The sequence below is a fragment of the Candidatus Ornithobacterium hominis genome, from assembly GCF_900538215.1.
GTDB lineage: Bacteria > Bacteroidota > Bacteroidia > Flavobacteriales > Weeksellaceae > Ornithobacterium > Ornithobacterium hominis.
Genome location: NZ_UNSD01000004.1, coordinates 115344 through 170960, shown reverse-complemented (window position 1 = coordinate 170960; position 55617 = coordinate 115344). Strand labels below are relative to the sequence as shown.

General features: G+C 37.3%; 67 protein-coding genes and 1 tRNA gene (2 of these 68 running past the window's edge). 42 read left to right on the top strand and 26 right to left on the bottom strand.

What is annotated here, in order from left to right:
* The 4 genes from D5J18_RS04705 to ahcY form a co-directional block, all read right to left on the bottom strand.
* Nucleotides 1-585, bottom strand: the 5' portion of a protein-coding gene (locus tag D5J18_RS04705; RefSeq protein WP_119057861.1) for a succinate dehydrogenase/fumarate reductase iron-sulfur subunit. It extends 198 nt beyond the left edge of the window; 585 of the gene's 783 nt are visible here — the first part of the coding sequence; it begins with the start codon at nucleotides 583-585; its stop codon lies beyond the left edge, outside the window.
* Nucleotides 586-594: 9 nt separating this feature from the next.
* Nucleotides 595-2610: a fumarate reductase/succinate dehydrogenase flavoprotein subunit gene (locus D5J18_RS04700; protein WP_119057860.1), complete on the bottom strand. Its 2016-nt coding sequence runs from the start codon at nucleotides 2608-2610 to the stop codon at nucleotides 595-597.
* A gap of 10 nt (nucleotides 2611-2620) precedes the next feature.
* Entirely contained in the window at nucleotides 2621-3310 is a 690-nt protein-coding gene (locus D5J18_RS04695) for a succinate dehydrogenase cytochrome b subunit (protein WP_119057859.1), read from the bottom strand.
* Nucleotides 3311-3421: 111 nt separating this feature from the next.
* Nucleotides 3422-4735 carry an adenosylhomocysteinase gene (gene ahcY, locus D5J18_RS04690; RefSeq protein WP_119057858.1) on the bottom strand — a complete coding sequence of 438 codons (1314 nt, stop codon included), beginning with the start codon at nucleotides 4733-4735 and terminating at the stop codon, nucleotides 3422-3424.
* A gap of 69 nt (nucleotides 4736-4804) precedes the next feature.
* On the opposite strand from ahcY, the gene D5J18_RS04685 reads away from it, so the two are divergent.
* Nucleotides 4805-5431 (top strand): 4'-phosphopantetheinyl transferase family protein, encoded by a 627-nt coding sequence (locus D5J18_RS04685; protein ID WP_119057857.1) that lies wholly within the window; start codon nucleotides 4805-4807, stop codon nucleotides 5429-5431.
* Between the two features lie 87 nt (nucleotides 5432-5518).
* Nucleotides 5519-7603, top strand: a complete 2085-nt coding sequence (locus D5J18_RS04680) for a GDSL-type esterase/lipase family protein (RefSeq protein ID WP_119057856.1) — start codon at nucleotides 5519-5521, stop codon at nucleotides 7601-7603.
* Nucleotides 7604-8206: 603 nt separating this feature from the next.
* Here D5J18_RS04680 and D5J18_RS04675 read toward each other — a convergent pair.
* Nucleotides 8207-8887: a LexA family transcriptional regulator gene (locus D5J18_RS04675; protein WP_119057855.1), complete on the bottom strand. Its 681-nt coding sequence runs from the start codon at nucleotides 8885-8887 to the stop codon at nucleotides 8207-8209.
* An 88-nt stretch (nucleotides 8888-8975) separates the two neighbouring features.
* On the opposite strand from D5J18_RS04675, the gene D5J18_RS04670 reads away from it, so the two are divergent.
* The 14 genes from D5J18_RS04670 to D5J18_RS04605 all read left to right on the top strand — a co-directional run bounded on the left by D5J18_RS04670 (nucleotide 8976) and on the right by D5J18_RS04605 (nucleotide 17137).
* On the top strand, nucleotides 8976-9179 hold the full coding sequence (locus D5J18_RS04670) for a hypothetical protein (RefSeq protein ID WP_119057854.1): 204 nt from the start codon (nucleotides 8976-8978) through the stop codon (nucleotides 9177-9179).
* A gap of 10 nt (nucleotides 9180-9189) precedes the next feature.
* Nucleotides 9190-9507, top strand: a complete 318-nt coding sequence (locus D5J18_RS04665) for a hypothetical protein (RefSeq protein ID WP_119057853.1) — start codon at nucleotides 9190-9192, stop codon at nucleotides 9505-9507.
* A 151-nt stretch (nucleotides 9508-9658) separates the two neighbouring features.
* A complete protein-coding gene (locus D5J18_RS04660; protein ID WP_165844961.1) occupies nucleotides 9659-11557 on the top strand; it encodes a Mu transposase C-terminal domain-containing protein in 1899 nt (632 codons plus the stop codon).
* Between the two features lie 45 nt (nucleotides 11558-11602).
* The gene (locus D5J18_RS04655) at nucleotides 11603-12463 is read left to right on the top strand and encodes an AAA family ATPase (protein ID WP_119057851.1); all 861 of its coding nucleotides are present in this window, start codon (nucleotides 11603-11605) and stop codon (nucleotides 12461-12463) included.
* Between the two features lie 28 nt (nucleotides 12464-12491).
* A complete protein-coding gene (locus D5J18_RS04650) occupies nucleotides 12492-13118 on the top strand; it encodes a hypothetical protein (RefSeq protein ID WP_119057850.1) in 627 nt (208 codons plus the stop codon).
* Nucleotides 13119-13137: 19 nt separating this feature from the next.
* Nucleotides 13138-13503, top strand: a complete 366-nt coding sequence (locus D5J18_RS04645; protein ID WP_133298101.1) for a hypothetical protein — start codon at nucleotides 13138-13140, stop codon at nucleotides 13501-13503.
* A complete protein-coding gene (locus tag D5J18_RS04640; RefSeq protein ID WP_119057848.1) occupies nucleotides 13503-13763 on the top strand; it encodes a hypothetical protein in 261 nt (86 codons plus the stop codon). The genes D5J18_RS04645 and D5J18_RS04640 overlap by 1 nt, the downstream gene beginning before the upstream one ends.
* Nucleotides 13764-13776: 13 nt before the next feature.
* Entirely contained in the window at nucleotides 13777-14193 is a 417-nt protein-coding gene (locus D5J18_RS04635) for a hypothetical protein (protein WP_119057847.1), read from the top strand.
* 269 nt (nucleotides 14194-14462) lie between these two features.
* Complete coding sequence (locus D5J18_RS04625; RefSeq protein WP_119057845.1) at nucleotides 14463-15146, top strand: DUF3164 family protein; 684 nt, start codon at nucleotides 14463-14465, stop codon at nucleotides 15144-15146.
* 379 nt (nucleotides 15147-15525) lie between these two features.
* Entirely contained in the window at nucleotides 15526-15783 is a 258-nt protein-coding gene (locus D5J18_RS04620) for a hypothetical protein (RefSeq protein WP_260377494.1), read from the top strand.
* 12 nt (nucleotides 15784-15795) lie between these two features.
* A tRNA-OTHER gene (locus D5J18_RS08805) sits at nucleotides 15796-15868 on the top strand.
* Nucleotides 15869-15876: 8 nt separating this feature from the next.
* On the top strand, nucleotides 15877-16389 hold the full coding sequence (locus D5J18_RS04615) for a hypothetical protein (RefSeq protein ID WP_119057843.1): 513 nt from the start codon (nucleotides 15877-15879) through the stop codon (nucleotides 16387-16389).
* A gap of 14 nt (nucleotides 16390-16403) precedes the next feature.
* Nucleotides 16404-16718, top strand: coding sequence for a hypothetical protein (locus tag D5J18_RS04610; protein ID WP_119057842.1), 315 nt, complete (start codon nucleotides 16404-16406; stop codon nucleotides 16716-16718).
* Nucleotides 16719-16735: 17 nt separating this feature from the next.
* Nucleotides 16736-17137, top strand: a complete 402-nt coding sequence (locus D5J18_RS04605; protein WP_133298100.1) for an LvrA C-terminal domain-related protein — start codon at nucleotides 16736-16738, stop codon at nucleotides 17135-17137.
* A 41-nt stretch (nucleotides 17138-17178) separates the two neighbouring features.
* Here D5J18_RS04605 and D5J18_RS08800 read toward each other — a convergent pair whose 3' ends face one another.
* The 7 genes from D5J18_RS08800 to D5J18_RS04570 form a co-directional block, all read right to left on the bottom strand.
* A complete protein-coding gene (locus D5J18_RS08800; protein WP_165844960.1) occupies nucleotides 17179-17343 on the bottom strand; it encodes a hypothetical protein in 165 nt (54 codons plus the stop codon).
* A 213-nt stretch (nucleotides 17344-17556) separates the two neighbouring features.
* Nucleotides 17557-18009, bottom strand: a complete 453-nt coding sequence (locus D5J18_RS04595; RefSeq protein ID WP_119057839.1) for a hypothetical protein — start codon at nucleotides 18007-18009, stop codon at nucleotides 17557-17559.
* A 65-nt stretch (nucleotides 18010-18074) separates the two neighbouring features.
* The gene (locus tag D5J18_RS04590; RefSeq protein WP_119057838.1) at nucleotides 18075-18263 is read right to left on the bottom strand and encodes a hypothetical protein; all 189 of its coding nucleotides are present in this window, start codon (nucleotides 18261-18263) and stop codon (nucleotides 18075-18077) included.
* Nucleotides 18253-18540 (bottom strand): hypothetical protein, encoded by a 288-nt coding sequence (locus tag D5J18_RS04585; RefSeq protein ID WP_119057837.1) that lies wholly within the window; start codon nucleotides 18538-18540, stop codon nucleotides 18253-18255. The genes D5J18_RS04590 and D5J18_RS04585 overlap by 11 nt, the downstream gene beginning before the upstream one ends.
* Entirely contained in the window at nucleotides 18533-18997 is a 465-nt protein-coding gene (locus tag D5J18_RS04580) for a phage protein Gp36 family protein (RefSeq protein ID WP_119057836.1), read from the bottom strand. The genes D5J18_RS04585 and D5J18_RS04580 overlap by 8 nt, the downstream gene beginning before the upstream one ends.
* Nucleotides 18998-19044: 47 nt before the next feature.
* A complete protein-coding gene (terL, locus tag D5J18_RS04575) occupies nucleotides 19045-20619 on the bottom strand; it encodes a phage terminase large subunit (protein ID WP_119057835.1) in 1575 nt (524 codons plus the stop codon).
* Between the two features lie 2 nt (nucleotides 20620-20621).
* Entirely contained in the window at nucleotides 20622-21044 is a 423-nt protein-coding gene (locus tag D5J18_RS04570; protein WP_119057834.1) for a terminase gpP N-terminus-related DNA-binding protein, read from the bottom strand.
* Nucleotides 21045-21228: 184 nt separating this feature from the next.
* Here D5J18_RS04570 and D5J18_RS04565 point away from each other — a divergent pair, with 184 nt between their 5' ends.
* Genes D5J18_RS04565 through D5J18_RS08795 form a run of 7 tightly spaced genes read left to right on the top strand, consistent with a single transcriptional unit; the run spans nucleotide 21229 to nucleotide 25541 of the window.
* The gene (locus D5J18_RS04565; protein WP_119057833.1) at nucleotides 21229-22188 is read left to right on the top strand and encodes an HK97 family phage prohead protease; all 960 of its coding nucleotides are present in this window, start codon (nucleotides 21229-21231) and stop codon (nucleotides 22186-22188) included.
* A gap of 46 nt (nucleotides 22189-22234) precedes the next feature.
* The gene (locus D5J18_RS04560) at nucleotides 22235-23101 is read left to right on the top strand and encodes a phage major capsid protein (RefSeq protein ID WP_119057832.1); all 867 of its coding nucleotides are present in this window, start codon (nucleotides 22235-22237) and stop codon (nucleotides 23099-23101) included.
* A gap of 5 nt (nucleotides 23102-23106) precedes the next feature.
* The gene (locus D5J18_RS04555) at nucleotides 23107-23370 is read left to right on the top strand and encodes a hypothetical protein (RefSeq protein WP_119057831.1); all 264 of its coding nucleotides are present in this window, start codon (nucleotides 23107-23109) and stop codon (nucleotides 23368-23370) included.
* Nucleotides 23367-24542 (top strand): DUF2586 family protein, encoded by a 1176-nt coding sequence (locus tag D5J18_RS04550; RefSeq protein WP_119057830.1) that lies wholly within the window; start codon nucleotides 23367-23369, stop codon nucleotides 24540-24542. Before D5J18_RS04555 ends, D5J18_RS04550 begins: the two co-directional genes overlap by 4 nt.
* Nucleotides 24543-24548: 6 nt before the next feature.
* On the top strand, nucleotides 24549-24983 hold the full coding sequence (locus tag D5J18_RS04545) for a hypothetical protein (RefSeq protein WP_119057829.1): 435 nt from the start codon (nucleotides 24549-24551) through the stop codon (nucleotides 24981-24983).
* A gap of 46 nt (nucleotides 24984-25029) precedes the next feature.
* Nucleotides 25030-25350, top strand: a complete 321-nt coding sequence (locus tag D5J18_RS04540; RefSeq protein WP_119057828.1) for a hypothetical protein — start codon at nucleotides 25030-25032, stop codon at nucleotides 25348-25350.
* 50 nt (nucleotides 25351-25400) lie between these two features.
* A complete protein-coding gene (locus D5J18_RS08795) occupies nucleotides 25401-25541 on the top strand; it encodes a hypothetical protein (RefSeq protein WP_165844959.1) in 141 nt (46 codons plus the stop codon).
* Here D5J18_RS08795 and D5J18_RS08790 read toward each other — a convergent pair.
* Nucleotides 25538-25711: a hypothetical protein gene (locus tag D5J18_RS08790; protein WP_165844958.1), complete on the bottom strand. Its 174-nt coding sequence runs from the start codon at nucleotides 25709-25711 to the stop codon at nucleotides 25538-25540. The genes D5J18_RS08795 and D5J18_RS08790 overlap by 4 nt on opposite strands.
* Before the next feature lie 19 nt (nucleotides 25712-25730).
* On the opposite strand from D5J18_RS08790, the gene D5J18_RS04535 reads away from it, so the two are divergent.
* The 17 genes from D5J18_RS04535 (at nucleotide 25731) to D5J18_RS08880 (ending at nucleotide 38040) form a co-directional block, all read left to right on the top strand.
* A complete protein-coding gene (locus D5J18_RS04535; RefSeq protein ID WP_119057827.1) occupies nucleotides 25731-28061 on the top strand; it encodes a phage tail tape measure protein in 2331 nt (776 codons plus the stop codon).
* Nucleotides 28062-28065: 4 nt separating this feature from the next.
* On the top strand, nucleotides 28066-28677 hold the full coding sequence (locus tag D5J18_RS04530) for a DUF6046 domain-containing protein (protein ID WP_119057940.1): 612 nt from the start codon (nucleotides 28066-28068) through the stop codon (nucleotides 28675-28677).
* Nucleotide 28678: 1 nt separating this feature from the next.
* Nucleotides 28679-29668, top strand: coding sequence for an STN domain-containing protein (locus tag D5J18_RS04525; protein ID WP_119057826.1), 990 nt, complete (start codon nucleotides 28679-28681; stop codon nucleotides 29666-29668).
* Entirely contained in the window at nucleotides 29665-30138 is a 474-nt protein-coding gene (locus D5J18_RS04520; RefSeq protein WP_119057825.1) for a hypothetical protein, read from the top strand. The genes D5J18_RS04525 and D5J18_RS04520 overlap by 4 nt, the downstream gene beginning before the upstream one ends.
* A gap of 1 nt (nucleotide 30139) precedes the next feature.
* Nucleotides 30140-30421 carry a cell wall anchor protein gene (locus D5J18_RS04515; protein ID WP_119057824.1) on the top strand — a complete coding sequence of 94 codons (282 nt, stop codon included), beginning with the start codon at nucleotides 30140-30142 and terminating at the stop codon, nucleotides 30419-30421.
* Complete coding sequence (locus D5J18_RS04510) at nucleotides 30418-30729, top strand: hypothetical protein (RefSeq protein WP_119057823.1); 312 nt, start codon at nucleotides 30418-30420, stop codon at nucleotides 30727-30729. Before D5J18_RS04515 ends, D5J18_RS04510 begins: the two co-directional genes overlap by 4 nt.
* Before the next feature lie 75 nt (nucleotides 30730-30804).
* Nucleotides 30805-31668 carry a nucleotidyltransferase gene (locus D5J18_RS04505; RefSeq protein ID WP_119057822.1) on the top strand — a complete coding sequence of 288 codons (864 nt, stop codon included), beginning with the start codon at nucleotides 30805-30807 and terminating at the stop codon, nucleotides 31666-31668.
* Nucleotides 31661-32140: a hypothetical protein gene (locus tag D5J18_RS04500; protein ID WP_119057821.1), complete on the top strand. Its 480-nt coding sequence runs from the start codon at nucleotides 31661-31663 to the stop codon at nucleotides 32138-32140. The genes D5J18_RS04505 and D5J18_RS04500 overlap by 8 nt, the downstream gene beginning before the upstream one ends.
* Nucleotides 32137-33036 carry a hypothetical protein gene (locus D5J18_RS04495; protein ID WP_119057820.1) on the top strand — a complete coding sequence of 300 codons (900 nt, stop codon included), beginning with the start codon at nucleotides 32137-32139 and terminating at the stop codon, nucleotides 33034-33036. The genes D5J18_RS04500 and D5J18_RS04495 overlap by 4 nt, the downstream gene beginning before the upstream one ends.
* Nucleotides 33037-33040: 4 nt before the next feature.
* Complete coding sequence (locus D5J18_RS04490) at nucleotides 33041-33751, top strand: hypothetical protein (protein WP_119057819.1); 711 nt, start codon at nucleotides 33041-33043, stop codon at nucleotides 33749-33751.
* Nucleotides 33744-35252 carry a hypothetical protein gene (locus D5J18_RS04485; RefSeq protein ID WP_119057818.1) on the top strand — a complete coding sequence of 503 codons (1509 nt, stop codon included), beginning with the start codon at nucleotides 33744-33746 and terminating at the stop codon, nucleotides 35250-35252. The genes D5J18_RS04490 and D5J18_RS04485 overlap by 8 nt, the downstream gene beginning before the upstream one ends.
* 1 nt (nucleotide 35253) lies before the next feature.
* Nucleotides 35254-35694, top strand: coding sequence for a hypothetical protein (locus tag D5J18_RS04480; protein ID WP_119057817.1), 441 nt, complete (start codon nucleotides 35254-35256; stop codon nucleotides 35692-35694).
* Nucleotides 35695-35719: 25 nt separating this feature from the next.
* Complete coding sequence (locus D5J18_RS04475; RefSeq protein ID WP_119057816.1) at nucleotides 35720-36127, top strand: hypothetical protein; 408 nt, start codon at nucleotides 35720-35722, stop codon at nucleotides 36125-36127.
* A 27-nt stretch (nucleotides 36128-36154) separates the two neighbouring features.
* Complete coding sequence (locus D5J18_RS04470; protein WP_119057815.1) at nucleotides 36155-36712, top strand: N-acetylmuramoyl-L-alanine amidase; 558 nt, start codon at nucleotides 36155-36157, stop codon at nucleotides 36710-36712.
* On the top strand, nucleotides 36705-37220 hold the full coding sequence (locus D5J18_RS04465) for a hypothetical protein (RefSeq protein WP_133298099.1): 516 nt from the start codon (nucleotides 36705-36707) through the stop codon (nucleotides 37218-37220). Before D5J18_RS04470 ends, D5J18_RS04465 begins: the two co-directional genes overlap by 8 nt.
* 185 nt (nucleotides 37221-37405) lie before the next feature.
* Nucleotides 37406-37606: a hypothetical protein gene (locus tag D5J18_RS08885; protein WP_260377488.1), complete on the top strand. Its 201-nt coding sequence runs from the start codon at nucleotides 37406-37408 to the stop codon at nucleotides 37604-37606.
* 86 nt (nucleotides 37607-37692) lie between these two features.
* Nucleotides 37693-38040, top strand: a complete 348-nt coding sequence (locus tag D5J18_RS08880) for a thymidylate synthase (protein WP_260377487.1) — start codon at nucleotides 37693-37695, stop codon at nucleotides 38038-38040.
* A gap of 107 nt (nucleotides 38041-38147) precedes the next feature.
* Here D5J18_RS08880 and D5J18_RS04455 read toward each other — a convergent pair whose 3' ends face one another.
* From D5J18_RS04455 to metE, 3 genes are all read right to left on the bottom strand, one after another.
* On the bottom strand, nucleotides 38148-38714 hold the full coding sequence (locus D5J18_RS04455; protein WP_119057813.1) for a DUF2892 domain-containing protein: 567 nt from the start codon (nucleotides 38712-38714) through the stop codon (nucleotides 38148-38150).
* 202 nt (nucleotides 38715-38916) lie between these two features.
* Nucleotides 38917-40479 carry an FISUMP domain-containing protein gene (locus tag D5J18_RS04450; RefSeq protein ID WP_119057812.1) on the bottom strand — a complete coding sequence of 521 codons (1563 nt, stop codon included), beginning with the start codon at nucleotides 40477-40479 and terminating at the stop codon, nucleotides 38917-38919.
* 523 nt (nucleotides 40480-41002) lie between these two features.
* Complete coding sequence (gene metE / locus D5J18_RS04445; protein ID WP_119057811.1) at nucleotides 41003-43309, bottom strand: 5-methyltetrahydropteroyltriglutamate--homocysteine S-methyltransferase; 2307 nt, start codon at nucleotides 43307-43309, stop codon at nucleotides 41003-41005.
* Between the two features lie 183 nt (nucleotides 43310-43492).
* Here metE and D5J18_RS04440 point away from each other — a divergent pair, with 183 nt between their 5' ends.
* On the top strand, nucleotides 43493-43954 hold the full coding sequence (locus tag D5J18_RS04440) for an Lrp/AsnC family transcriptional regulator (RefSeq protein ID WP_119057810.1): 462 nt from the start codon (nucleotides 43493-43495) through the stop codon (nucleotides 43952-43954).
* Nucleotides 43955-44060: 106 nt separating this feature from the next.
* Here the strand turns inward: D5J18_RS04440 and arsC are convergent, their stop codons facing one another.
* The 9 genes from arsC to aroB all read right to left on the bottom strand — a co-directional run bounded on the left by arsC (nucleotide 44061) and on the right by aroB (nucleotide 51810).
* Complete coding sequence (arsC, locus tag D5J18_RS04435; protein ID WP_260377485.1) at nucleotides 44061-44417, bottom strand: arsenate reductase (glutaredoxin); 357 nt, start codon at nucleotides 44415-44417, stop codon at nucleotides 44061-44063.
* A gap of 112 nt (nucleotides 44418-44529) precedes the next feature.
* Nucleotides 44530-44769 (bottom strand): DUF8828 family protein, encoded by a 240-nt coding sequence (locus tag D5J18_RS04430; protein WP_119057808.1) that lies wholly within the window; start codon nucleotides 44767-44769, stop codon nucleotides 44530-44532.
* A 33-nt stretch (nucleotides 44770-44802) separates the two neighbouring features.
* Entirely contained in the window at nucleotides 44803-46182 is a 1380-nt protein-coding gene (locus D5J18_RS04425) for an MATE family efflux transporter (RefSeq protein WP_119057807.1), read from the bottom strand.
* Nucleotides 46183-46192: 10 nt separating this feature from the next.
* The gene (locus D5J18_RS04420; protein ID WP_119057939.1) at nucleotides 46193-47374 is read right to left on the bottom strand and encodes a sigma-54-dependent transcriptional regulator; all 1182 of its coding nucleotides are present in this window, start codon (nucleotides 47372-47374) and stop codon (nucleotides 46193-46195) included.
* A 215-nt stretch (nucleotides 47375-47589) separates the two neighbouring features.
* The gene (locus D5J18_RS04415; protein ID WP_119057806.1) at nucleotides 47590-48219 is read right to left on the bottom strand and encodes an L-threonylcarbamoyladenylate synthase; all 630 of its coding nucleotides are present in this window, start codon (nucleotides 48217-48219) and stop codon (nucleotides 47590-47592) included.
* Between the two features lie 181 nt (nucleotides 48220-48400).
* The gene (gene cmk / locus D5J18_RS04410; protein ID WP_119057805.1) at nucleotides 48401-49087 is read right to left on the bottom strand and encodes a (d)CMP kinase; all 687 of its coding nucleotides are present in this window, start codon (nucleotides 49085-49087) and stop codon (nucleotides 48401-48403) included.
* Nucleotides 49069-50184 carry a YihY/virulence factor BrkB family protein gene (locus tag D5J18_RS04405; protein ID WP_119057804.1) on the bottom strand — a complete coding sequence of 372 codons (1116 nt, stop codon included), beginning with the start codon at nucleotides 50182-50184 and terminating at the stop codon, nucleotides 49069-49071. The genes cmk and D5J18_RS04405 overlap by 19 nt, the downstream gene beginning before the upstream one ends.
* Nucleotides 50185-50228: 44 nt before the next feature.
* Nucleotides 50229-50642 (bottom strand): peptide-methionine (R)-S-oxide reductase MsrB, encoded by a 414-nt coding sequence (gene msrB, locus D5J18_RS04400; RefSeq protein ID WP_375730844.1) that lies wholly within the window; start codon nucleotides 50640-50642, stop codon nucleotides 50229-50231.
* 82 nt (nucleotides 50643-50724) lie between these two features.
* The gene (gene aroB / locus D5J18_RS04395; protein WP_119057802.1) at nucleotides 50725-51810 is read right to left on the bottom strand and encodes a 3-dehydroquinate synthase; all 1086 of its coding nucleotides are present in this window, start codon (nucleotides 51808-51810) and stop codon (nucleotides 50725-50727) included.
* 260 nt (nucleotides 51811-52070) lie between these two features.
* On the opposite strand from aroB, the gene D5J18_RS04390 reads away from it, so the two are divergent.
* Nucleotides 52071-53237 carry a proline dehydrogenase family protein gene (locus tag D5J18_RS04390; RefSeq protein ID WP_119057801.1) on the top strand — a complete coding sequence of 389 codons (1167 nt, stop codon included), beginning with the start codon at nucleotides 52071-52073 and terminating at the stop codon, nucleotides 53235-53237.
* 138 nt (nucleotides 53238-53375) lie between these two features.
* Here D5J18_RS04390 and priA read toward each other — a convergent pair whose 3' ends face one another.
* Nucleotides 53376-55617 carry the 3' portion of a replication restart helicase PriA gene (gene priA / locus D5J18_RS04385; RefSeq protein WP_119057800.1) on the bottom strand. Its footprint extends 212 nt past the window's final position, so 2242 of the gene's 2454 nt are visible here — the last part of the coding sequence; its start codon lies off the right edge, out of view; it ends in the stop codon at nucleotides 53376-53378.

Below are 55617 nucleotides of genomic sequence, written 5' to 3'. Positions count from 1 at the left end.
CGGTAGCAATGCAAATTGAGAAACCTTTGCTCCTACAAAAAGCATAGCTGAACCATTTTTACAAGCAGCTACACAGGCTCCACAACCTATACAAGCGGCTGCATCAAAGGAGCGATCTGCATCAAATTTAGGGATGGGTAAAGCATTTGCGTCTACAGCGTTTCCTGTTGTATCCACAGAAATATAGCCTCCTGCTTGCTGAATTCTTTCAAAAGCCGATCGGTCAACAATCAAATCCTTTATCACAGGAAAAGCTACTGAACGCCAAGGTTCTATATAAATGGTGTCTCCATCATTAAAGCTGCGCATGTGCAATTGGCAAGTGGTGATGGCGTTATCGGGACCATGAGGTCTACCATTGATGTAAAGTGAACACGTTCCACAAATACCTTCTCTACAATCGTGGTCAAAAGCAACAGGTTCTTTTCTTTCTTCTATCAGCTGCTCGTTGAGCTGATCCATCATTTCTAGAAAAGAACTTGCTTGGGAAACATTATTTAGCTTATATGTTTCTATTTTACCTTTGCTTTGTGCGTTTTTTTGACGCCAAATTTTAAGTGTGATATTTATATTTTTATCTGCCATTGTAGTTTCTTATTTATATGAACGTTGTTTCAATTCAATATAGTTAAACTCTAAATGCTCTTTATGTAATTCTTCGGTATTAATATCTGCCCCATGGTACTGCCAAGCAGCAACATAGGTGTAATTTTCATCATCTCGCTTAGCTTCACCGTCTTCGGTTTGATATTCTTGGCGGAAATGCCCTCCTGCACTTTCATTTCTATTTAGAGCGTCCATTGCCATCAGTTGTCCTAATTCCATAAAGTCTGCTACACGAAGTGCTTTCTCTAGCTCAGGGTTAAGTTCATCTGCTGTACCTGGAACATAAACGTCTTTATAGTATTCTTCTCTCAGCTCCGCAATTTCTTTGATGGCTTCTTGCAATCCTTGAGCATTTCTGGCCATTCCAACTTTGTTCCACATGATTTGTCCTAATTTCTTGTGGAAATGGTCAACAGATTTAGTTCCGTTATTATTAATAAAATAGTTGATGCTCTCTACCACTTCTTTTTCAGCTTGCTCAAATTCTGGTAAATCTGTTGAGATTGGTCCTGTTCTAATGTCATCAGCTAAATAATCTGCCATTGTATAAGGTAACACAAAATAACCATCAGCTAAACCTTGCATCAAAGCTGAAGCTCCAAGTCTATTGGCTCCATGGTCTGAGAAGTTTGCCTCTCCAGCCACATAGCAGCCTTGTATTGTGCTCATTAAGTTATAATCTACCCAAATGCCCCCCATGGTATAGTGTACCGCTGGATAAATTTTCATCGGTGTTTCGTATGGATTTTCCGCTGTAATTTTTTCATACATTTGGAAAAGATTCCCATACTTTTCTTCTATCCATTTTTTACCTAATTTGGTGATTTCTTCTTGTGATGGATTATGGTTTCCTAGTGAGTAAGCGACTTCTTTTCCTTTCTTTTGAATCTCTGTCGAGAAGTCTAAGAAAACGCCTTCATTGGTGTCGTTATTCTCTATACCAAAACCAGCATCACATCGCTCTTTTGCCGCACGAGAAGCTACGTCTCTCGGTACTAAGTTGCCAAATGATGGGTATCTTCTTTCTAAATAGTAATCCCTGTCTTCTTCTGCAATATCTACTGGTTTTTTTCTTTTTTCACGAATTGCTTCAGCATCTTCTTTTTTCTTTGGAACCCAAATTCTTCCTGAGTTTCTCAAAGATTCAGACATCAGCGTTAATTTAGATTGATTAGTTCCGTGTACTGGAATACAAGTTGGGTGAATTTGCACGTAGCAAGGATTTGCAAACAAAGCACCTTTCTTATGAATTTTCCAACAAGCAGTCGCATTAGAACCCATCGCATTGGTCGATAAGAAATAAACATTTCCATACCCACCAGAGGCAATCACCACGGCATGAGCTGAGTGCCTTTCAATCTCGCCAGTTACTAAATTTCTAGCAATAATTCCTCTTGCTTTGCCATCTACAATCACAAGATCTAGCATCTCATGGCGATTATACATCTTAATACGCCCTAAATTAATTTGACGGTTCATTGCCGAATAAGCACCCAATAAAAGTTGTTGCCCTGTTTGCCCTTTAGCATAGAAGGTTCGCTTTACCTGAACGCCTCCAAATGAACGGTTGTCTAACAATCCTCCATACTCTCGGGCAAATGGAACTCCTTGCATGACACATTGGTCTATAATATTAACAGATTCCTCTGCTAAACGATAAACATTAGCTTCTCTCCCTCGGTAGTCTCCTCCTTTTACCGTATCATAAAATAAGCGATAAATGGAGTCATTATCTCCTTTATAATTTTTTGCAGCATTAATTCCTCCTTGGGCTGCAATTGAGTGTGCTCGCCTAGGTGAATCTTGATAACAAAATGCTTTTACATTATAGCCTAATTCTGCTAAAGTGGCAGCAGCAGAACCTCCAGCTAAACCAGTCCCTACAACAATGATATCGATACGATCTCTATTGTTAGGTGCAACTAATCTGATATTTGCTTTATGATTTCTCCACTTTTCAGCAATATCGCCTTGTGGAATTTTTGCGTTTAATAATTCTGACATATGCTACTGCTTATTGATTTAGAAAATGATAAATTGCTATAAAAATAAATCCTAAAGGAATAATGATGGCGTAGAATTTACCAAAAGCTTTGATAACTGGTGTGTATCTTCTATGATTCGCCCCCACCGACTGAAAAGCCGACTGAAAACCGTGCGCTAAATGTAATCCTAAAAGGATAAAGGCTATGACATAAACAGCAACACGCCAAGGAGATGCAAATTTATGCTGTAATTCCTCATAATATCTTAAATCGCCATCGCCTCCTTGCAAAAGCCCTGTCATATCTCCTTGTATGTACTTGGTATTAATTTCTGGCAACCAAAAATCCGCGAAGTGTAAACCTAAAAAAATCAGAATCATAGCTCCTGTAACTACCATATTTCTAGAAACCCAAGTAGAATTCTGAGAAGAATTACTCTTCACATAACCTACAGGACCTCGTGCTTTTTTATTTTTTATTTCTAAAACAAAACCCAATACAAAGTGAAAAACAACACCCGCAATTAATATAGGCTGAAATAAAAACTGAACGAGTGGATTGGTTCCCATAAAATGAGATGCCTCATTATATGCACTGGGTGAAATCACAGATAAAAAATTTACCAGTAAATGAACAACCAAAAACGTAATCAAGAAAAAAGCAGACAATGCCATTGCAAATTTTCTTCCGATTGATGAGTTAAATAATCCCTGAGCCATTAGTCTTTAAATTTTTAACTTTTAAATTATGGTAACAAAAGTAAAAAAATGATTTTGGGTAAAAGCTGTATTTCATCATTATTGCTTAATCTATTTTTAATCTAAATTAAATTAATATCGATATAAATCTGATTTATATGGGCCTTCTATTGGCACATCTATATATTCAGCCTGTTCTGGAGTCAATTCATCTAATTCTACACCAACTTTAGCTAAATGTAATCTAGCTACCTTTTCATCTAGATGCTTAGGCAATACATAAACTTGATTTTCATATTGGTCAGAATTCGTCCAAAGTTCAATCTGAGCTAATGTTTGATTGGTGAAAGAATTAGACATTACAAAAGATGGATGCCCCGTTGCATTGCCTAAATTCATCAATCGCCCTTGCGAGAGTATGATAACTTCTTTACCATCAATATTATATAAATCGACTTGTGGTTTTATTTCATCTTTGGTTTCCCCATAATTTTTATTTAGCCAAGTCATATCAATTTCATTATCAAAATGACCAATATTCCCGACAATAGCTTTGTCCTTCATCGCTTTGAAGTGTCTATCTTTAATGATATCCTTATTTCCTGTTGCAGTTATCAACAAATCTGCTTCTTTCACCGCATCATCCATTTTTTTCACTTCGTAGCCATCCATTGCGGCTTGTAATGCACATATCGGGTCTATTTCAGTCACTAAAACTCTCGCTCCTGCTCCACGCAAAGAAGCTGCCGTTCCTTTTCCCACATCACCGTAGCCTGCTACCACTGCTACTTTCCCTGCCAACATCACGTCTGTTGCTCTTCGGATAGCATCCACGGCAGATTCTCTACACCCATATTTATTATCAAACTTTGACTTCGTTACACTATCATTCACGTTGATGGCAGGCATAAGTAATGTCCCCTTTTTCATTCTTTCATACAAACGATGAACTCCAGTGGTTGTTTCCTCAGAGAGTCCTTTTACCCCTTCTACCAATTCTGGAAATTGGTCTAAAACCATATTAGTCAAATCCCCTCCGTCATCCAAAATTAAATTCAATGGTTTACGCGCTTCTCCAAAGAAAAGTGTTTGCTCAATGCACCAATTAAACTCTTCCTCTGTCATGCCCTTCCATGCATATACAGGAATCCCTGCAGCGGCAATTGCTGCTGCGGCATGATCTTGTGTGGAATAAATATTACAAGAAGACCATGCCACTTCTGCCCCCAAAGCTACCAAGGTTTCAATAAGCACTGCCGTCTGTATTGTCATATGCAGACACCCAGCAATTCGGGCGCCTTTCAAAGGTTTTTTCTTGCCAAATTCTTCTCTCAGAGCCATCAAACCTGGCATTTCTGCCTCTGCCAATTTAATTTCTTTTCTTCCAAAATCAGCTAATTCTATATTCTTTACTTTATACGGAACAAAATCAGTTTTTGCATTCATATTTAATTAAATTCTTTATTTTTATACTTTATTTCACACAAATATACATAAAGTAACGCAGATACCTTTATGCCTATCATCCATCAAATCAAGGAAGAATTCACCGAAATCATTACTTGGGAGGTTTCAGAAAATACTGAAGCCTTAGAAAATTTTGTGAATCTAACCCCTCCTAGACTAGCGAAATATAGGAGCTTACCCCCCAAACAAGCCAGAGAATATTTGGGAATTCGGGCTTGCCTAAAACAACTAAATGCTGACTATGATGTTCTCTACACTCCAAACGGAAAACCTTACCTGCCTAGCGAGCGGCACATTTCCATCACTCATTCTTATGATTTGGTATCGGTAGGGCTTAGCCACTTTCCTATCGGGATTGATATTGAAAAAAAACGTGATAAAAAAATTCTAAATATTGAAAAAAAATTCATTCGCAAAGATGAAAACGCTTGGATGCCTAGAAATCACCAACTTACAGATTACCTGCACGTTGTATGGGGCGTAAAAGAAGGGCTTTATAAAATTAATGGTGGAAATTTATGGAATTTTTTACATCATTATTGGGTCGAACGTTTTGATATCAAAGATGAAACTTTATTTTGCTGGATTTCTGACAAAAAAAAGAGTAAAAAATATCTTGCTAAATTTAAAAAAATAAAAGAATACTATCTCGTATGGGTTGTTGATTATCTATAACTTTAAGTGAAATTTTCATTCTTTTTTAATTATCTAAATCTTAATCAAAATTTTTCATAAATTTGATAAGGCTTTTAATTTTTTTTAATGCATTTTTTTAAACCCTTAAAAAATTTCCTTTTTTTATTTTTTTTACTACTAAACATTTCATTATCAGGTCAAAAAAAAATCAAACTTGCAAACGTTGGTAACAGCGTTACTTTTGGCTATGGGATAGAAAACAGAGAGCAAAACTCTTACCCTAGCCAATTACAAAATATGCTGGGGAAGGATTATTGGGTAGAAAATTTTGGGAAATCTGGTGCTACCCTTCTAAATCATGGGCATAATCCCTACACGAAAACAGAAGAATATCAAAAAGCTTTAGACTTTGCTGCCGATATTGTCATCATTCATCTTGGCTTAAATGATACCGACCCTCGCAATTGGCCTAAATTTCGAGATGATTTTTTTCAAGATTACTATGATTTAATCGAGAGTTTTAGAAAACAAAATCCTAAAGCTAAAATTTATATCTGCCTGATGACGCCTATTTTCCCTGCTCATCCACGCTTTGGGTCTAGCACTTTGACTTATTTTGAACAAATTCAACAGACAATTCCATTAATTGCTAAAAACGCAAAAACTCATTTAATTGATTTTTATACGCCTCTATCAAACAGAGAAGACTTATTCGCTGATGCGCTTCACCCTAATGCAAAAGGTGCTAAAATCTTAGCCAAAACAGTTTATCGTGCTGTAAAAGAGAGTTTTAACGCCCTAAGCATAGATGAGGTTTTTAGCAACAATATGATTTTGCAAAGAAATAAACCTATCCGCTTTTGGGGAAAAGGAAAACCTGGTTCAATTTTACATGCAAACTTTGATAAAGAAAAAAAATCAACAACAGTTTTAGCTGATGGCCATTGGGAAATTGAATTTGAAAATAAGCCCGCAGGAGGCCCTTATAATTTTCAAGTTTCTGATTCAGAAAAAATTTTAAGCCTTAAAAAATTATTTGTAGGAGACCTTTGGATTGCGGCTGGGCAATCAAATATGGCTTTTAAACTCAAAGATGATTTGTATTTTGACTCTTTGACTCTTAAAACTAATCCTTATATTAAAATCTATGATTACAAACCCATTCATTCTACCTATGATGTTGAGTGGGATTCTGCTGTTTTAGAAAAAGTGAATCAAGGGCGTTTCTATCTGCCAACTCAATGGGAAACTTTAGATGAAAATAAGGCAAAAGACTTCTCGGCAGTAGCTTATTATTTTTCAAAAAAAATTCAAAAAGAAACAAATGTGCCTTTAGGCATTATCAGTTTAGCCATAGGTGGCTCACCTACAGAGGCTTGGATTAGCAGAAGCAAAATGCAACGCGACCCTCTTTTGCTGAATTTTCTAAAAAATTGGGATAGCGATTACACTGACTCTTGGGTGCGTGAACGCGTCAAAAAAAATATTAGGAGAAGTTCAAATCCTTCCCAGCGGCATCCTTTCTTGCCTTCTTATTTATATGAAAATGGAATTAAAGTATTTGAAAAATTACCCATTGCTGGAGCGATTTGGTACCAAGGAGAGTCTAACGCATCTAACGTTGAACTGCATGAAATCCTTTTCACAAAAATGATAGAGGATTGGAGAGAACGAAGGAATTCAAATTTTCCTTTTTATTTTGTACAACTTTCTAGCATGGAAAAAGGAAGAGAAACTTGGGCTCATTTTAGAAACAGTCAAAGACTTTTAGCGGAAAAAATTCCAAATACCAAAATGGTTGTAAGTTCTGATGTGGGAGATAAATATGATGTCCACCCCAAAGATAAAAAAACAATTGGAGAACGTTTAGCTAATTTAGCTTTAAAAGATTTTTACAAACTAAATTTCAATGCCTCTGGTCCTGTTTTAGAAAATGTGATTTATAAAAACTGTACAATAATTCTCTCTTTCTCTGATGCTAAATCTTTAAAAACATCTGATAATGAAAATCTTAAAGGTTTTGAAATTGCTGGAGAGGATAGAATATTTCACCCTGCTGAGGCAACAATTTCAGGATTAAATGTTTTATTAAAACATAAGAATATTAAGAACCCTAAATTCTTTCGTTACGCTTGGCAATCTTATTCTTTAGGCAATTTAACGGACGAAGATGGGATTCCTGCCTCTACTTTTAATAATCCATTCCCATAAAATCATGGTTGGTAGAGATCTGATGAAGTTTTAATTTTCACCCAAGTAGGGGGCATAAAACAAAAAGTACAAATAAAAGAAAGAGAGAAAAGCCGATTTTTTCGGCTTGTATAAAGGGTTTGCGGTAGTTTTACTGCTTTTTTTATGTGCATACAAAAAGTGCAATTAACTTCCATTACCTACTATTTAATTACCATTCTTAGAGCGATTAAATACTACCTTTTAACTACTTAACTACCAATTACGGGTAAATACACCCATTATCTACTATATACGCCCATTACGGGCGTTTTTTTTATGCTTTAACTTGGTGTTTAACTACCATTTTGTTGGTGCCAACAAAATGCATATAGAACAAAAATAAAAACCTATAAAATTATATTTGGTATTACAGTTGGTATTACAGTTGGTATTACATTTAATGGGTTAAAATATCTTTTTAGTTTATGGATAAGCTTTAAAAATGGTGCTAAAACCATATAAAATAAATATTTGTGGGGGGATAATGCAAATTCTTTAATAGGTTTGGATTTAAACAAACTACTCATTATCAATTATTTATGTATTTTCCTTTAATTTTTTACTTAAAAAGCTTGATTGGCTTTAAAACATGGTGTTGAAACGAATACTGGCTTTGATGATTGCCATAGCTGTGATATCGCTTAATAACACATCTTTAGGGTGGTGATACTGGTTTTGACTGGCTAATCTTACGTACTCTTCTCCTTTATCTGATTTCTGCACATATTTTACGGTGATCATCTCTTCCCATTCATCTACACGAACGCCAAGCAAGTACATTTCTCCGAAGAAAATACTTTGCTGCTCTACTGGAATCTCTTTATATAATACTATGTCTCCTGATTTTAAGAGAGGATACATGCTATCGCCTGTAATGGATAGCCCACCGTCGCATTTTGGTATGCCAGGGATGCGGATGGAGTTTAATACAGAAGTTGTTTTTTCGCTCCTGAACATCTCTACTAAACCTGCGGTGGCTTCTAAATCGTACAACGGAATATCTTGAATACCCATGACAGCATCTGCTGATTTTTGATTGCCAATGAGCTTTAGCTCTTGCTTGAGCATGGAACCTTTGCCAGTGAGAAGCCAATTCGCATCAATGTTTTCACATTTTGTGTATATTAAATCTATGTCAAATGTGTTTCTTTTCCTCCAGTTTGATAAAACTTGAGGTTTCACATCTAAATATTTAGCAAATTCAGTATCTGTGTCAATCTTCAGATATGATTTTATTTCGTTTAAAATTAAGGATCTATCCATTCAAATAAACTTTTTGTGTGAATTTTATTGTTTAAATAAACATTTTGTTTATATATTTGCTGTATTAAATTTTTAATCAAAAAAAGCAATGGATAAAGATACGAAAAAGAGTAAACATTACAATGCGTATAACAGGGATATTGTACGCAGAATTAGGGAAAAATATGGGGTGACGCCTCATTTTATCTATGCCAGCTTGCGTGGAGACCGCAATAGCGAGACGTCTATCAAAATTTGTGAGGACTATAAAAAGGCTGAAAGGGTGATTAACCAAACCTTGAACAAAATTTAATTCACCGAATATGAAAGATTTAAGAAAATACCAGGGTATAGTAAGAGAAGGAGATGTATTTATTGTATACTTTAAAGATGAAACGACGTTAACTTTTGATACTGCATATTTTGATGAAGAAGAGTTTGTAGTAGATAGGGGCTATGACGACGACCTTGACTCGTTGTATGATGTTAGGGTTAAAGGACTTTATGTTTTCAAAGTTTTAGACGACAAAGGGGACGTCCTTGATAAAGAAACCCAAGAAGACCTTATTTCTTCTTACAAAGACATTTTTTTAAAAATGATTACGGAAGATCTACATCAAATAAAAAGAAAAGACAATTAACAATACGGAAAAATTAATTCAAATTCAGAGTAAATCAAGAGTAATGTTTGAATATCACGAAAATATTTTATGCGTACATGCGGATTGGCTTTATGAGGATAATAGAATAATGTCTTTATCTAACTATTGCCAACTTATAAGCCGAAAAAAAATGAAAAAATTGACGATAGGCGGTAACGGCAGAAAAGCATTGGTGGCGTTTGAGAGCATACCTCGCCGTTTCCGTGAAATGATTGTGGAACTTACCGGCGACCCCTATGAGCAAACCAAGCATTTGATTTTTCGTGATTATATAAAACCTGACTACCAAGCAGAAATGTTTTATCGCGACTACACTTTAGAGGACGGCACCGCTCTACCAGAAGAAACCCAAACTGAATACACCCACACGGCAATGATTTTAAATACCTGCCACTACATTATTACCAATATGGTTACCTGCAGAAAATTTGGCGGTAAATTAAAAGCATGGAAAAAAATGGCAGAGGCCGTAGCCAATCTACCAGAACATACCTATAAACATAAACTGCCAATAAATTACCGCAGGCTAAAACAAAGATGCAAAGACTATAAAGAAAACGGATATGTAGAATTGGTACACGGTAATTTTTTGAATAATAATGCAGATAAATTAACGGCAGACGGTACGCGTTGGGTACTTGCACGCTGGGCAAATCAAGTAAATAAATGTGCAAACCTTGCACAATTGCACGGCGAGTATAACGAAATGGCAGACCAAAAAGGCTGGAAACAAATCAAAGAAGAAAAAACCTTTTACAACTTTTTATATAGCGAGGAAATTATGCCTTTATGGTACGGCCATAGGCACGGAGAATTAGCCGCAAAAGAAAAATTTGGTTACCAATTAAAAACCAAAATGCCAGCCTTTAGAGATTCATTATGGTTCTCTGACGGGACCAAACTAAACCTTTATTATTTAAATGAAAAAGGCGAAATGGCTACTTGCCAAGTGTATGAAGTGATGGACGCCTTTAGTGAGGTGCTTTTAGGCTTTCATATTAGCCCTGCAGAAAATTATGAGGCACAATATGCCGCATATAAAATGGCCATACAGACTGCTGGCTATAGACCCTACCAAATTAAATATGACAACCAAGGTGGGCACGGAAAATTAAAAGCGGGTAATTTTTTAAGCAAAATTGCCAAAATACAAACAGCCACACAGCCCTACAACGGTAAATCTAAAACCATAGAGAGTGCTTTTGGGCGTTTCCAATCCCAATTCTTAAAACGTGATTGGTTTTTTACGGGGCAAAATATTACGGCTAAAAAGCAGGAATCTAAAGCCAATATGGAAATGATATTGGCGAATAAAGCAAATCTACCAACGCTAGATGAAGTTAAAAAAATATATGAACAACGCAGGCGTGAATGGAATTCAGCACCACACCACAAAACAGGCCGCCCAAGAATAGATATGTACTATGAAAGTAAAAACCCAGACACTAAAAAAGTAGAGCTATGGGATATGGTAGACTTATTCTGGGTAACTAGATCTAAATCAATCAAAGCCGATGCGTCTGGTATTTCATTTAGAGAAGGTAAAGTTAAATATGACTACATGGTGTACCAAGATAACGGCATGCCAGATTTAGAATGGCTAGATAAGTCTGTAGGTAAATCATTTATCATCAAGTTTGACCCAGAGGATATGAGTGAAATCCGTTTATACGAAGACACCCCATTAGGGCTAAGATTTGTAACCGTAGCACAAACCAAAAAAGAAGTTGGTAGAGCCGCGCAAATGCAAGAAGACTGGGAACAACCCCATATTAGAAAGGTACTAAGTGCTAATGCCGGCCAAAGAGTAGAGCGAAGAGATAAGATGGAGGAAATCCTCTCTGAATGGGGGATGACCGCAGAGCAGCAAGGTATGAATAGACCAACGTTGAAAGGTATAGAAAGAAACAAACCAGGGCGTAAAAAAGCGGGTGAAATTGGAAAATATCAAAAAGCCTTGAGTAACCAAGATTGGGACGACGAAGCAGAACTAGCAGAACCAACAGAAAGTATATTCAATAGATTATAAAACAAAAGAAGCCCCTTGCGGGGCAACAAAAAACAAGACAAATATATGACAACACAACAGAAACAACAAATCGCATTAGAACTTAAAAAGTTTTGTAACCGAAAAGGCGGGCAAAATAAATCTGCAAAAATCATAGGCATATCATCTGCCCTAGTTTCACAAATTTTAAATCAAAATTGGGACAAAATATCAGATGAGATGTGGCGAAACGTTTCATCAAAAATTGGGAGCACAGAAAACAAATGGCAGGTGATTGAAACGACTGATTTTAGGCTGTTCACGCAATTAATGAATGATGCGCAACACAACTCACAGGTTTATGCGGTGATAAATCCTGCCGGTAGCGGTAAAACAGTTGCAATGAAATATTATGAAATGAATAATGATAACGCCTTTATGGTGCAATGCAACGAGTTCTGGAACCGCAAAGGCTTTTTGATGGAACTACTACGCGTAATGGGGCGTGACAATACGGGTATGAACGTAACTGAAATGATGTATGAAGTTGTGAACACACTTAAAAGGCTAGAGAACCCCGTATTACTTTTTGATGAGTTTGATAAGGTGAGCGACCAAGTGCTTTATTTCTTTATAACAATTTACAACCAATTAGAAGATGATTGTGGACTCGTAATGTGTGCCACAGACCATTTAAAGAAACGCATTTTAAGAGGGATTAGGCTTAACCGTAAGGGATATAATGAGATTTATAGCCGCATAGGTAGAAAGTTCATAGAATTAAACGGATTAACACAACAGGACGTAATCCAAGTGTGCTTTGCCAATGGCATAGAAGATAAATCGCAAATGAAAATTGTATGGGCAGAATGCGAGGGTGATTTGCGACGCGTAAAAAGAAAAGTACACGCCCTAAAATTAGAAAACGCCCAATTAAACAACGGTTAAACACTATTTAATAAGTATTAAATAACTAATGAAACGAGCCTACTCTGTATCAAATATTTTAAATAAGCGCTTCAATACTTTAGATTTTGAAGGTGTATGGAAAGCAAGCCTGGGGCAACCAGATGAAGCCTTTTCTGCCATTGTTTGGGGTGGCTCCTCCAACGGGAAAACGGATTTTGCGGTGCAATTTGCTAAATACCTGTGCAATTTTGGGCGTGTGGCTTACAACTCAATGGAGGAAGGCATATCACACACCTACCAAATGGCGATGGAACGCCACTATATGCAAAGCGTGGAGGGTAAATTCACCTTATTAGACCGCGAGCCGTGGGATGAAATGGTAAAGAGAATGAAAAGGCATAAAAGCCCGCAGTTTCTAATTGTTGACTCTATTCAATACGCAGGAATTACCAAAAAAGAATATAAAGAATTGAAAGAATATATGAAGTCTAAAAACAAAGGTTTGATATTCCTTTCACACGCCCAAGGGCGAGAACCTAAAGGAGCCCTAGCCCAGTTTATACGATATGATGTAGATATAAAGATTCCTGTAGAGGGCTTTAGAGCCTTTCCACAAGGGAGATTAAACGGTGGCGGGGAACCCTACACCATTTGGCATGAAGGAGCCGCTAAATACCACGGAGATATTAAATAACAAAACACTACTTGAAAAAATGACAGCAACGACACCAACGATTTTAGAAATTCTTGAAATTAGTTACACAACGTATGACAACTACCGTGAAAAGCATTACCAAGCGTATTGCCAACGCCTTGCAACCCTAAATTTTATGAGTTATAAAACACTTCACACCAACGGCTTGATGCAAAACTATTTCCACGGCATGTGGCTTTTGCACGTTGAGAAAGCCTTTTTGCAAGATAACGCGCACTACTTTTCATACTGCGAAGCTGAACTATTAAGACAGCTATTTTGCAGCTATACGCGCAATATTTTGGACAATGAAAAGGTGCAAATGTACCCCTCAAAATTAATTGTAAAAATAAAAAAATTAAGCCTTAAAAAATTAGTGAACTGATGAGAATAAATCAATTTGATTTGCTTGACTTTTTGAATTACGACAGCAATACAAGGCAGTTTTTAACCTTCGCTGAAAGGATTTTAATTCACCAAAATATTGCAAGACTTAGGAATCAACTAACGGCAAAAGACCTCCCAGAGAATTTACAAAATAAATTGATAGAGCGAAAAAAAATAATGCGAGAGACAGGGTGGAAATACGTGCCAGTACGCTACAATCAAGATAGAGATATAGAAAGAATAGAAGAATTAAAATAAAAAAAGAATTAAAATGAGAATAAAAGAAACAATAACAGAGCCTTACGTACGCTTTGTTTCCAAAAAAGACAATTATTACTTCGTTGTACGCGTTGATTTTGACGACAACGTAAAATGCAGAAGAGTTGGAAGTGACGACGCAGTTGAAATAAGCGATGATGAGCGCTTGGAATGGATTGAAAAACGCAATGTATTTTTAGATAAAATGTTAATAGTTAGAAAGCTTTACGAAAAAATACGCGACATTGAAGCTATGCGAGACGGCGCTATTAGATACTTTCAAGGCGATTTGGATCTAGAAGAAATTGTAGACGACTGGTTTCTTCGCTCGGTTAAACGAATTGATATAGACTACTCAGATTTAGAGGAAGAGGCACACAGAATACCATACCATGTATTAAAAAAATACGAAGAAAAAATAGAAAGATAAAAACAATGAACTTTAAAATTGAAAAATTACATAGCGATGCCTACAAAGTGAACGGCAAAGCTGTTCTAAGAAACGAATTGGGGGACTGGTTGGCTCCGTTTCACACATTATCTGATGCGGAATGGGATGCGTTCTATGAACAATTAATCCTCCCCCAGCCCCTCCAAAGGAGGGGGGGGGGTAAAAATAACGCTACCAAAGGAGGGGAGTCCCACCCTTTGGGAGGGATGAAGAGTTAATATTAATAACAAACAACAAATAATTAAAAGATGAAAGATTTATCACAATTATCAGAAAAAGAGCTTCAAGAGGAGTTGAAGCGTAGAAATGAAGCCAAACTACAGGATAGAGATGCCTACAAAAAAATGGTAAACGAATATTTACCAGGCTTTATGGAAAATATCAAAGCGTGTAGCGAACAGCTATCTGCATTGAAGCTTTCTATATTCAAGGATTCAAAGATTTTACTGGATTTGAAAAATAATGCTTACAACGTGAAAGACACTCAGCAATCACATACGTTTTCTGATGCCAAGGGCAATACGATTACCTACGGATTTCGTGTGCTGGACAATTGGGACGATACTGTAACGGCGGGGATTGACAAAGTAAAAGAGTTTATCGCCTCTCTTGCTAAAGATGAAGCGACTGGCAAATTGGTGCATGCAGTAAATCAATTGCTGAAAAAAGATGCTAAGGGTAATTTGAAAGCAAGCCGTGTCCTGGAGCTTACTAAGCTCGCAGAAGAATGGAATGATGAAACATTTACAGATGCGGTGAACATCATTAGACAATCTTATAAACCTATGCGTTCGGCATTCTACATTGAGGCGAGCGTTACAGATGCACAGGGCAAAAAAGTGAGTGTGCCGCTTTCTATCACTTCGGTTGATTTCCCAGAGGGGACGGATGTGGGTGCACTTTTCCCAGTCCACGAAAAATACGAAGCTTAATGCCTCGTGCTCGAGACAAAAAACTTGGCGTTCCTGAAATCATCGGGAACGCCAACATACTAAAAAAAAATTAAGCCTTAAAAAAATGAGATTTTCAAATACACGTCAACTCCCTTTCCTTGGGAAAGGGCTGGGGATAGGATAAAGCCTTAAAAAAAAATGGAAGCAGAAAAAAAAAAATTAACTAGTTTATTGAGAACTTCAAAAAGTAAATTAAAGTCATGAAGAGACCCGAACTACAAATACATATGATATTAATTTTATTAGTCGCAGCTATGTATATTTTTGATCAGATTTCACGTGTAGAGGCAATTTTAATGCTGATATTACTTCAATTAACATCCAAAAAAATATAATATAATGAAGATAGAAAAAGTAGATGAAAGCTTATAATATGGATAAATTAAAACTATTTACAACGGGATTTATGCAAGTGTTCTTTGTGAGTGCAAACACCTATTTTGTAGCAAAAGAAGAATACTTAGGCGTGGCAGGAGCTTCGTTCATGATTAGCTTTATCTGGACATACAATGTGAAACGTGTGGCGTTTGGAGGGTTTATGGATAAGCTGATTTATGCCGCTGGTGCGAGTTCAGGAGCTTTGGCTGGGCTTGCAGTTGGGAAAATGATATTATAAAGCAAAAGCATTTCCCCTGTCGTATAACTGGTAATAGCAAAGAAATATAAGGACTGGAATGCAGGTTCGAATCCTGCCAGGGGAACAAAAAAAATGACAATCACAAAACAACAAATCAAGCAACTGCAAAGCATTTGCAGCAAAGAATTTAGCGATCGGGATGAACGCTTAAATTTTCTCAGCGAATTTACGGGCGAGCAAATCAACTCAACCAAAGATTTAACCGAGCGCCAAGCCTATGAAGCGATTCGGTTTCTAAACACAGGCAAAAATCCAAACAATAGTTTTTACGCCTTATTTGATAAAGAAAATACGCAACACACAACGATTTTGAGCCTTGCCCATCAGCTTGGTTGGGTGCAGGAAAACAAACCGCATTTGGTCGATTTAAAAACGCTGGGGACGTGGATTATCAGCTCCAAATGCCCAGTGCAGAAGCCAATAAACCAAATGAACTCAAAGGAGTTGAGCAAAGTGATTTTTGCGTTACAACAGGTGTTTGAGTGGAAGTATTCCTCCCCTAGATCCTCCCCCAGCCCCTCCAAAGGAGGGGGATTTAAAAAGGGGAGGTTTAAAAATAATGCTACCAAAGGGAGGGAGATTTAAAAAATAATGCTATTATGAATAAAATTAAACTGAAAATAAAGACAGAGCATCTGAGAGTTGTGATAGATGATTTCTATGAAGCCAAAACTCAGCTAGCGCAAACAGCAGCAGGAAAAGTTATAGGTTCAATATCACAAGATTTGATGATAAAATTAGAGAGAAAACTGGTCAGCAAACGAGGCGAGGGTAAGGAATTTTCTATGACCTTAAAGTATCATGAGGCTTATTCTCTAGCAATCATTGCTCAAGCACAAATGGGCTCTGCTGCAGGTGAATTTGAAAGAAATGTTTACCGATTACTCATCCAGCAAATTGAGAAACAATTATGAGAGAAAAAAGTTTTATAATGACCTCCAAGCGGTTCACGGGTTCGGTGTTGTTTAAATTCGGTTTAAATGGTTTTTTAACGCTGTTTAAAATAGAAGCGGATTTGGACGAAAAGCAACATCAATTCACGTTAAAATACATTCCCAAACACATCAGCCACATTGCAGAACTGGCAAAGCTAAGCGAAACCATAAAGGTGGAAGAAGTGCCAGTTGATTTGAGTTTTGAACATTTCTGGAAGACCTACGGCAACTATGCCGGTAAGAAAAAACGTTGCGAGGCTCTATGGGAGCAACTCAACGATGCTGAACGCTCCAAATGCCTGAACTACATCACTATTTACAAATCCCATAAATCTAAAGACGGCACGGCACTTGCCTACCCTGAAACGTATATTAATAATAGGGTTTGGGATGGGTGAAAGAGGGGATCCTCCCCCGGCCCCTCCAAAGGAGGGGAGACTCAAACGCCAACTTGTGAAATTCGAGTTGGCGTTTTACTTTTGTGGAGATGTCTTCTGCTAAACAAAAAATAGGTCGAAAAAGAAATATGCTCTTGCGGTACAGGGATATTCAGCAGGAGTTTAATAAATATGATTGCCGAATTATTCCTATTACTGTAATCCATAGGGAGTATATTTTTCCTAAATTTCGTATTAGCAGGGATACGTTATACCGAGCTTTGAATACTCATGTAGAAGAAGAATTGGAGAAAATATCCTTTTGATTTAGAGGAAAGACTGAATAATCCTCCCCCCAGCCCCTCCAAAGGAGGGGGGGGCCACCCTAGCCCTCCCAAAGGGAGGGGAGTTTTGAAAATCATGCTACCAAAGGAGGGGAATTATACATTGTGAGCCTCAAAGGTGTAGAGAATATTATATTCCTGCACGCCATCGTCTCGCATTACTCTACTGAATGAGGTTCTGATTAACTTGCTACAATTATTTGCAGGAGAAAAGCCGTGTAATTGCTGGTGTATCTTTTCTGTAAGTTCAAATATTGCCCAGGCATTGTTTTTTTGCCTCTGAGGAGCCTTTAAACTGGTATTGGTGAGTTTCATATTCGCTACTGTGATTTTAATAGCAAATGTTCCGTTTTGTCTTTCTTTGGGGTGTTTGGTTATATCTTTTGAAATGTTTGAAAATTGCCCATTATTGAGGTCTATGAGGCAGCAAGGCCACTGCACTGGCATATTGGGACTGTAATAGTCTATTTGCCCCCAGTCTTCGTCTACATACTTGATTTCAGGTATTTGTGCTATACGGGTTTGAATGTTTTGTAAAATGGGTTTCATATTATTGGTTGTTGGTGAATGGTTGATAGTGAATGGTGTGTAGTTGTTTGTCTAATATCTTATGTCTAAAATTTTATTTCTTTTAGATTATGGTTGATGATATTGCGAATATGTTTGTCTACCTCTGGGTGGTGTCCTATGAATTGGCGTTTGGGGATTTTGATTTTGCCTCCTACCTTTTTGAGTGCCATTGCCTTGGATTGTATGTTTCTGGTGGCTTGGAAATTGTTTTGTTTGAATTTTTTATTTTTCATGATATTGTCCTTTTATATTGATGCCCTCTGGTAGAATATTCATGTTTTCTAACTGGAAACCGTCTGCTTCTAATTGTATGCGGATGTGCCTGTCTAACATTCGGGTGATGTTTCCATTTTTGGCTTTCCATATGTCGCAACCCACAATTGGATGTTGTTTCCATTCGCCTTGTCTGCTGATGAGCAAATGTTCTACATGTGTTTCGTTGGATTCGCCAATGGCTATATCGCCATTTTTGAAAACCAAATCATTCTCGTTTAATCTAAAATCATTCATGGTTGAATTTTTCACGTGAACCGAAAACAAAGGGCTGAACTGTTCCCTGTGTTACATCTGTATTTTCGTCTATTGTTTTAAGAGGTAAGTTGCCTAAAGAAACATCGCCTTTGTTGATTTTTTTCAGGTATTCAATGGCTCTATCATATCGCTCTTTGGCGTGTTCATAAATAATATCGGCATTGCATAAATCAACGATATACCATTTGGCAACGGATAGGCAAAGGCTTACGATTAAAGCGTTTCTCTGCTCACCTATGGCAGTGAATATGGCATCAACATCATAGCGGTTTCTGCCGTCTAAAAACTCTTTTCTATGATTGGTATAGAAATAGGATTTTACTTCTTGTTCTGCGGTGTCTAATGCCTGTAGAACGATGCTTTCATCGCCTTCGGTAATTTGCTCTACTTGGTAATTGTAGATATTGTTTTTTAAATCTTCTATTTGTAGGAACATATTTTTGGTTGTTGGTGATTGGTTGTTAGTTGGTTTGTCTATAATTATCAGTAGCGATTATTCACTCTGGCACCGAATTTATATGTGCCTTTCATCTTTCTGTTGCGTGTGCTGAGCCATTTAAAAGCACCATGCACGGCATCAGGACCATCATCATGGGCTTGGCTACCTTTTTCAAAAGCAAGGAATTGGTTTATCAGCGTTTGCATATCAGCATTTTTTTGTTCTGTATTGAAGAAGAAATTTTTGCGTTCAAAATAGCCCGAAAGGCTTTCTATTCTATCGTATTTGTCTGTTTTGGTGCGTTTATCAGCAACTACTGGGATGTAATAACCTCTTTTTTCGCCCTCAATATCAAAATCAGAAACAAATTCATCCATGGCAAAAAGCCCTTCTATCATATATCTGATATTGTATAAATCAAGGTTGTAAACTTCATACTGATCATACAGCCATTTGGCACAATCTGCCCTTGATTTTTGTTGCATATATGCCAAAAGTATATGGAACTCCTTGCCTTTGGTGCCTACCAGAATCAGAGCTTTGTAATCGGCATTGGCTTTATAGGATAAATCTCCATAGAAACACAAGGCATCATAATCCTTGAGCTTATGTGGTTTCTTATACTGTATATCTTCATATTTAAAAATTGCACCATCCTCAATATGTGTGTGCATATACTCTCTCATAAAAGAGCGATATGGCATTTGGCTAAACTTATTTTTCCAATACTCTGCAGATGTTTTTTCTGGCCATTCTGGTGTAAAATCAGATAGGTTTTTAACGGCACAAACACTAAGCACATGAAACAAAGCATTGGCATGCTGTTCCATAGTGGCGGTGTTTTCTTTTTCATCTTTGATAACTTGATTAAAGTAAGTTTTTAGCCTATTGGTGATACTATTTTTATGAAAATTGTTGTTAGCATATATGAAGCGTTCTGTTGCATTATCATCAGCATCAAAACAACCCCAAATATCCTCTGTGATGTAGTCCACAGCTTCACGCATGATTCTATCATTGTTCACAGATTTTTTGCTATCCACATCATCTACTACTATATAATCTGGGCGTTCTGCCTGTTCTCTTGCACCTCTGGGGTTTTGTCCAAAGCCAAGCGACATGAATCGAACGCCATCTGATGTAGCGAAATCACCCTCTGCCCAATTGCCAGCAGAAAATCGCTGCCCATAATCATTTTTGATACGATTATTAAATTGAAGTTGAGCCTGAATACCAGCGAGTAATTTTTTAGCTTTAGGTTCGGTTTCGCCTACCAATAGCATAAAATGTAAATCTTTTTTGGCTAAGTACAAATACAAAGGGATACCCATATCAATGTGCACGGATTTTCCTGCTGAACGGAACATTTCAGCCAGCAAACGTAAACGTTTGTTTTTGGTAATTATCTTGGCTAATTTGGCGTGAAACCAAGCGGATTTCTTTTTAGCGTAATTAGGGAAATAATATTCAAACCATTGAATGTAGTTTTTTTCAAGAGCTTGTACACGTGCATTTTTATCTTTGGCGTTTTCATGAATATTGATAGAAGTAGCCAAAGCGATACGCCTACAATGTTTGTCATAATCTTGTATTAATTTAAGATACTTTTTATTGTCCATGGCTAATTTTCTAAACTGATACGGTGTTGCAAGAATTGTTTATGAAAAGCGGTACATTGATTGGCAAAATCAGGGTCTATTTCAGCAATGAAATGATCTAAATCTTTCAGTATTTTATGCACTACTACGGGGTCTGCTTTTTTTTCTAAACGGTCTAATGTTGCCATAAGTTTAGCGATAGCATCTGCTGGTAGTTTTGGCTTTTTTCCCTCTGAAATTTGTAAGAGTTCTTGCTGTAGCAACTGTTTGATTTTGGTAGGTGAAGCGTGAAAATTCAATCTTTTGTTTTCCCAGTCATATTTTTTTGCCCAAGAACTCACCGTATTTTGTGATACTTTGTAATGTTCTGCTACTTCTTTGAGTGTGATTTCTAAATTCTCTATATAGAATGCCTCTGCCTTGATTCTTGTCTGCGTTTTTGCCATTTAAAAACATTTATTCAGGTACAAAATTGCGTGTAAGTATGGCTGAAAAAAACTACCTGTACATTGGTGCGGCAACCTTGTCATATGAAAATACAACCTTGTCTAATAGTTTGACAAACATTTTATAAACCCATGAAAGTCATTCAAATTTGCCTCACAATCAAGTCAAAAAAATCAAAGGATTATGCCCAGATTTATATTAAATGATGAAAGTAAAATCAACTCCTACGGGTTTAGAATCCGTACGCAAGGTATCAGCTTAGAGCGATTCTCTAATAATCCTGTAATGCTTGACGGGCATAATCCGTCTAACCTCGCTGTCATAGGTAAATGGACTTCTTTTAAGGCAGAAAACGGAAAGCTCACAGCTGATACGGAGTTTGATATAGAAGACCCACACGCTAACATCATAGCGGGAAAAGTAGAACGTGGGCTTATCAATGGTGCCAGCATGGGCATATCATTCAGCAAAAATGATTTTAGCTATGAAAATGGTGAATTGGTACTCAATCAATGTGAATTGTATGAGGCGTCTATTGTTGCTATTCCCAGCAATACCAATGCCATAAGATTACGCATGGATGATGAGGATTTAACAGAAATGGACATCAAAGAACTGTGCCTATCTATTGCACAAAATTCAACTTATCAAAACAATCAAAGTAATATGAAATTCAAATTAGGACAATTAGCCATGTTGGCATTAGGCTTTGCCGTAGAAACCAAGGAGCTAACGACAGATGAAATTGAACAATCAATTTTGAAACTCTCTAAAGAAAGAGATGAATTAAGAGCACAAATACAACTTTCTGAAGAAAAGGTAAATGCTTACATCGCCAAAGAAAAGAAAGAAAAAACAGAACTGACGGCTAAAATGCTGGATGAAGCAGTGCAACAGGGAAAAATTACAGCAGAAAAGAGAGCTACATTTTTGGAATTAGCTCAACAAAACTTTGAATTATTCCAATCTACTCTGGAAGCTCTGCCTGTGAAAAAGAACTTTTCGGCAGGAATCAACACGCCTGCAGGAACCCAAGGAGTTACCAGCATGGAAGACTTTCAAAAATTGAGCATTGAGGAGCAATTGGCTTTCAAGAATGCTGAACCAGAAGCTTACAAAAAATTAGTTAATACCATTGGGTAGTAACAGGATTTAAACATTATTTAAATAACATTTAAAACAAGATAAAATGCCAAAGAATTTTCCAGAAATATGGGAGCAACGTGTGAGACAAACTTTGAAAAGTGGCGACACGGCAGATTTTTTAGACGGCGTCAATGAATTAGATGGCGACGTGCAACAAATGGGTGAAGAAAATGTAATCCATATTCCCACAACCGAATTTAGTCCAGATGTTTTGATTAACAACAAAACATATCCTCTAGCCGTGCAAGACTATGATGATGATACAGTGATTGTGAAATTGGACAAATACCAGACCAAACCTACCAAAGTTACAGATGACCAGATTATAGGCTCTTCTTATGATAAAATTGATGCAGTTACCCGAAGCCATACCAATGCTATCAACAGCAGGAAATTCAAAAAAGCCTTGCATGCTTTGGCACCCGATAGTAATACAGATAAAACTCCTGTTTTGGAAATGGCTGGAGATGAATGTACTTATGAAGATTTAGTGAAGTTAAAAGATAAGTGTGATGCTCTGGAGTGGCCAGAAGAAGGCAGAAGATTGGTACTATGTAACAAGCATTACAATGCTCTATTGAAGGATAGAAAGAATTTTGGCGACCAACTCATCAATTACAGAAAAGGCGAAGTATCTCCAGTAATTGCAGGATTTGAAATCAAAAAGTATATCGCATCACCCCATTATGCAAGTGGTAATAAAAAAGCATTTGGCGAAGTGGTAGAATTAACTGACAAACCAGCATCTGTGGCTTTTGTGAAGGAAAACGTGAAAAAGAAAACAGGGCTTACCAAACAGTATTTTTCTGAAGCAAGTAAGGACACTGAAAATCAAGCTAATTTGTTGAACTACCGCCATTACTTCATTGCAGTGCCTGTTGAAAAGAAATTTATTGCAGCTTTAATCTAATCACTATGAAAAACGTATTTAAACAAAACCCCAAATTGGATGTTGTTTATCAAACATCAGATAAAAAGTATTTCTATTTAGAAAACGACGCTGCCAACCATGCTCAAACTTTAGAGAACAAAAAAGTTATCAAGTTGGAAAGAGAAAGTAAGAAAGAAAGTGAAGAGAATAAAACTACAGAAAGAGCAGAACCTGTAACAGATGGATCTACACAAACAGATGCAGAGCCTGTAGCAGCTAAACCAACCAAAAGAACTGAGAAAAAATGAATGGAGTAAAATTCATAAGAGAAAATGGAGGTCTGAGCCGGGTATTGCCCGGTGAAGACCACACCTCTGGGCTTATCGTCTATGGTGAAACCAATGTAGCAAAAACCCTACTGAACAATGCTGTGGATTTAGAAACCATAAGCGTAACACATGAAACGAATCCTGTGCTGCACTATCACGTTTCTGAATTTTTCAGAATCAATCCGGGAGCCAAACTCTATGTGCAAGGTGTAGAAGCGTCTGACAAAACCTATACAGAAGTGAAAGTCTTGCAAAACTTTGCACAAGGCAAAATAAGACAGATGGCCATTTGTGATTTTAAAATGGCATCAACCAATTTGCAAACTTGTGTGAAAAAGCTGAACCAAATCGCACAGGAATTGGCATTAGGCATCACACCGCTCAGCATCTTATTTTCATGCAAAATTCAAACTTCTGAAATGACTTCTTTGCCAGACTTGCATACTTTTTCATCCGAAAGGGTAAGTGTTGTCATTGGGCAAGACGGAGCAGGAAGAGGCAACTATATCCATGGTTCACAGCCGTCTGTTTCTTGTATTGGAGCCGTTTTGGGTGCAGTATCCAAAGCTAAAGTAAGCGAAAGCATTGCTTGGGTAGAAAGGCAGAATCTTGTGAGCGACACCTATGACAAAAAATTCACTGGAGGAGAATTTAAAGGTTTGGAAATGGATGTGCCAGCATTTTGTGATGGTTCGCTGGTAGGTAATTACACACCAGCACAATTACAATCATTAAATGATAAAGGTTATTTGTTTCTGGTGCAGTACCCAGGCAATGCGGGAACTTATCTGAATGATAGTTTTACAGCAACAGCTCAAAATGATGATTTTGCCTACATAGAAAACAATAGAACCATAGACAAAGCCATCAGGGAAGTCAATCGTGTATTGGTACCTAAAATTTCTGCACCTGTCTATATAGACCCAGACACGGGAAATTTAGAAGCTTCTAATATAGATGCTTTGGAAGCACTATGTGAAGAGCCTTTGGATGCAATGTTGAGAGATGGCGAAATCAGCGGACACCATGTAAGTATTAGCCCATACCAAAAAGTATTGCAGACCTCTAAACTGGAAGTGGTATTGAAAATTATACCTGTTGGTACATTGAGAGAAATTGTTGTGAAAATTGGTTTAACCCTACAAAAATAAAAACCTATGGCATTAGAATTAGAACCATTGATTAATGGAAGAGAATACGGCTGGGGCGATATTGTGATGAATATAGGTGGTGTTCCTATCACAGGCATCAGAGCCATCAAGTACGAAGAAGAGCAAGAAAAAGAGGACATCTATGGAGCAGGTAGAAACCCTGTAAGCCGTGGATATGGTAGAGTGAAATGTTCTGGCTCTATCACGCTACTTTCGGGTACTGTAATGGCATTGAAAGCCAAGGCAAAAAATGGACAATTACACCGCATTGCACCATTCACTATCACCGTGAGCTATCAGCCAGACAATCAACCTATGGTAACGCATATTTTGAAAAATTGTGAGTTCAAAAAAACCACTTTTGATTGGAAAGAAGGCGATATGAGCAAAGAGGTAGAATTGGAACTCATCGTATCACATATCACAGACAAACAAATCTAAATATAATACGGCAGTGCATTGCTGCCGTTTATCAAAACAAAATAACATGGAAAACGAATTAATCTGCGGACTGGATACCGCACAAATAGAAGAATTAAAAGAAAAGCACGGAGCTTTGGTATTAATTGAAGTGACTGCACAGGGGAAATTGCATAAAGCTATCTTCAGAGAACCCACCTTTGAAATGCTGAGGGCATCTAATAAAATTTCTAAAATTGATGAAATGAAAGCTTTAGAAAGCATCTACATCAATTGTAAAATAGCTGTAGATGATGATATTGCCCAAAGAGATGTATTGAAAATTAAAGCCGTAGAGGCATTGATGGCAAGGGTGCAAAAAACCAGTAGCGAAGCAAAAAACTTGTAAGCTCCTTATTAGCCGAAAACAGCGAAAGGGAGCAATGGAAAGCAGATGCCTTGATTAGAAGCCATTTTGGAATTAATCCAGAGAAATTGCAAATAACACAATGGAACAAACTCTACGCCCAAGCTATGTGGCTGGAAGAATGGAGACTACGAAACCAAGCAGAATTATTTAAAGCAATGTTTGGGAGTTAATCTTTTTTATGAACAGCACTATCATAGCATTTTTTAGCAAAAAGCAAAACACCATAACCAAACCAAAGCCCAAGCACAATACCAAAGGCTAAGGGATTAATAAATGAAATCAATAAACTGAAAATAAACACCCATCCTAATTTAGTGGGTTTATAACCAAATAAATTCATACTAATACAAAGATAGTAAATGTCTTCAAACACAACAATATATAATATAAGTTTTACTACTAATGGTGGGCAAGTTTTTGCTACTATCAATAACGGTTTGAGTGGTGTAAGAGAGGCCACGAAACAAACTACAAAAGTATTTGGTGATTGCTACAAGGCACTACTTTCGGTAAGTTTGGTTGCTGATAGTCTTAATCAGATAAAACAAAGCGTTGATAATTTAATAGCACCTGGAGCAAGCCTCAATGCTAATATGCTGGAGCTTTCAGCCATTACAGGCGTTACAGGCGATGGATTAAAAGCCATAGAATTAGCAGCAAGAGATACCGCCAAAACCTTTGGCACATCTGCCGTGGACAATGTGGAAGCTTACAAAATGATGCTCTCCCAACTTTCGCCAGAAATCGCCAACAATGCCGAGGCAATGAAGATGATGGGCGAAACGGCTAATATCCTCTCTAAGCAAATGGGTGGCGATACCGTGGCAGCAACTGATGTACTCAATACTTCACTCAATCAGTTTGGGGTGAGTATGGACGACCCTATTGCGGCAGCAAAAGTAATGGCGGATATGATGAATGTAATGTCTGCTGCTGCACAGCAAGGTTCTGCCGAATTGCCCCAAATTAAACAAGCATTAGAACAAGTAGGTATGGTAGCAAAAACCACAGGCTTATCCTTTGCCGAAACCAATGCCTATATTCAGCTACTGGACCAAGCAGGGAAAAAAGGCAGTGAAGGCGGTGTGGCGTTGAGGAATGTTTTAGCGACACTATCAGAAGGAAGATTTACTTCTAAATTAGCTGCAGAAGGATTAGAACAAGCGGGTATATCTGTGAATTATTTAGCAGATACCAGTATTCCGCTACATGATAGATTGAAAACGCTAAGGAAAATCCAAGGTGATACGGCACTGATGACCAAAGTGTTTGGTAAAGAAAATATGGCAGCAGCCATTGCGATGATAAACACAGCAGACGAGGCAGAAGCGATGAGTAAAGCTATCGTGGGAACACAGTCTGCCGTAGAACAAGCCGAAGTGATTATGAGTGGCTATAATGAGAAAATAGCCAGAACAAAAGCTTGGTTTGATGATTTGAAGATTTCTGTTTTCAATCTTACTGAAAGTTTTACACCATATATAAGCAGTAGTTTTTCTGCAATAGAAACCATGGATAAATTGACTTATTACGGTCATATACTGATGTCTACATATCGAGCTATATCCTTACAAAAAATTAAAACTAATATACAAACAGGCATTGCTGTTGTGAGAAGAAGAGCATTGGCATTATGGACAGGAATTGGAAGCGTTGCCAACAAAATATATGCACATTCATTAGACTCTGTTAGAACCGCATTTTTTGGAGCAACAGCAGGAGCGACAAGTTTTCAAATAGCATTAAATGCTTTAGGGATTGGACTTATTATTTTAGCCATTGCGGGACTGGTTGTAGGATTAAAACACCTATATAAAAACTCAAGGAAATTCAGAGAAATACTGGGTTACATTGGTGGAGCTGGAAAGGCTATATTTCACAATATAGGAGTGTATGTGGATAGGCTTTGGAATTTAGTATTCAAGCCGATTGCTTTATATATTCAAGACACCTATACACAAACGTTTTCAGCAATTTGGGAATTTGCAGCATCCACATTGTCTTGGATTGAAAATACTTTCATCTCACTTTGGAATACGATTAAAAGCATTTTTCAATGGGTGGTTTCGTTGATTTTCAATGTTTGGAGTTGGATAAAAGAAACCTTTGGCAGTTTTGCCGCTTGGGTAGAAGATGCCATTATAAATCCTATACGCGATGCTTTTTCTAATATATGGGACTGGATTGTGGGGTTATTAGACAAGATTATGAACAAAATGAGCGGTGTGCTGGCACCTATCCGTGAACTTTGGAACAGGATTTTTTCATCTGAAGGAACTATTAATATTCACGAAGCAGGAAAAGCAGGGGCTAATGCAGCAGGAGAACAATTTGATAAAGAACAAAATCAAAAGAATCAAAATAACGATAAAACAGGAAAGCCACAGGAGGTAAAAATAGTAGATGATAGCCATAAATCAATATTTGATGTTGGTAAAGGTTCTGGAATCAAGACGAGTACTATTGGTGGTGTGGCGGCAGAAAAAACGAAAAACAAAAATGTAGGAAGCAAAGGAAATAGCAGCGCAGAGAATGGGAATAAAGTGAGAAATCTAACGATTGGCAAGTTCATGGATAATTTCAACGTGTATATGAACCATCAGCAAGGTGTGGATAGACATCAACTATTACAAGCTGTGCGAGAGGTGTTTATGACTGCAAGTGCTGATTTCTCTGGCGTAAATGAATAATGAAATGATAGACATTAATATCAATACAAAACCTGAAATATTAGCCAAAACAACGGCAATGGATTTAATGTTCCGTTTCGGAATGCGTGAAGGTGAACCTTTCAAAATCTCTGAATTGAGTGCCAATTTAGACAATTTATCTGATTTTGAAAATACATCATGGCTCACATCATTGCAGATTGAAGAAGGTAGCAAACAATTTATTTTCAGAGAGGTGATTATGAGTATTACACAAGAGAGAAATATCATAACCACCACTTTGCAAGGAAGAGACGGTACCATCAAGGAATTTATCAGCAATGGAGATTATATCATTACCGTAGATGCTGGGATTATAGGCGATACACGAAATGATAAAATAGATGATTTTGATTTAGCCAAAGACCAATATCCTCTGGAAGATTTAAAAAGACTGAGAGAAATTTTGTTGCAACACAAGGCTATTCCTGTACAAAGTAAATTCTTGGATTTATTTGGCATAAAAACCGTGGTTGTAAAATCATTTCAATTACAACAAGAAACGCACAGCAATAGGCAAAGTATTCAGATACAAATGCTATCTGATGAACCATATGAAATCAAAGAATTAAAAGAAGACTATATCAAAGTAAAATAAAATGTTGAAACTCAGTAGCCATATCATCATAGAAAGTGATAAAACATGGGAGTTCACAGCGGTTCATGATTGTGTAATTGTGGAAGATACAGCCACACTTACAGATACTTGTGAACTCAAATTGCCACGCCATATCACTTGGGAAGGCTACACAAGCCAATACCATAAGCCACCTGCCAAAAGAGGCGACCGCATTACAGTAAAATTAGGATATGATGGCGATTTAAAAGTTCGGTTCTCTGGTTATGTCAGAAGAATTGATGCCAAAACACCTATTACAATTTATTGTGAAGATGGAATGTTTTTGCTCAAACAAATGAAAGCAGAACCAAAAGCATTCAAGAATGCTACACTGGAGCAAATTATACAACATTTACTAAAAGGTTCAAACATCGCTTTCAAACTGATAGATAATAACATAAAAATTGGCAATTGGAGAATCACCAAAGCTAACGTGTCTGAAGAGTTGCAAGAGCTGAAAGAAAAAATGATGCTCACAGCCTACTTCAGATTAATTAATGGGAAAAGCGTGCTATATATAGGGCTAAAATACCCATTTGATAACAGGAAAAAAGGGAAATTTCAGCATGGGAAAAATATTATTTCAGAAGATTTTGAGTACAGAGATAAAGACGAAATAAGCGTGCGTGTAGAGGCACAAAGTTTTGACAAGAAAAATAAAAAAATCACTTATGAATATGGTGATAAAGACGGTGAAGTTATCAAAATCAGAATAGATGGGCTTACAGCAAAAGAATTAGAAAAATATGCCATGCAGGTGATTGAACGATATAAGCAAAGTGGATTCAAGGGAAATTTTGAAACATTCGGTGTTCCAGAGATGAGCAAATGCGATATGATGGAAATTCACGCCTCTGATGGCAATAGCGGAACTTATCTCATCAAAAGAAATGAAGTGAGTTTTGGCATCAATGGATATAGACAAAAAATTGAATTGGGAGACGTTATCAGCACAAATAAAACGGAATGAAAAATATAGTACAAAAGCTGACCCAAAATGGCGATGAGATTTACGCAAAAATCTGTGAAGTTACAGCAGTGGATTCAGCAGAGCAAACAGCGGATTTACAACCCATAGACGGGAGTTCTCCCATTCTGGAAGCTTTGATTCAAGTGGCTGAAAACGGAATTTATACAGAACCTAAAATAGGTAGTTTGGTGGCGTGTGTTTTCATCAGCAAAGAAAAGGCAGTGATTGTAAACTATTCAGAAGTAAAGCAAATTCAGACAAAAATAGAATCTGTGGAGTTTCGCATCAATGCAGATGGTTTTCTGCTCAAAAAAGAAAACGAAACCTTGGCAAAATTGATGACGGATTTATTACAAGAGATTCAGAGAATGAAGTTCACAACCAGCAATGGACCAACCATTCAGTTAATCAATCAACCACAATTTTTGGCAATTGAAAACAGGTTTAAACAGTTATTAAAACAAGATTAAAATGTTAGGATTTATAGAACAATATATCACAGAAGCAATAGGTGCATTATTGGGTGGATTTGTCGGTTGGTTTTTCACGCGACAAAGCAGTGAACTGGACAATGTGGACAAAGCCGTGCGGATATACAGAGAAATGGTGGACAATCTTGGTAATAAACTTTCAATGGCAATCGCTGAACTGGATGCAGCCAAAGAAACAATAAAAGAACTTGAACAAAAAGTAGAAGCACTAACGATTGAATTGACAAAATACAAACAATTGAACGGAAAAGCCAAAATATGAATGCAGTAGTATTAAACAGGCAGAGCCTTCTAGACCTCGCCACCCAACACACTGGCAAGGCAGAAAACGCCTTTGATATTGCAGTAGCAAACGGCATTAGCCTTACCGATGAATTGACTATTGGGAGCCGTTTAAACATTCCAAATGATTTGACAAAAAATAATGATATATACAACTATTACACAGCAAAAAACATTCAGCCCGCCACGGCGATACAAGTGATAACAGCAGGTAATGACGGTGTGGAAGAAATACAAGAAGGCATAAGCACTTGGGCGATTAACTATGACTTTAAAGTAGCAAGCTGAACGCATTAAATGCAAACTGGAAAAATTTCTAAAGCCTTAAAAAAAACCTTCTTTTAACTAAAAAAATAACATAAAATGGCACGAACCATAGAAGAAATACAAGCAGAAATGCACCAAATCAAGCAGGGCGAACCCGCATTAGCAGATTTGAACTCCACCAGTCGCACGGCGATATGGCGGCTATGGATATACATTGTCGCTTTCTGTGCGTGGACACTGGAGAAACTCTTTGACAAGCATAGAGAAGAGCTATTAACAGAACTCTACCAGCAGAGTCCACACACGGCACGCTGGTACAGAAACAAAGCTTTGGCCTTCTTGTACGGTTTTGATTTAAAAACGGATTATGATGAATTTAATACTAAAAACGCAACAACGCAAGAAATTGAAAAGGCAAAGCTGGTAAAGTATTCCGCCGTGGTGGAAAGTGAAGACCAAAGCCGTTTGATTATCAAAATCGCAGGCGAAAATCAAACAGGAGAACTCGCTCCAATCGCACAAGAAGTGAAATCTTCCTTTGATTATTACATGAGCGAAATCCGTGATGCAGGCGTGAAGCTGACGATTATTAATTATCTGCCCGATTTGCTCAAGCTAAATTTAACCATCAAACGAGACCCTTTGGTTTTGAACGAAAACGGCGTGAATATTTTAAACGCTAAAGAACCTGTGAAAGATGCCATACAGGCGTTTATGAAAGAATTGCCGTTCAATGGAGAGCTTTCTATACAGAAATTAGAAGAAAAGATTTTGGCGGTTCCTGGTGTGTTGGATTTGGTTTCTAACAACGCCCAAACAGCTTGGATAGATGCGGAACGAAACACCTACGGCAACTATGAAAATATCTATATGAGCAAAATTCCCGTTTCGGGCTATTTCGCTGTGAATTTTGACAATAATGACGAACCTAACACCCTAAGCACAATAAATTATGTCTAAATGGGCCGAAATAGATTTTAATAAACTAAGCGTTTTACTGACTCCAACTTTTCTCAGGAAAAAGAGCATGTTGGCGTGGCTGCGAGTGCTTATTTCCCCAATCGGTCAGCTCTATGCTGAATGGCACAATAACAGGCAACAGAATTTATACAAGCTAAGGCATAATGGGCAAATATGTTATTTACGAGCCGTGCTAAACGATGAGTTTGACCCGCAATTGCGTAGAATTAGGATAGACGACGGAGCTGAAGCAAGGCCTTTCTACATCTATACTGAGGGCGAAAACAAACCCAAATGGCTAACTGCAGAAGCGGTGAACAATCCGACTTACCTGCACAGGCAGTCGGCATACGCAAAAACAGGTGTGGATTTTTACGTTCACGTTCCATCGGATTTAAATTTTGATAAAAATAAAATGCAAGCGTTGATAGATTTCTATCGCTTAGCATCTAAAAGATATGAAATCATATGAATAGATTAAACGTACAACAAACAGGCGGTTTTCCGTTAACAACGAATACGCTCAACTTTATGCAAGCAAGTCTATTGCTCATGCAGAATTTTGGCGAAATCGCAGGAGATTTAACGATTCTGAGCGGTTGCAAAGTTACAGGCTCACAAGTGAGCGACGGCACAGTTTACATAGGTGGCGAAATTTTACCCTTCGTGGGTGGGACTTTGGCTACAAATGTTGTGATTGTAGAAACTCGCACGCAAAAGCAGTTTGAAGACGGTGTAGCAAGAGATGTAGAAGTGGTGCGAAAAGCCCAATTTGGCAACGGAACTACGGTTTATCCCTGGGCAAATTTCACAAGAATTACACCTATCAAAATATTACAAAAAGCACTTACGCCCGTGGGTTTAATATCCATGTGGAGCGGGGAAATTAGCGAAATTCCTGCAGGCTGGGTGCTGTGTAATGGCGAAAACGGAACGCCTGACTTGAGCGGGAAATTTGTACGTGGATATTCAGAAGGAGAACATCGCACTGATGAAAATGCAGGGATGGGAGCGAAAGGAGGCTCTGATAGCGTAACGCTGCAAAGCGTAAACTTACCGCCGCACAGCCATGATTTCACGGCAAGTGGTTCGCATTCGCACAGCTTCAAAGATGCTTATTATATTGAAAAGACCGCAGACAAAAAAGCCGCTGGTGGAACACAGTACGTAGGTGAGGGCCTTTATGGTCCTGCTAAATCTGATGAGGACAACAAGTACGTTTACTATAGAAATTCAAAAACAGACAGCGAATTTATAAGGCTAACAGGGGTAACACAAAGGGCTGGGGGGCTTAATGGCGAAGCTCAACCGATAGACAACCGCCCGGCTTACTACACATTAGCATTCATCATGTTCAAAGGAATTTAGAAAAATGGCAAAAATAGATAAAAATACGATAAAGAGCTGGTTTAGGAATTTCCTAAAGCCCACCCAAGAACAGTTTTGGAATTGGATGGACTCTTACTGGCACAAAGACGAAAAAATCCCCCAAAACGCTATTGAAAATTGGGATGAATTCCTCGCTACGCTACCCAGCGCAGATTCACTAAAACCCCTTTTATACAAAGACGGCAGTAACTTAAGTGACAATGAAAAGACTTCATTAATTGAAGCTATACATGCACTTACTTATGACTATGAAAAAGGGGGTGAAACAACCCAAGGAACGGGCTATACAAAAGCCCAAGTGGATACCCTTATAGACAACATAGACTTAACCACCAAAGCCGACAAAAACGCTGAAAACCTCGTAGAAAATGATATTGAAAAATGGAGAGAGAAATTAGGTATTACAGCAACCCCTGAACCTGAAATTACACAAGGCTCGGTAATTAAATTTGATAAATTAAGAGATTATGGGAACGCCACGCCATTATCTACATTTACAATTGATTTGAACGAAGCAAAGCGTGGAAACGTGCAATACGTCTATTTCAACGGGCAAGCTTTGCCGTCTGATGCAAAATTAAAATGGCTTAATAATGTAAACCAATACTTTATAGCAGGGAAAAACTATCTAATTGAATTAGAATACAAAGACGAAAATAACATTTTAGCCAATTTGTCAGAATACAATGCGTAATACCAGTAGAAGAAGAATAAGAAGTAGCGTGCCACAGACGAATTTTTGGATTGAAACAAAGAGTATGTCAGCGGATTATTACATCCCTAATATGAGCTACAATCCTAATTACCCAAAAAGAATAAAGTTTGCAGACGGTAGCACGATTGTCACTACAGACGTAAAAGTGGATTTCTCACAAAAAGAGGGGGTTAAAAGGATTGAATACGTTGAAATTCTAAACCTTTCAAACCTTACAAGCTATTTGTATGCACCGAATTATTATATGCAAGGCAGAGAAAATGTGCAGAAAATGATAGACACTTTTAACCTAAAAAAGGGTAAGGACTACAGTATTTATAACGATAATAAAGATAGTTACACTATATCGCAACGAGTAAAGCAAGACTATCAAATTACAGATTTTAAAAAAGATACTACGAACGGGAGAATTTATTATGTAGGCGGACAACACCTTAGCGATTTCACTTTAGATGAAAACTATAAAAAACTTAGTATTAATACAAATAAAGAGCATTTAGATTTCACTTTTAAAGGAAATACGAATACAAAGCATTTAGACCTTAGGTATATCCCCGCGCTTACGTGGAATTTAACGAATAAAGAATCAATTCAATTGAATCATTTTCGACTTTATAAAGTTGACTTTGCAGACGTCAAAAAGATAGACGTACCCATGCACCCTAATGGAACCGTTAGTATATCTAACACGAGCTTGCAAGATGTGGAATTATACCCTTGCAAAGGTATAGAATTAGGTCACAACCCTCATTTTGAAAACAAAAACAAGTTAATCCCACGAGTTAAATTTTTATCGGTAAGTTCGTCGTCTTACAAATCCATTCAATTAGAGCACCCCGAAGATTTAATCAATTTAAACGTAAGAAATGGTCTTAGAAATAATCATGGCAACCCACTCACTGGAACCGATGTTTTAAACCTAGAAGAATGCGTTAATTTAGAGCGACTTGATATTGCAGATAACCCGACGATTTTAGCAAGAACAACCGACTTCAGGAATTTTAAAAAACTAAAAGCATTCTCGACCTCGGGAACCGAGGACGGCTCGGACGTTGAAATTCTACTACCAAACAGCGTTGAAGAAGTTGGCTTACAACAATTTAGTTATAATGGAATAAGAGCAAATCTTTCTCATTTAGAGTTAAAAAAATTAGAAATTGCTTACTTGGCTTACTCTAAAGAAAGGATACAAATAGAAGCATTGGATAAACTCTCACATTTCGTAACAAGATTTGCAACTTGGGATGAGGAGGATTTGTTAGAAGTACTGACAAAAATAGCTGACAATGACGTGCAGGGAGGTTATATTTTCATCGAATTATACCATTTAAGACAAAAGGACGAAAATATGTTTGGCTCGGTAGAAAGAACTAAAGAAGAGCCCATTATTGCAAAAATCATAGAACAATGCAAGAGGATAAAGAATAAGAACTGGAATTTTCATAACGCGTCTAACAAAATAATTTTAAATAACATTTAACATGCAACACAAAGAAATAAACAACAAGTCAATCAAACTCTACGGAAACGAAAAAGAAGACACCTTTATAGGCGTAGCATTTAATTCGCAAGAATTAGACTTAGAAAATCCCTTTTTCGAAAACAATGGCTTAGAGAAAGTCGTAACCGCAACAAAAATAATTGTAGACTTAGAGAACAATCAAATTTTCACAGAAAAAAGAACGCACTCACTCACGCCCACGGGAGATAAGGTAAACATTACCACAAACCCCGTATTCATTACAACGGATGATGATACGGCGTTATTCTTAAGTCAAGCCAAAGACTTGATTATACCCGCTATTCACAAAGGAATTTTGATGGATATGGGGTTAATTGAAGATAAAAGGAAAAAAGCTCCTGAAGAAGTCCAAGATTTTACGGAACCTACAGAAGAAGAAGCAAAAGATATTATCGAGTAAAAATTTTTAAAGCCTTAAAAAAAACATGAAAAACTGGATTAAAAACAAAACATTATGGCTTACAGCTTATTTATTATTCTTTCCACTCACTTGGTGGAACAAACGAGCCGTGCGCAAAGTCTATGGAAGCACAAAAGGTTATGATTATAAATCGGCGGTAAATTTAGACGTTTTTGCAAACTCAGAATTCAAAACATTACTGAATCGCAAGCTTTTAACCCCGAATTCAGTCCATCACTTCGGGCACAGGAAAGAAACCATATCCAGTGTTTTAGGGAAAAACCAAAGAGATAAAACCCTTTCTGAAAAAGGCGAAAAACTCAGGAAATTGGTAGACAAATTAGACAAGTCAGTCCCCAATCACTGCGAGCACTGGATTAATAAAAGAATTAAACACCGAGAGGAGAATTTTGAGAAATTTTTTAAGCCTTAAAAAATTTTAAAATCTGAAAATAAAAAAATGATACAATTAGGATTAGACAAAGTATTTCCGTCCGCAGGGCATCATGATAAGGACTCTGGAGCCGTGGCAAATGGCTATATAGAACGCGATGAGATGAAACTACTGCGAGAAATGATTGTTGCCGAGCTCAAGAAAAGAAATCACGCACACGACACCGATGCCGACTGGGAAACCAATAGGCAATACCAGAACCGTATTCGCAAACAATTACGTACAGGCGATGTGGTTGTGGATTTACATTTGAACGCTGCACGCCCAAGCGTGTCTGGAATAGAAGTTTTTATTTCAAAAAATGCTGGAACAGACAGCAAAAACATGGCAAAAGAAGCGTTGGAAGGCTTATGCAAAATCACTGGAACCAAGTCAAGAGGAGTAAGAAACGATAACCAGAGTCAGCATTTCAAAATTGGAATTTTGAATATGCGAGGAACAGCCATTTTGATTGAATTTGGTTTTATCACAAACGCTGGAGATATGCAACGATTTGTGTCAAAACGTGCAGAAATCGCCAAATTTTTAGTGGACTTGATGATTAAATACGATAGAAATGACTAGGTTTTTAGTCCTATTCAGTTTGTGTGTAGTGTTCATTTCATGCGCAGCAAAAAAGGTTAAAGTCCAGCAAGAAGAGTACCAAGCACAGCAAATTAAGCTACAAAAGTTAGATAGCATAGTTCAAACGCAAATGGAGCTAAATCAAGCGTTCAATCAAAAAAGTTTCTTTGAAAATTCAAAATTTGAATTAAGAAGCTTAAGCGATTCAATTCCGCTTACATACACGCATGAATTGAACGGCAAAACCGTTGAGAAAATCACCCTTTCGGGTGGAGTGCTTTTGCGTAGTAAAGGTACAAATAATCAATCAGTTAACCAAACTTTTCAAGAAAAAAAAGACGAAAAAAGCAAAGTTTTTATTGAGTCTGAAAGTATAGATAGACAGCAAGTTAAAAAGAAAGAAAAAACAAAAGAAGTCAAAGGTATTCAGTTTAATTTTTGGATTTATTTCTTTGGGTTTTTATTAGCCGCTATGGCTTATTTAACATGGCGTTTAAAGCTATTTTGAAGAGTATTTAAAACCGAATTAAATATCATTTAAACACTTGGAGGTAGTGTATAAAAGTCCTCCGCTTTAAAGTTACCACACATTTAAACGAGAGCCACAGGCTACGGAGGACAAAAGTCTTCTGTTCCTGTGGCTTTTTTTGGTTAAATGTGTGGTAGAACAAAAATAAGAAAAAACTAAAAAACATGAATAAATATTACAAAATTTTAGAAAAAATCCTTGAAAAAGGTAAAATTCAAGAAAACAAAAAAGGAAACATCAAATACCTTTTAGACCAACAATTAAAATTAAAACCGGCAGACCTTTTAGAGATATTTGAAACGCACGGCATCGCTCGTGTGAAGCTCAGAAACGAGCTGGAGCTGTTCCAACAGGCGAACGCTTAACAGAGCGTTACAAGGAAGCTGGAATAAACTGGTGGGACTATTGTGGCCCTATTTTAGTCAATTCATATCCCACGTATTTTGAGCAATTGCCAGGCCTCATCAAGAAAATCAACAAAGAGAAGAGAAACAGCAAGAACTACGTTTTGTTTCTCGGTAAAAACGATACCGAAAGCAACCAACAGCCGTGTTTATCGCTTATTCAGTTTCAGATAGATGCGGGAAAATTAGTAGTAAGTGCTTACCAGCGTTCCAGCGATGCGAGTTTGGGTTTGCCAGCCGATATTTATCATCTGTATTTAATCAGCAGACAGATAAAACTGCCGCTCAAGAGCATTACCCTCAACCTCGGTAACGTCCACATTTACGAGAACAACCTCAGCAAAACAGAAGAGTTGCTATGCGGAAAAAAAGTAAAATTTGAGCTGAATGTATAAAGAAAAAGCCCAGCAAAACACTGGGCTTATTTAATTTAAAAATGTACATTTTGTTTTAAATTTGTGTACATTTTGTTTTGCGGATTATATAAGGCTTTAAAAATTTTTTAGAAAAATTTACCTTTTCGGCGCATATTCGGGTTGTGCATATTGCGCCCTACATTCATGCGCTTTAGCTGCTCTTCCATCATATTGATATGCTCGGTCAACATATTTTGTTTATCCTCGCTTTTTGCTTCAGCCAACCACTTCTTCGCTTCATTTTTTCGCCCTCCAGACATTGCTCCTGCTGCCAAGTTCAATTTTGCCATCGCTCGGTCATGCGCAAAAGAAAGCCCGTAGTCCAAAGCTTTTTTCATATGATTTACGGATTCTTTCAGATGATCTTGCCCTAATGTAATGCCATTCATGAAATGGTAATAGCCCATTTGTTTTTTTACCAATTGCTTATCAGGATTCGTAATTTTACTTAGCCATTCTCTGGCTGCTGGTAAATTTTGCTTTCTCATTTGCCAAAAAGCCAACAGAATATATTCATTTCTAAAGTAGAAGATCACCGGGAATACCGCCAATAAACTCACCAACACACCCCAGCCATACTCTCTCTCATAAAACAAATATCCTGCGCCAACCACCAGCAGAGTAGCTAAAGTAATTTTTATGTTTTTGTGCATACGTTTAATTTTTACAAATATAAAACTATACCTCGAAATTCACCAATCTCTACAGCTATAAATAAAGTTTTCTAAACGTTTAATTTTTTACCAAGACTTTTTGTAGCCTTAATTTCTTAATAAAAATTTTTAACGAAATAAAAAGCATTAAACTAAAAAAAGCCATAAAAAAATAGCCCTCCTCACGGAGGGCTAAAAAGCTTTAATCTTTAATACAACGCACGCTGCGCCCGTAAGCTCGGTTGTTGATGCTCATACCGCTGCGGCCACTTAAGAAGTACATGCGGTAAGCGCTGATACCGCTACTAACAGAGCTACTCCAGTAGTCCCCGTGAGAACCCTTGCTGTACAGCGAACCATTGTCATAGTAAGGGGAGCCAGCAGCTGCAAGGTTTGGCAACTTATTCTGTGTATACATTTGATTATCACCATAATCACGTCTACCCGTTACAGCCTGATGAAAGTCCTCCCACTCATCGATAGTCGGAACATGGTAACCAGACGGACAAGGGTTATTATTTACGCTCTGCCATTGGTATAATGAACCATGGGTTTTATCTTCATCATGGGCAGCTTGGCCAAACAACTTCTGCTGTGGCTTAAAGTTTGCTCCTAGTTTGGCAAATTCTGCTCCTAAGTTGTAATTGAGCCATGTCTTTTTATAACCATTCGCTTCAACGGTAACGGGCAAGTAAATAAACTTGTAGCGTGAATCTTCTTTAAACTTCCTGTCTGGGATACCGCCTATCCCTTTGATGATGACTTTGGATGTACTCCCGTTTATATTAATATTATAAGTTGCAATGTCATAATCTTTCCCTGGCTCCAGCTGCTTAACTGGGTATCTTCCGTCTTTTACGCTTAGCGTCGCAATCAACTCGCCTCGCGGTGAAAAGTTCCCTGCTGGGATACTAAGCGTGATTTGCTTGGTTACGTCTCCTTGCCCTGGGGCGGCATCTTGGGTAATGCTTACGGCATCATAACTTCCTTTTCCACCAGTGTAAGGTATACTGATGCGAACTTGGTTGTCCTCATTGTCTATATTACCTTGTATGGTCGTGCTACCATGGGCAAACGACACGATATAATGCTCTTGGTTTTGCAGGTTTGCATTTCCTTTGCCTACCGTTAATTGCTGGTCTGCACTTAATCTTAATTTGTTGAATCTAGCCGTAAGCTGACCTGCCCGCGGCGTCCCGCTAAGCGTATACGTCAAAGTTTTGCTTTTGCCTCCATTTAGGCTAACGCCGTTGTTGGCTGAGCCAGTTACTGTTATATTTGCCCCTTCATTTTCTACCGTAACGGCATCAGAGAGGTCAACGTTGTTAAAGGCAGAGAATCCATTGTTGGTAATGGTGAAACTTACGCTGGCGTTTGATAATGGCACGCCTCCTATAAATTGCCCGTCGAAACTTGCTGGCGATACTGATACTCTTTGTGATGATTCGTTCCCTACATTGGGGATGCAGTCCCATTGGTGGGCACCGTTTCTTACCCCAAGGTACATCTCAAGGCACTGCTTATCGGTATTATAAATCATCATTCCTTCGCTCATATCTTCAAATTTTGAACGCTGCGCTGTGCTAACATTCGGGAAGTTAACGCCCTGAGGAGTTTTAGCGTTTACCCGTCCTGCACCCGCAGGAGCTTCCGGATCTATATAAGCTACATCAAAGCTGCTCCTTGGCTGGTCTGTATTAACGCCCACCTGAGCCATAGCTAAAGCCCCTGGCAATACAACGAAAGAAAGTAATAATTTCTTCATTTGTTTTATTTTTTTTGGTTAATATTTTATTGATTTATTCTTTTTCTTCATTAAATTTTTGCTGTTTTTTTGCTCCTTCATTTAGAAAGAGCCCCAACCCGTGAGGCTCTTCTTTTTGAAGAAATTACTACCTTCACACAGGTGAAAATAGAAAAACCGCACAAGATTTTCTTGCACGGCTTTGCGGTTCGCTCCCGCGGGGAAGCAAAAAATTATTATAAGTTACTGATAATGAGTTGTTTAGCTCATTGTTTGTGTGTGTGTGTGTGTGTGTGTGTGTGTTTACACTTTATTTTGAAACTCACAAATTTCATTTGTTAAAATTTCGTTATTTTTTTGTTAAAATTTCCGTTGAGATTTTTCTCTTCTCTCAACCTGCCCGCAAATGTATTTTACGTTTTTGAATTATGCAAATTTATTTTTTTTGAGGCAGAGGATTTTTTTTAAAGGCTTTAGAAATTTCTACAAAAAAAGGCTTAGATTATAAACCTAAGCCTATGATTTTTAGATAAATAAAGAAATTTTATGCATCTGCGAATTCTTTTCTTAGTTCTTTAGCTGCACCTACCATGGCTACTAAAGCTGCTTTGGTTTCTTGCCAATGTCTTGTTTTTAATCCACAATCAGGGTTTACCCACAATTGCTCTTTAGGAATCACAGCTTCAGCTTTTTTTATCAAATGTATCATCTCATCTTTTGAGGGGACTCTTGGTGAATGGATGTCATAAACCCCAGGGCCTATTTCATTTGGGTATTTAAAGTCTGCAAAAACGTCCAAAAGTTCCATTTGCGAACGAGAGCATTCAATCGTAATCACATCAGCATCCAGATCAGCAATGGCCGCAATCATGTCATTAAATTCAGAATAGCACATATGCGTATGAATCTGCGTGCTGTCCTCTACCCCAGAAGCTGAAATTCTAAATGCCTTGATTGCCCAGTTTAAGTAATCAGCCCAGTTTTCTTTTTTCAACGGTAAGCCTTCACGCACGGCGGGTTCATCGATTTGAATCACTTTGATTCCTGCTTTTTCTAAATCTTTCACCTCATCTCTGATGGCTAAAGCAATTTGCGTACAAGTGAGCGATCGTGGCTGGTCATCTCTCACAAAAGACCATTGTAAAATCGTAACAGGCCCTGTGAGCATGCCCTTCACTGGCAGTTGACTCAGTGACTGAGCATATTCAGACCAGCGTACAGTCATGGGTTTAGGTCTGTGGACATCTCCAAAGATAATCGGTGGCTTTACACAACGCGAACCGTAACTTTGCACCCAACCGAATTTAGTGAATACGAAGCCCGAAAGCTGTTCCCCAAAATATTCTACCATGTCATTTCTTTCAAACTCGCCATGAACCAAAACATCTATGCCCGCTTCTTCTTGAAATTCAATAGATTCCTGAATTTCTTTCTTCAGTAAATCTTCATATTCTGCAGTAGAAAGTTTCCCACCCCTGTGTGCTGCACGCCAATTTCTCACTTCTTGCGTTTGCGGAAAAGAGCCTATGGTAGTCGTAGGGAACAGCGGCAAATTCAGAGCTTTATGCTGAATTTCTTGGCGAATTGAAAAAGGACTGTTTCTTTGGTCATCTTTTTCTTGGATATTGGCCACACGTTCTTTCACAGCCGTTTTATGAATCAATTCAGATGATTTTCTGTTTTCTGCGGCTTGTTGGTTTTCTTGGCGTGCAAGATTAATTTCTGAAGAAGATTCCCCATTAGCAATTGATTTTAGCGTGCTGATTTCGGTCAATTTCTGCTTAGCGAAAGCCAGCCATTGTTTAATTTCTTTCGGCAAAACCTTTTCATTTTTTTCTAATTCTAAATTACAAGGGGAATGCAAAAGAGAACACGAGCTTGAAACCCATACACGCTCACGTCCTAATTTCTCCACAACTTTCTGAATCAAGGCTAGGGAGTTTTCAAAATTATTTTTCCAAATATTTCTCCCATCTACAATGCCTAGTGACAGGATCTTATCTTTTGGGTAATCTGCCAAAATGGCATCTAATTGCTCTGGCGAATGCACCAAATCAACGTGTAATGTATTAAATGGCAGTGATTTAACTAAGTCTAAATTTTGCTCGACAGAATCAAAATAGGTGGTGATGATGAATTTCAGCTCAGGGAAACTTTCAGCTAAATCCGTATAAACTTTTTGATATACGTTTTTTGTTTTCTCATCTATATCTAAAGCTAAAAAAGGTTCATCAATTTGAATATATTCGGCTCCAGATTCTGCTAATTCGCTCAAAATCTGCTTATAAACGATGAGTAAATTATCTGCTAAATCTAATTTATCAAAGCCTTCTTCTTTTTCTTTGCCTAAAAGGAGATAAGTTACAAGGCCTAGAAGAACTGGTTTTGTCTTGAAGCCATTTTCTTTAGCAAAATTAAATTCATGGAGAGCTTTATTACTTTTTAATTCAAACACTTGATTTTTAGTAAATTCGGGGACGATGTAGTGGTAATTAGTATCAAACCATTTCGTCATTTCCTGTGCGGTGATGTCAATTCCATTTTTTTGATAACCACGGGCTAAAGCAAAATAAAGTTCAAGATCAGACAAGTGCTTAATGGGCTTGAATCTCTCTGGGATTGCATTGATACTAAAAGAGAAATCAAGCACATGATCATACAAAGAAAAATCATTGGAAGGGATTAAGTCTAAATTTGCTTCTTTCTGAATTTTCCAATTATGCAAGCGAATTTCGTTTGCGACTTTGGTTAATTCTTCTTCATTGATTTTCCCCGCCCAGAAGTTTTCATTGGCTTTTTTGAGTTCTCTTTTTTCTCCGATTCTTGGATAGCCTAAAAGGTTTGTTTTCATAAGCTTAAATATTTCAATAGTTTGAAATTCGTTATTTGATGATTTTACTCTACAAAAATAACTTTATAGAATAATAATTCAATGTCATTTGATTAATTTGGCAAAAAACACTTTTTTTAATATTTAAAAAGAATAATATTTTGTAATTTTGTAGTTAAATCATCGCTCAAAGAATAATATTTTGTGGAAAATTTAGACAAAAAGGATTTGCAACTGCTGAGATTGCTGCAAGAGGACGCGAAACTCACCGTTAAAGAATTGGCGCAGGCGGTAAATTTATCTCCTTCTCCTGTTTTTGAAAGAGTAAAAAGATTGGAACAAGAGGGGTACATTAGGAAATACCGTGCGATTTTAAACGCTGAGAAATTGAATAAGGGATTTATTGTTTTTTGCCAAATTAAATTAAAACAGCATGAGCGTTCAGTCGGGAATGATTTTGTGAGGGATATTGAAGCTTTGGATGAAATTGTGGAATGCTACAATATCTCGGGAGATTTTGATTTTCTGCTAAAAGTGCAGGTGATGAATATGAAACATTACCAAGATTTTGTGTATAATAAACTGGGGTCGCTAAACTCCATCGGGGGAACGCACAGTACATTTGCAATGGCAGAAATCAAAAATACCTTTGGAATCCATTTTTAGGTTTAAGTTGAAGTTTGCCAAGAAAGAATAAAGAGAAATTAGGAGTTTTTTTGCAAAAACAGTGATTGGGCGAGCGTTATATTTTTTTTAAGGCTTAAATTTTTTATTACAAAATATTCTCTATCTTTTCAGTTGGGCGAGCGATGACGGCTTTGTTTTCATGAATCAAAATCGGTCTTTGAATCAGTTTTGGGTTTTCTGCCATGGCTTGTAAAATTTCATCTTCGGTCAAATTCTTTCCTTTGAATTCCTTTTTCCAAATTTCTTCATTGGTTCTCACTAGTTCCAGTGGAGATGTAAATCCTAATTTACCTACAATATTTTTCAATTTTTCTACTGATATGCCTGTTTTCAAATATAAAATCGCTTCATGCGGAATTTGCTTGTTTTCTAAATACTGTTTTGCTTCTCTACTCTTGCTACAGTGTGGGTTGTGATAAATTTCAATCTTTTTTTCCATCATTTTTTTTTAAGGCTTAAAAAATTTTCGGTGGTAATGATTAATAATAAATCTAAAAAATAAAATGCAGGTTTTAAAGAAGTCTTAAACCTGCATTTCTTTGAAGTCTTTTTTATTATTCTTCTTCAAAATCGTCTTCTTCGTAAGCTGAAATTTCTCCTTCGAAGAATTCATAAGCATCATCTAGTAAATCTTTCACTTGATTTTCCAAGTCTGCTTCCTCGTCGTCGATATCGTCAAACCATTCAATTTCATCAGTATTTACATTAACCAAAAATCTTGGAAATTCGGTATGTAATACAAATGCGTCTTCAAAATCTGAGTTATCTGCTAATAAAAATTTAGGTAATTCCATAGTTTTAATTTTTTTATTGAGTAAAAATAAGCTTTATTTATGATTTTGCAATATAAATCGTCGACTTAATTGGTAAAAACGGAATAATAAAAATATGGCTGCAAATGTTAGCCCTAAGCCTAGCCCAATCCACATGCCAAATGCGCCCATTTCTTGCTTTACCGTTAGATAATAGCCCAGCGGCAAGGCTAAGCCGAAATAGGCAAAGAACGTGATGAATGCGGGGACATTCACATCTTCCATTCCGCGCAAAACCCCCATGCATACGACTTGAATTCCATCTGATAACTGAAATAATGCTGCTACAGACATTAGTCCTGCGGCGATTTGAATCACCTGATTATCATCTACATAAAATTTAGGTAGCTCGTAGCGAAAAATCACAAAAGATAATCCACATAAAAACATGAATGCTACCACCATATAAATTGCGGACCAGCCAGCGCCTTTTAGTTCTGTGTAATTTTTTAAGCCTTTTTGGTTGCCTACCCTTATGGTTGCTGCTACGCCCAATCCCGTGCAAATCATAAATGTGGTACTGGCTAAATTTAGAGCGATTTGATGTGCTGCTAACTGCTCTTTGCCTGCTAACCCGCAAATAAAAGAGGCTAATCCAAAGGCTGATACTTCAAAGAACATTTGTAATGCACTCGGCGCCCCGAGTTTAATCAGTTTTTTGATGATAAAATAGTGTAGTTTTTTTAACTTAACTTGCAATAAGTAAAAACGTGATTTTGTGTTGTACCACATCGCAAATAGTAGAGAAAAAATCATGATAATTCTAGAAAGTAATGTCCCATAAGCGGCTCCTTCTACTTCTAGCCGTGGCATTCCCCAGTTTCCGTAAATCAGCATGTAGTTAAATACAATATTCATGAGGTTTGCAATAATTGTGGCTATGGCGACTGTCTTCGTTAGTGATAAGCCTTCTGAAAGCTGACGTAAAGACTGGAATATGATGAGAGGTAGCATTGAATATGTGACAATGCGCAGGTAGGGCAAGGCTTGTTCTACGACTTCGGGTGGTTGCCCCATACTCCTCATAATCGGTGCTACAAAAAATAACACAAGCATGAGAAAAATTGTTAGCCCGATGTTTAAAAGCGAGCCATGCGTAAAAACCCGCACAACTCGTTGTGTATTCCCTCTAGCATCGGCTTGTGCTATGAGTGGTGACATCCCAAAGGTAAAGCCTAAGCACGTCACCATGAGAATAAAAAAGAGTGAGTTCCCTAAGGCTACAGCACCTAGTGCCGTAGTGCCTAGCTCAGGATTCTGAACTTCATCCCAAGTGGAACCCAGCCCGCCCACCATCACATTATCGGCTATATTTACCAATATTTGCCCTGCCTGCGAAAGCATTACTGGCCAGGCTAGATGGAAATTTTTTTTCAGATGTTCTTGAAGTGTCAAAAGAGAAAACTTATTTTACAAAATCTTCAACGTCTTGCTCTGTAATGGGGTTATTTCCCAAAATTACTAAACGTTCTACCACATTACGCAATTCTCTAATATTGCCAGTCCAATCTTTATTTTTCAGTTTTTCAATAGCTTTTTTATGAAAAGATTTGGGTGCTTTGCCTTGTCCTTCTGCAATTTTTTGGGCAAAATGTTCTATCAGCTCAGGGATATCTTCTTTTCGGTCGTTCAGTGCAGGGACAGGAATTAGAATAACTGCCAAGCGATGGTACAAGTCTTCTCTAAACTTCCCATTGGCTATTTCTTTCTTTAAATTTTTATTCGTAGCAGCTAAAACTCTCACATCTACTGAGATTTCTTTATCTCCGCCCACACGAGTAATTTTCTTTTCTTGCAACGCACGGAGCACTTTTGCTTGTGCCGAAAGGCTCATATCACCAATTTCATCAAGAAATAAAGTTCCTTTATTGGCTTGCTCGAATTTCCCTGCTTTATCTTTATGCGCTCCTGTGAAGCTTCCTTTCATATGGCCGAATAGCTCGCTTTCTATCAACTCTGCAGGTATAGCTGCACAATTCACTTCTACCATCGGCATTTTGTTTCGGTCACTTTTCTCATGAATATGGTGTGCGACTAGTTCTTTCCCAGTCCCATTGGGGCCAACGATGAGTACGCGCGCATCGGTTGCCGCAACCTTATCTATCATCTCTTGAATTTCCTGTAGATGCTGAGAGCTACCCACCATTTCATACTTATCGCTCACTTTTCTTTTCAAGGCTTTGTTTTCCTCTTGCAAAGATTTATTTTGGGTAATTAAGTTTTTCCTATCTAAAGCGTGACGCACGCTATTGAGCAAGCGATTTAAATCTGGTGGCTTCTGAATGTAGTCGTAAGCTCCTTTCTTTATGCACTCTACAGCTGTTTCGATGTCTCCGTGCCCAGAAATCATGATGAACGTAAGATCTGGATTGATGTCTAAACCTAGTTCTAAAACTTCTAAACCATCTTTTACTGGCATTTTGATATCACAAAGCACCAAATCATAGTTTATTTCTTTGATTTTTTCGAGAGCGATTCCTCCATTTTCAGCTTCATCAATCTCCCATTTTTTGTTCTCATCTTTTAGAATATTGGCTAAAACATTTCGGATAGCCTGTTCGTCTTCTATGATTAATATTTTCATGATATTATTTAGCATGCACCCAAAGTTAATGAAACTTATAATTTCAAAAAAAAATTAAAAGGCATATTAAAATTAAACCTATCTGATTTTAGTTTTTAATTGATTAAAAACTAAAACCTTAACAGGTAATTTCTATATACCTTTTTTTTATTTTTTTTTAAGGCTTAAAAATTTTTATAAATCCCTTAGCATTTAAATTAAAGCCCTGATTTTTCTTTCTAGATAAAATTCTCTATTTTCCCTTTCCCTTCTCTTATGATTTCATAGTTACCATCGCCTTGGCTTAGGTCTACCACGCTACTGGCCTCTAGCCCACCAGTGCCGCTATCTATAATGATATCGACTAAATTATCATATTTTCTACGGATGAGTTCTGGGTCGCTATAATATTCTTTATCTTCTTCGTCTGCCACTAGAGATGTTGATGCTATCGGGCTACCCAATGCTTCTACTATTGCATGAGAAACTTTGTGATCGGGGACACGAATTCCAACGGTTTCTCTTTTTTTGTAATAGCTGGGTAATGAATTATTTGCATTCATCAGAAATGTGAACGGCCCTGGCAGAGCTCTTTTTAGCAATCTGAATGTTGTGTTGTCTATCGGCCGTGTAAAAGTTGACAAGTGACTCAAATCATTGCAAACGATTGAAAACTGAGATTGTTCTAATTTCAGCCCCTTTAGCCTAGCTAATTTTTCCATGGCTTCTGCATTAAAAATATCACAACCTAAACCGTAAACCGTGTCTGTAGGGTAGATGATAACTGCTCCTTTTTTCAATGCGTCAACCACTTGCTCTATAGCTCTATTGTGGGGATTTTCTGGATGAATTTTTAATACTTTTGCCATAATAAATTGTTTTTAATATGAACTTAAAGTTAATAAATTGTTTCGTATCTACCCGAACAATCTACGAATTATAATAGATTTTTTTAAAGCCTTTAAAAATTCTTTAAGAAAATTTCTAAAGGCTTAAAAAAATTAAGGCTTAAAAAAATTGGTCCTTTGAGTCCATTTGGTAAGATTCTGTTTAAATTTCACTTTGCACTATTCTCATTATATTTTCCATCAATTCCTCTTGTGATACGTTGCTATTGTCTATTTCTATCGCATCATCGCATTTTACCAAAGGTGAATTTTCTCGCCCAGAATCCAGCTCATCTCGCTGAATGAGATTCGCCTTCACTTCTTCTAGTGTTGTTTCACTTTTGTCTTCCATTTCATTGAATCGGCGTTGCGCACGCACTTGGGCATCGGCTGTGATGAAAAGTTTCAAATCTGCTTGCGGGAAGACAACTGAACCAATGTCTCGCCCATCCATCACGATATTATGATTCCATGCCAATTGGCGTTGCTGCTCGACTAGAAAAGAGCGAATTTCGGAGATTTTAGCTACGTAACTCACTAAATTTGTGACAGAAATGCTTCTGATTTCATTTTCTACATTTTGGCCGTTGAGGTATATTTCATTTCGATTTTCACTCTCATTGTAGCGGAATGTGATTTGGATTTCATCCAAATGATTTACGATTTGTAAGGCATTCTCTTTATCATTTTCACTAATGATGTTTTCTTGTATTCCGTATAAAGTTACGGCACGGTACATCGCACCAGTGTCCACATGCAGAAAGTTTAATTCTCTAGCAATCGCTTTGGCAATTGTACTCTTCCCAGTAGATGAGAATCCGTCAATCGCGATTATTTTTCCTTTCTCCATATTCCTAGTTTTTTGAGCTTTGACTTCACTGTTGAAAAAATTGAACTAGATTTTTTGATTCCGATTTCATCTATATACGTCTTTGAACTTTCTCCCACCTCGGGGTCTCGGTAAACTCCTTGCCGAATGTTTTCATCAAGCATAAGTAATTCTTCTTCTTTATCTTCAAATAATTTATTCAGTACTGCATTTTTATGCCTCAAGACGTAATCTTTGTTCCATTGAGCATATTTATTGGGCCTAATTTTATAATTATTCTCCAAACCGTATACATAAGTAAACGTTGCGCCAAATAGTAGAATCAATGTGGTGTAGTTAATCCAAATCATGATGAAAATGATGATACTTGCCGTGCCAAATCCCGAGCTGGGGTCTGCTACAGAAAAATAATAGCTAAGCAAGTATTTCCCTAAGTTGAATAGTAGTGTAGTGACTAAACCTCCTATCCACACCATTTTCCATGGGATTTCGACATCTGGCAAAAACTTGTAAACCAAGGAGAATAGCACACAAATAATGACAAAACTCAGTACAATATCCCCGATATTGAGCAAAAGTGTCCATTCTCCACCGATGTAAAATTCTAGTGAATCCTTGAAGCTAGAAAGCACCGAAGAGCTAATCACCGTGATGAGTAACAAAAGAGTGATAATCAAAATTAGCATCATCCCGTTGAGCCTGACTGTGATTAAATGTAAAATGCCACTATTGGGTTTGACCTCCACATTCCACTGATGATTAAGCGTCTGCTGAATTTGGAAGAATAAAGTTGTCGCACTAAAGATTAATGTTCCGATACCGATGACCTGAACGTACCACTCCGAATATGGGTCTAGGTAAGCATTTTGAATTAAATTCTCTATAAATTCTGCTGACTTTAGCCCCATCATATTTTGAATCTTCTCTACCACTTGACCTTGCATTGCTTTCTCGCCATAGAATTGCCCCAACGTCCAGATAATCATGATTAAAAGTCCTGGCAGAGATAATATTGCATAATAAGAAATGATAGCACTTTGCCTGAAGGGGTCATTCTCAAACCAAACAAGAAAGGTTCTTCTTATAACTTCCCAGCATTTAAGTAGAAATTGTTTCATTATTCGTTTTTTCTCTTCAATTTTTATTTAAGGCTTAAAAAATTTTATTCCTTTTCTTCTTTAAATTCCAGCGAAATAGAGTTAACACAATAGCGCAAACCTGTCGCGGTAGGCCCATCGGTAAAGACGTGCCCTAGATGCGAACCACAATTTCCACACAGAATTTCCATACGCATCATTCCGTGAGATTTATCCAAGCGTTCTACAATTTTGCCTTTTGCTATCGATTTATCAAAACTCGGCCAGCCGCAGTGTGACTCAAATTTGCTATCACTACCAAAAAGTTCTTCACCACAAGCCTTACAGGTATAGATGCCTTCTTCAAAATGAAGATTAAACTTCCCCGAGTGCGGACGTTCTGTCCCTGCTTCTCGCAATACATAATATTCTTCTTCGCTCAATTGCTTTCGCCATTCTGTTTCTGATTTCTGAACCTGATAGGTTGGCTGTTCTTTCACTTTCAATATGTTTTCTGATTCTTTTTCTTGAGAATTACAAGATATAAATATTAAAGTTAGAAATAAAAATAAATATCTCATCTTAATGTACTTCTAAATTTGAATAATACTGAAAAGCGGCTTCAATTACCTCTTTCTCGGCGGCAATAGATTGAGAATCACATTCCCCAATCTTATCTAAAAGCATAAATTGAATTTCACCGTTTTCATTCTTTTTATCTTGTAACAGGTAATTTTTAATTTCCGCATACGTTGGTAAATTTCGTTTGGGGAAAAATTTTAATAAGCCTTTAGAAATTTCTTCCAATTCTTCACTGCTCAATTTATTTTTCTCGGCTGAGATATAAGCTTCTAAAATCAAACCTATCGCCACCGCTTCGCCATGTAAAAGCGCTTCTTCCCCGTTGATTAAGTGATTTAAATAAGCATCTATATTTTGATTGAGAAAATAAGTTTCTATGGCATGCCCCAGCGTGTGCCCAGCGTTTAGAATTTTTCTCAACCCCTTCTCTTTGGGGTCTTCAGCCACCACTTTTCTTTTTATTTCCACTGAAGATTGAATGTACGGGGCTACGTTATCAGGTGTTAAACTTTTTAATGCCACCAAATTCTGCCAATGCTTTTTATCTCGAATTAAGCCATGCTTGAGCATTTCGGCAAAACCTGAGTTTAATTGGTTTTGAGGTAAAGTTTCAAGAAATTCTGGCGAAATCAGAACCATCTCTGGCAAACTAAACGTCCCAATTTGATTTTTTAAGCCTTTAAAATCAATGCCTGTCTTCCCGCCTACAGAGGCATCGGCCATTGCCAGCAAGCTGGTCGGGATATTAATGAATGTAATGCCTCGCTTAAACGTAGAAGCTGCAAAACCACCCAAATCAGTCACCACTCCACCGCCGAGATTGATTAGCAAAGAATTTCGGTCTAAATTCAAATCCAACATTCCGCCCCAGACGTCAGCCACGTTGCCTATCTGCTTTGCAGACTCACCTGCAGGAATTTCTAAAAATGTAGCCGCATCTAAATCTTTGCACCGCTCTAGAACTAGTGGCAAACAATGAATTTGCGTGTTTTCATCAACCAAAAAAGTGATTTTCCCTTTATAATCTTTAATAAAATCATTGAGAATCGTAAAAATATCTTCAAAATATATGAGTGATTGTTTCATAAAAAGTTCTTAGCCCTAATTTCAATTTTTTCAGATGGATTCTTTCAATTTACAAATCTATCGGGATGAAAAGCAAAATGCAAACTAAAGTTTTAAAAATCAAAAACTTAAAACAAAATGTATAAGAATATTTCTAAATTTAAAATAAGTTCTTAATCACAAATTTAAAATAATCTCAACAAATCAATCATAAAATTTTCTTTACAATATGGAATTTCTATTGATAATAATTTAACTTTGTGTAACTATGATGATGATTTATGAAAATTTTTGAAAATACTAAAATTGCTTTTCAAAGTAAGAATAACTACGAGCTGAGACGTGCTCATCTGTTGTTTAAGGCAGTAAATATACCTGCTTTGGTTAATTTCAGCGAATGGTTTCTGCCCTTTGCTAAGCATATCCCAGGGGTGAAGACTTTAATCAAGAAAAGTATTTTTGCACATTTCTGCGGCGGCGAAACACGAAAGGAATCACTGGAAACAGTAGAAAAACTTCATGAAAAAAAGATAGGTAGTATTTTAGATTATTCCATCGAGGGAAAGGAAGAAGAAAGTGCGTATGATAATTGTTTTCAAGAAATTAATGAAATTATTTTTCTTGCAAAAGACAATCCTGCTATTCCCTTTGTAGTTTTCAAACCGACGGGCTATGGGAGTATTCACGTTTATGAAAAAGTTGGTTTGAAAGAAAAATTAACTGAAAAAGAACAAATCGCTTGGGAAAACATTCAAAAAAGATACTTTGAAACCTGCAAAAATGCGTATGAAAATGATGTTTTATTAATGATTGACGCTGAAGAAAGCTGGATGCAAGATGCGGTAGACGAGCTGGTGACAGAGATGATGAAAATCTTTAACCGAGAGAGGTGCATCATCATCAACACACTACAAATGTACCGCCATGACCGTTTGGAGTTTTTGAAAAATCAATACGAAGAAGCTGAGAGAGAGAATTACTTTTTAGGCTATAAAGTCGTACGTGGCGCCTATATGGAAAAAGAACGTGAACGTGCGCTAGAGAAAGGTTATCCTTCCCCTATACAGCCAGATAAACAATCGACTGACAATGACTACAACGCTGCAATAGATTTCATTTTTCATCGCCAAGATAGGATTTTGCTCTTCGCTGGTACGCACAATGAGCTAAGCTGCTTCCAACTAAAAGAAAAATTAGAGAAATCTGAAAATCCAAAAACGCAACAAGTTTGGTTTGGGCAACTTTTGGGAATGAGTGATAACATTAGCTACGTATTGGCTGATTTGAATTTTCATGTAGCTAAATATGTTCCGTACGGGCCAGTGAATGATGTGCTGCCTTACTTGATTCGGCGAGCTAAAGAAAATACTTCGGTTGCGGGGCAATCAGGCAGAGAATTAATACTGATAGAAAAGGAATTGAAGAGAAGAAAACAGGAAAACCCGTAGGGAATTTCAGTTAAAGTTATAGTTTTCACAAAAATTTGCGATCTCTCAATATGTTTATGCTCTAAAGAAACTCAAACAGGTTAAAAAATAAATCCTGTTTAAATAAATACATTACGGGTATTTCAAAAAAAAATAATATCAATATGGGTCTACATCAAAGTCAATTTTTACTGAACGAAAGGCTTTGATTTGCATCAATTGCTGATAAGCTTCATTCAGCAGAAGTTTCACCTTTTTGGGCGACTGTTGATTGTGGATTTTTAGTAAGATATGGAATCTGTATTCATTATTGAGTCGCGAAATGTATGGTGCTTCTGGCCCAAGTAAACATTGGGAGCTAAATTTACCCTGTAGCATTTGTTTAAAATAATGTGCTGCTTTTTGCACTTTTTCTTCTTTTTTGTGCCGAAATCGAATTTCGATCAAGCGTACAAATGGAGGGTAAAGAAAATTTTGACGTTCGGCTAAAATTTGCTCAGCCATAGCATTATAATCCATTTCCGTAGCCATTTTCAAGACAGGATGATGAGCCTCAAAAGCCTGAATTTGTACTAAACCTCGCTGATTCCTTCGCCCTGCACGACCTGCTACTTGAACAATTCTTTGGAAAGCTCTTTCGTGTGCACGAAAGTCAGGGAAATTCAATAAATTATCGGCTCGGATTATTCCAACTAAATTCACATATTCGAAATCTAAACCTTTGCTCACCATTTGCGTGCCAATCAGCAAATTAATTTCTTTTTGCTCAAATGCTTCAATCAACTTCTCGTAGGCAAACTTTTTACGCATACTATCTACATCCATACGAGCAATCTTCTGCTCAGGGAAAATGCTTAAAGCTTCTTTTTCAATTTGTTCTGTCCCCACGCCTTTCGTTTCCAATTCCACACTTTTGCATTGGTAGCAATGTTGGGGTTTAGCTTGTTTATGCCCACAGTAGTGACATTTCAATTCCAGCGAAATATTGTGTAACGTCAGAGCCACATCACAATTGGGGCAATAGGGAGTAAAACCACAACTAAGACATTCAATGACTGGAGCATAGCCACGGCGGTTCTGAAAAAGGATTACCTGTTTATCTGCTTCGAAACTATTTTTCATGGCAAGAATCAAAGTTTTAGAAAACTGCCCCGTCATTTCATTTCGGTGAAAAGCTTTGCGTAAATCAATGATTTCCATTTTAGGTGGCTGCACGTTTCCGAACCTTACATTTAGGGAAACGTAACCGATTTTCCCCTGCTTGGCGGCATGATAAACCTCTAGGCTTGGTGTTGCAGAACCCAAAAGTAAATTTGCTTTGTTCTTAGAGGCCAAAACACGAGCAACATCACGAGCGTTATAAAATGGTGTTATATCCTTTTGTTTTAGTGCAGATTCGTGCTCTTCATCTACGATAATAAGCCCTAAATGCTGAAGAGGCAAAAAAAGTGCTGAGCGAGGCCCAATGATTATTTTATATTTATTTTCTAAGGTTTCATTCCAAATTTCAACTCGTTGATTTTGATTCATTTTAGAATGATATACCCCGACTAATTCACCGAATTTCTTTTGAATCCGCTGTGTGAGTTGTGTTGTCAAACCAATTTCAGGTAATAGGAAAAGGGTTGTTTGATTTTTCTGGAGCATTTGCTCGATGAGCTTAAAGTAAATTTCAGTTTTGCCCGATGAAGTTACGCCGTGAAGTAAAACGGTGTCAAAATTTTTAAAGCCTTTTAAAATTCCATCAAAAGCCTGCTGTTGCTCAGGTGAAAGCTTCTCAATGCTTTCAATATTTTCTTCATAAAGTTGATTTCGCCGCGTTTGGTCTTCAAAGATAGAGATAAGTCCTTTTTTCTCCATACTGCGCAGTGTGGCATGACTTCCCCCATAATCTTTGATGAAATTGGCCGCTTTTACAGGATTTTCTTCACTAGCTTTCAGCTGTATGAGTTGCAAGAAAAGCTCCCGTTGCTTGGGCGATCTGTCGAGCAATTCAAAAGCTTCTTTAGAATCTTCACTGTTTAAATCAATATTTATCTTAATATAATTTTCAATTTTGGGCGTATACTTTTCAATTAATTTTTCATCCAAGCGAACTTGCCGAGCATCTAGGAGCTCCTTGAGTACTTTTAATACATTTTTTTGATGAATTAATTTTGATACCTCATCTACAGAAACAATATTTTTATTTTTTACGGCTTGTAAAATTTCTTGCGCTTCGGCACTTAATTCCGCATCCTCGGGCAATTCATTTTCAATCCAACGAATGTACGTATCGCTTTCTAGCTTCAAAGCCGTGGGGTATACATTTTTATACACCTCGCCCAGTGAACACATATAGTAACTAGCCACCCATTCCCAAAGCTCAATCTGTTGTGGCAGAAGGCTCGGCGTATCTTCT

What these genes read in the sequence shown, in the direction of transcription:
- D5J18_RS04495 (WP_119057820.1), top strand. Translation starts at nt 32,137, where the DNA reads ATGAATAGATTAAACGTACAACAAACAGGCGGTTTTCCGTTAACAACG.
- arsC (WP_260377485.1), bottom strand. Translation starts at nt 44,417, where the DNA reads ATGATGGAAAAAAAGATTGAAATTTATCACAACCCACACTGTAGCAAG.
- cmk (WP_119057805.1), bottom strand. Translation starts at nt 49,087, where the DNA reads ATGGAGAAAGGAAAAATAATCGCGATTGACGGATTCTCATCTACTGGG.
- D5J18_RS04650 (WP_119057850.1), top strand. Translation starts at nt 12,492, where the DNA reads ATGAAACGAGCCTACTCTGTATCAAATATTTTAAATAAGCGCTTCAAT.
- D5J18_RS04475 (WP_119057816.1), top strand. Translation starts at nt 35,720, where the DNA reads ATGAAAAACTGGATTAAAAACAAAACATTATGGCTTACAGCTTATTTA.
- D5J18_RS04585 (WP_119057837.1), bottom strand. Translation starts at nt 18,540, where the DNA reads ATGAATGATTTTAGATTAAACGAGAATGATTTGGTTTTCAAAAATGGC.
- D5J18_RS04685 (WP_119057857.1), top strand. Translation starts at nt 4,805, where the DNA reads ATGCCTATCATCCATCAAATCAAGGAAGAATTCACCGAAATCATTACT.
- D5J18_RS04510 (WP_119057823.1), top strand. Translation starts at nt 30,418, where the DNA reads ATGAATGCAGTAGTATTAAACAGGCAGAGCCTTCTAGACCTCGCCACC.
- D5J18_RS04625 (WP_119057845.1), top strand. Translation starts at nt 14,463, where the DNA reads ATGAAAGATTTATCACAATTATCAGAAAAAGAGCTTCAAGAGGAGTTG.
- D5J18_RS04570 (WP_119057834.1), bottom strand. Translation starts at nt 21,044, where the DNA reads ATGGCAAAAACGCAGACAAGAATCAAGGCAGAGGCATTCTATATAGAG.
- D5J18_RS04470 (WP_119057815.1), top strand. Translation starts at nt 36,155, where the DNA reads ATGATACAATTAGGATTAGACAAAGTATTTCCGTCCGCAGGGCATCAT.
- D5J18_RS04500 (WP_119057821.1), top strand. Translation starts at nt 31,661, where the DNA reads ATGTCTAAATGGGCCGAAATAGATTTTAATAAACTAAGCGTTTTACTG.
- D5J18_RS04405 (WP_119057804.1), bottom strand. Translation starts at nt 50,184, where the DNA reads ATGAAACAATTTCTACTTAAATGCTGGGAAGTTATAAGAAGAACCTTT.
- D5J18_RS04665 (WP_119057853.1), top strand. Translation starts at nt 9,190, where the DNA reads ATGAAAGATTTAAGAAAATACCAGGGTATAGTAAGAGAAGGAGATGTA.
- D5J18_RS04635 (WP_119057847.1), top strand. Translation starts at nt 13,777, where the DNA reads ATGAGAATAAAAGAAACAATAACAGAGCCTTACGTACGCTTTGTTTCC.
- D5J18_RS04680 (WP_119057856.1), top strand. Translation starts at nt 5,519, where the DNA reads ATGCATTTTTTTAAACCCTTAAAAAATTTCCTTTTTTTATTTTTTTTA.
- D5J18_RS04525 (WP_119057826.1), top strand. Translation starts at nt 28,679, where the DNA reads ATGTTGAAACTCAGTAGCCATATCATCATAGAAAGTGATAAAACATGG.
- D5J18_RS04520 (WP_119057825.1), top strand. Translation starts at nt 29,665, where the DNA reads ATGAAAAATATAGTACAAAAGCTGACCCAAAATGGCGATGAGATTTAC.
- ahcY (WP_119057858.1), bottom strand. Translation starts at nt 4,735, where the DNA reads ATGAATGCAAAAACTGATTTTGTTCCGTATAAAGTAAAGAATATAGAA.
- D5J18_RS04455 (WP_119057813.1), bottom strand. Translation starts at nt 38,714, where the DNA reads ATGCACAAAAACATAAAAATTACTTTAGCTACTCTGCTGGTGGTTGGC.
- D5J18_RS04485 (WP_119057818.1), top strand. Translation starts at nt 33,744, where the DNA reads ATGCGTAATACCAGTAGAAGAAGAATAAGAAGTAGCGTGCCACAGACG.
- D5J18_RS04515 (WP_119057824.1), top strand. Translation starts at nt 30,140, where the DNA reads ATGTTAGGATTTATAGAACAATATATCACAGAAGCAATAGGTGCATTA.
- terL (WP_119057835.1), bottom strand. Translation starts at nt 20,619, where the DNA reads ATGGACAATAAAAAGTATCTTAAATTAATACAAGATTATGACAAACAT.
- D5J18_RS08790 (WP_165844958.1), bottom strand. Translation starts at nt 25,711, where the DNA reads ATGAATTTATTTGGTTATAAACCCACTAAATTAGGATGGGTGTTTATT.
- D5J18_RS04450 (WP_119057812.1), bottom strand. Translation starts at nt 40,479, where the DNA reads ATGAAGAAATTATTACTTTCTTTCGTTGTATTGCCAGGGGCTTTAGCT.
- D5J18_RS04595 (WP_119057839.1), bottom strand. Translation starts at nt 18,009, where the DNA reads ATGAAACCCATTTTACAAAACATTCAAACCCGTATAGCACAAATACCT.
- D5J18_RS04465 (WP_133298099.1), top strand. Translation starts at nt 36,705, where the DNA reads ATGACTAGGTTTTTAGTCCTATTCAGTTTGTGTGTAGTGTTCATTTCA.
- D5J18_RS04640 (WP_119057848.1), top strand. Translation starts at nt 13,503, where the DNA reads ATGAGAATAAATCAATTTGATTTGCTTGACTTTTTGAATTACGACAGC.
- D5J18_RS04565 (WP_119057833.1), top strand. Translation starts at nt 21,229, where the DNA reads ATGCCCAGATTTATATTAAATGATGAAAGTAAAATCAACTCCTACGGG.
- D5J18_RS04530 (WP_119057940.1), top strand. Translation starts at nt 28,066, where the DNA reads ATGATAGACATTAATATCAATACAAAACCTGAAATATTAGCCAAAACA.
- D5J18_RS04670 (WP_119057854.1), top strand. Translation starts at nt 8,976, where the DNA reads ATGGATAAAGATACGAAAAAGAGTAAACATTACAATGCGTATAACAGG.
- D5J18_RS04655 (WP_119057851.1), top strand. Translation starts at nt 11,603, where the DNA reads ATGACAACACAACAGAAACAACAAATCGCATTAGAACTTAAAAAGTTT.
- metE (WP_119057811.1), bottom strand. Translation starts at nt 43,309, where the DNA reads ATGAAAACAAACCTTTTAGGCTATCCAAGAATCGGAGAAAAAAGAGAA.
- D5J18_RS04660 (WP_165844961.1), top strand. Translation starts at nt 9,659, where the DNA reads ATGAAAAAATTGACGATAGGCGGTAACGGCAGAAAAGCATTGGTGGCG.
- D5J18_RS04480 (WP_119057817.1), top strand. Translation starts at nt 35,254, where the DNA reads ATGCAACACAAAGAAATAAACAACAAGTCAATCAAACTCTACGGAAAC.
- D5J18_RS04555 (WP_119057831.1), top strand. Translation starts at nt 23,107, where the DNA reads ATGAAAAACGTATTTAAACAAAACCCCAAATTGGATGTTGTTTATCAA.
- D5J18_RS04490 (WP_119057819.1), top strand. Translation starts at nt 33,041, where the DNA reads ATGGCAAAAATAGATAAAAATACGATAAAGAGCTGGTTTAGGAATTTC.
- D5J18_RS04645 (WP_133298101.1), top strand. Translation starts at nt 13,138, where the DNA reads ATGACAGCAACGACACCAACGATTTTAGAAATTCTTGAAATTAGTTAC.
- aroB (WP_119057802.1), bottom strand. Translation starts at nt 51,810, where the DNA reads ATGAAACAATCACTCATATATTTTGAAGATATTTTTACGATTCTCAAT.
- D5J18_RS08800 (WP_165844960.1), bottom strand. Translation starts at nt 17,343, where the DNA reads ATGGATTACAGTAATAGGAATAATTCGGCAATCATATTTATTAAACTC.
- D5J18_RS04415 (WP_119057806.1), bottom strand. Translation starts at nt 48,219, where the DNA reads ATGGCAAAAGTATTAAAAATTCATCCAGAAAATCCCCACAATAGAGCT.
- D5J18_RS04560 (WP_119057832.1), top strand. Translation starts at nt 22,235, where the DNA reads ATGCCAAAGAATTTTCCAGAAATATGGGAGCAACGTGTGAGACAAACT.
- D5J18_RS04675 (WP_119057855.1), bottom strand. Translation starts at nt 8,887, where the DNA reads ATGGATAGATCCTTAATTTTAAACGAAATAAAATCATATCTGAAGATT.
- D5J18_RS04615 (WP_119057843.1), top strand. Translation starts at nt 15,877, where the DNA reads ATGACAATCACAAAACAACAAATCAAGCAACTGCAAAGCATTTGCAGC.
- D5J18_RS04540 (WP_119057828.1), top strand. Translation starts at nt 25,030, where the DNA reads ATGGAAAACGAATTAATCTGCGGACTGGATACCGCACAAATAGAAGAA.
- D5J18_RS04695 (WP_119057859.1), bottom strand. Translation starts at nt 3,310, where the DNA reads ATGGCTCAGGGATTATTTAACTCATCAATCGGAAGAAAATTTGCAATG.
- D5J18_RS04545 (WP_119057829.1), top strand. Translation starts at nt 24,549, where the DNA reads ATGGCATTAGAATTAGAACCATTGATTAATGGAAGAGAATACGGCTGG.
- D5J18_RS04390 (WP_119057801.1), top strand. Translation starts at nt 52,071, where the DNA reads ATGAAAATTTTTGAAAATACTAAAATTGCTTTTCAAAGTAAGAATAAC.
- D5J18_RS04610 (WP_119057842.1), top strand. Translation starts at nt 16,404, where the DNA reads ATGAATAAAATTAAACTGAAAATAAAGACAGAGCATCTGAGAGTTGTG.
- D5J18_RS04700 (WP_119057860.1), bottom strand. Translation starts at nt 2,610, where the DNA reads ATGTCAGAATTATTAAACGCAAAAATTCCACAAGGCGATATTGCTGAA.
- D5J18_RS08885 (WP_260377488.1), top strand. Translation starts at nt 37,406, where the DNA reads ATGAATAAATATTACAAAATTTTAGAAAAAATCCTTGAAAAAGGTAAA.
- D5J18_RS04430 (WP_119057808.1), bottom strand. Translation starts at nt 44,769, where the DNA reads ATGGAATTACCTAAATTTTTATTAGCAGATAACTCAGATTTTGAAGAC.
- D5J18_RS04505 (WP_119057822.1), top strand. Translation starts at nt 30,805, where the DNA reads ATGGCACGAACCATAGAAGAAATACAAGCAGAAATGCACCAAATCAAG.
- D5J18_RS04535 (WP_119057827.1), top strand. Translation starts at nt 25,731, where the DNA reads ATGTCTTCAAACACAACAATATATAATATAAGTTTTACTACTAATGGT.
- D5J18_RS04580 (WP_119057836.1), bottom strand. Translation starts at nt 18,997, where the DNA reads ATGTTCCTACAAATAGAAGATTTAAAAAACAATATCTACAATTACCAA.
- D5J18_RS04590 (WP_119057838.1), bottom strand. Translation starts at nt 18,263, where the DNA reads ATGAAAAATAAAAAATTCAAACAAAACAATTTCCAAGCCACCAGAAAC.
- D5J18_RS04620 (WP_260377494.1), top strand. Translation starts at nt 15,526, where the DNA reads ATGAAAGCTTATAATATGGATAAATTAAAACTATTTACAACGGGATTT.
- D5J18_RS04605 (WP_133298100.1), top strand. Translation starts at nt 16,736, where the DNA reads ATGACCTCCAAGCGGTTCACGGGTTCGGTGTTGTTTAAATTCGGTTTA.
- D5J18_RS04550 (WP_119057830.1), top strand. Translation starts at nt 23,367, where the DNA reads ATGAATGGAGTAAAATTCATAAGAGAAAATGGAGGTCTGAGCCGGGTA.